This is a genomic window from Pseudomonas sp. PvP089 (genome assembly GCF_017875165.1).
Lineage (GTDB): Bacteria > Pseudomonadota > Gammaproteobacteria > Pseudomonadales > Pseudomonadaceae > Aquipseudomonas > Aquipseudomonas fortuita.
On sequence record NZ_JAGGME010000001.1, the window covers coordinates 1363409 to 1420076 of the forward strand.

The window sequence follows — 56668 nt, forward strand, 5'->3', positions numbered from 1 at the left end:
GCGTTGAAGCTGCTGGCACTGTCGGCATCGACGAAGTTTTCGTTGCCTTTGGCGTCAGGGTCTACCCGAGTGTGCTCCACGCGTGCGCCCAGGCTCAGGTTCAGCCGCTGTGTGGCCTGCCATTGCTCCAGCATGAACAGCGCGAGGCTGTTGGTATGGGTGTGTGGGACAAAAGCCTCTTCGCCCAGGGCGGAAAATTCGTTGCGGCTGACCTGAGCACCGATCACCCCCTCCACCGGCCCGAGCGGTTGGTGGCGGGCTTCGATACGGGCTTCGTAGCCCTTGTTCTTGAAGGTGGTGTGCACCTCGCCTTCTTCGATCTCGCTGTGTTCGTAGTCGGTATAGCCAGCATCGACCTTGACGGAGCTGAACGGGCCATCCAGGTCACGCAGTTCGGAGGCGAAGGCGTAGTGGTCCTGTTTCATGTCCAGGCGCACACCGGATTCGGCCACCGAGCCGTAATTGCTGTCGTAGCGGCTATAAGACAGGCCGGCGTAACCGTGATCCCAGTGATAGGCGCCACCGACGGCACCGCCATCTTGACGGCCGTCGCTGTTTTCCAGGCGGTGTTTGCTGCCGGGCTCATCGGCGTCACGTACCTTGGCGCTGCGGGCGTAGCCGGGGATGCGCAGGTCGTTGAATTGGCGGCTGTTGGCATCGAGATGCAGGGCGAAGGCACCGTTGCCCGCCTCCAATTTGCCGGCGCTGCTGCGGGTGGTGTCGGCGCCACCGTAGCGCAGCTCGCCGGCACCGTGGATGCCTTCGATCGGTGCGTCCGGGATGCGATTGTCGAAGGTATTGACCACGCCACCGATGGCGTTGCCGCCGTAGAGCAGGGCGGCCGGGCCACGGACGATCTCGACGCGCTCGACGGTAACCGGGTCCAGCGGCACGGCGTGGTCATAGGACAGCGATGAGGCATCCAGGGCGCCGACGCCATTGCGCAGGATGCGGATGCGGTCGCCGTCCAGGCCACGGATCACCGGGCGGCTGGCGCCAGGGCCGAACCAGGTAGAGGCGACCCCGGGCTGCTTGTTCAGGGTTTCACCGAGGCTGCCGTGCTGTTGTTGCAGCAGGTTGTCGCCTTCGAGCACGGTGCTGGGGGCGGTCAGCTGGCGGTTGCCCAGCGGATTGGCGGTAATTACCTGTGGTTCGAGTTCCACGGCCTGGCTGGGCGATGCAGCCAGCCAGAGCGCGACGGCAAGGGGGGAGAGACGAAGCGTTGGGTACAGCATGGCGATGGGGCGTTCCTTGGCAGATGCTTTTTTAGTGTTACAACATAACATAACTATTTCAGCACAGAGGTTTTACGCCTGGCCAGCAGTTTTTCTGTCGACTTGACGGATCCCGTCCGCCACTACACTCGTGTAAGGTGCGCATCTTTCCAACGGAGCACAGCATGAGCACGGCCCAACACAACGCGCTGCACGGCAAGACCCTTGAACAGATCCTCACCGAGCTGGTGGCGCACTACCAATGGCAGGGCCTGGCCGAACGCATCGATGTGCGTTGCTTCAAGAGCAACCCCAGCATCAAGTCGAGCCTGTCCTTTTTGCGCAAGACACCGTGGGCGCGGGAAAAGGTCGAGCAGTTGTACGTGAAGCTGCAGCGCCAGGCCTGATATGCCGCGTCGCCCCTGGCTGACCAGCATCGCCGTGCTCGGCTGGTTCGGCCTGACCGTGCAGGTATACCTGGTGCTGCTGGCGCGCTGGCAGGAACAGGCCAGCCTGATTGGCGGCCTGATCAACGTGTTCGGCTATTTCACCGTGCTGACCAATACCTTGGTGGCGGCGGTGGTCAGTTATGCGGCGTTCGGTCGTGAAGGCCGAGTCAGGCGTTTTTTCCTGTCGCCGTCGGTGAGTACTGCGGTGGCTGCCAGCATCGTGCTGGTGGCGCTGGCCTACAGCCTGTTGCTGCGTCACTTGTGGCAACCGCAGGGCTGGCAATGGCTGGCGGACGAGTTGCTGCACGACGTGATGCCGGTGCTTTATGCCGTGTACTGGTGGTGGGAGGTGCCCAAGGGCAGCCTGAGGCTTTGGCACTTGGCGGTGTGGGCGATTTACCCGGCGGTGTACTTCGCCTACGCGCTGTGGCGGGGGAGCGAGATTGGCGTGTATGCCTACCCGTTCATCGATGTGGCGAGCCTGGGGTATGGGCAGGTGATGCTCAATGCCCTGGGGGTGCTGGCGGGGTTCTGGGGGATAGGGCTGGTGTTGCTGGGGCTGGATAAGTGGCGCGGGTCGAACAGATTCGCTTAGCGTGCACTGGCCCTATCGCCGGCAAGCCAGCTCCTACAGGTACCCCATAGCCTTCATGGGCTGTGCAGTAACTGTGGGAGCCGGCTTGCCGGCGATAGGGCCAGTACAGGTAACCAAGATCACTCGTCGTCCGCAGTCCCGTCGGCACGCCAGTAGGCCGCCGCCTTCAGCGCATCCTCCGGCACCCCTTTTTCCAGCAATAGCGCCTTGGCCTGGCGGGTCAGGGCTTTTTCCAGCGCCACCCAGCCGTACAACCGACCTTGCGGCAAGGTCAGGTTCTTCAACAGTTCCAGCAAATCTTCTTGCTGGCGACGCACCCAGATGACTTCGACTTGTGACTTGCTCGGCAGCGGCTGGCGCTCCTGCTCGTCTTCGATCTGGATCACCGCCAGCACCTGGCGGCCAGCCGGCAGTTCGTCCAACCGCCGACCAATCGCCGGAATGGCGGTTTCGTCACCGATCAGCAGGTAGCTGTCGAAAATATCCGGCACCACCATTGATGCTCGTGGCCCAGCGATGTCCAGGGTTTGCCCAGGCGCGGCCTGGGCGGCCCAGGTGGAGGCGGGGCCATCACCGTGCAGTACGAAGTCGATGTCCAGTTCATTGGCCACCAGGTCGATGCGCCGTGGCGTGTACTCGCGCATGGTCGGCCGTGCGCCACCGTCCCGGCCCATATTACGGGCCTCGATGGCCTGCTGTTGCTCCGGCGTTTCGGCGAACAGCAGCTTGATATGGTCATCACTGCCCACGCTGGTGAAACCCTGCAGTTCGGCACCGCCGAGGGTGATGCGGCGCATGCGTGGGGTCAGTTCGGTGACCCGCAGTACCTGCAAACGGCGTTGGCGGATCTGGTGGTTGACGCGGTGGATGGTGTCACTCATGGGAAGCCTCCCTGACAGGTTCGGCCGGCCCGGAGGCGATGGCCTTGGCGGTATGGTTGAGCAAGTCGCGGACCCGTTGGATCTCTTCCGGTGTCCAGCGGCCGCTGTGCATGTGCAGTGCGTGGCGCAGGTTGCCGACTGCTTCATGGATTTCTGGCGGGCGGTCGTGGCCGCGCAGGGCGCGTTTGCTGACCTCGATGCGCATGCGCACGCCGTCCAGGGCGACAGCCTGCTCGGCCAGGGCGCTGCGCCCGGCGTCGGTGATGGCATAGAAGCGTTTGCTGCCTTGCACCTGGCCACTGATCAACTCGGCCTCTTCAAGAAAATTCAGCGTGGGGTAGATCACCCCGGGGCTAGGGCTGTAGCTGCCGTCGAACAGGTTTTCGATCTGGCGGATAAGGTCGTAACCGTGGCCGGGCTGGTCTGCGAGCAGGTCCAGCATCAGCAGCTTGAGGTCACCGGGGGCGAAGACGCGTGGGCCGCGCTCGCCGCGGCCGGGGCGCCGCTCGAAGGGATCATGGGGGGTGTGTTCGCGCATGGGGACAGGGCTCCGTCGTTTGCGATATATCGTAAGATATTACTCAAGATATATCTAAAGACAAGCCTCTGGATGCTGATGATTATCATCTAGTCATTCGATACGTTCCCTGCCGCAGTCGGTGTGTTCACGGCCACCTGCGGCGGTTTGCACTCATTCGGATTGCCCGGCTGCAGGTACGGCATGAGAATCGGGGCCATGCCTTTGAGAACCTGCACCGGCAGCGCCGAGGTGAATTTGAATGCCTCTGCCGAGCGCCCCGGCACGAAGGCGGTGAGGGTGCCGAAGTGGTTGTCGCCAAGGAAGAACACAAAGGTGGCTGTACGGTTCAGCGAGCGCGAGCCAATCAGCCGGCCACCGGCGCCGAAGCTTTCAATGCGGTTGTCACCGGTACCGGTCTTGCCCCCCCATCACCAGTGGTGTACCGTCCTGCAGCTTGAAGCTGCCGGAAATACGCCGCGCCGTGCCTGCATCCACCACCTGCGACATGGCGCCTTTCAGTGCGCGCGCCACTTCCACGGGCAGAATCCGCACGCCCCGGTCCGGGTCGGTGATCAACTTGGTCTCATAAGGTGTATTGGCTGCAAAGTGCAGGGTGTCGATGCGCAGGGTAGGCAGGCGTATGCCGTCGTTCTGGATGATGCCGACCAGTTCGGACAGGGCGGCAGGACGGTCGCCCGAACTGCCGATCGCGGTGGCCAGCGAGGGCACGAGGTGGTCGAATGGATAGCCAACGCGCTTCCAGCGCTGGTGGATGTCGAGGAAGGCTTCGATCTCCACCATGGTGCGGATGCGGCTATCGCGGGCCCCTTGGTAGCGGCTCTTGAACAGCCAGCTGTACACCTCTTGGCGCTCGAAACGGCTGGCGTTGACCATTTCGGTCAAGGTCGAGCTCGGGTTCTTCAGCAGGTAGCCGAGCAGCCAAAGGTCCAGCGGGTGGACCTTGGCAATGTAGCCCTGGTCGGGCAGGTCGTATTTACCGGGGCCATAGGCATCGTACATCTCTGACAGGCGGCCGTCGGTCAACTTGCCCAAGGCAGCCTTGTCGCCCTTGAGGTGGGCACGTACGAAGGCATTGAAGGTTTCCTGCCCTGCTTCAGGGAACAGGTAGCGGTGCACCGCTGCCAGCCGCTGTGGGGTCACGCGCATGCTGTCCAGGAAGGTGTCCAGGCGCTGCTGCGAGGTTTTGCGCTGGTATTTCTTCCAGAAGCGCATCAGGTAGTTGGTGCCTTCCTTGTCGGCGAAGCGGGCCAGGTATTCCTGGCGGCGAGGGTCGGCGTCGTCCTTGAGCAGCGGCACGCGGTTGTACGGCTGCTGGTAGGTCACGTAGCGCACCAGGTCGCGCATCAGACGGATGAACGGCAGGTTGATCGATTCGCGTAGGGCATCCTTGAGTGTCGGGTTGCGGCTGTTGTCTTCCTTGCGGAAGTTGTTGAACACGTGCATGCCGCCGCCTGTGAAAAAGGCTTCACCGGTATTGGCGGAGTATTTGCGCTCCAGCGCGGCGTCGAGCATGGCGTCCAGGCTCTGGTTCTTGCTGTTCTGCGCCAGCCATTCCAGCGACCACTGGGTAATGCGGTCGAGTTCGGCGACTTCGACCTTCTTCAACTCGGCAGCGGGCTTGCCGGCGTACTTGTCGTGCAGTTCGGCGATGATCTCCAGGTATGTGGTCAGCACCCGCAACTTGGCGGTGGAGCCCAGCTCCAGCTTGCTGCCTTCGTTGATGTCGAAGGGCTGGTTGGTGCTGTCGGTCTGCACCCGTACTCGCGAGCCGTCGGCCGTGCGCTCAAACAAGGTGAAGCTGTAGCTCACTTGGTCGGTGGTCTTGGTGGTGAGCAGGCGCTCGCCGATCAGCCCCATCTGCGCGGCAAACTCGGGGTCGGCAAGGTTTTTCAGGTACTGGCTGACCTGCAGTTGCAGGTCGGCCTGCAGGGTACTGGTGGCCGACACATCGAGGCGGTCGAGATCATACAGCGGGCGGTTGAGCATGGCTGCCAGCCGGTTACGCGCCAGGCTGATGCCCTTGTTGGTGACGATCGGCACGATGGTTGGCTGCGCTACCCAGTCGCGATAGACCGCTTTGCTGGCCAGTGCGGCTTCGGCCAGTGGCTGCTCTATCACATTGTTTGCGGCGAGCACGCGGATGTGCGAATCGGTGAGTTCGGCCAGCTCGACCCGGCCCTTGGACAGGTAGTGGGACGGGCGGCGCTGGGCAATCATCAGCGACAGCACCTGGCGCAGGGCAAGGCCGCGTGTGGCCATGCTTTCGGCGTCAGTGGCGGTGGAATTCAGCGCCAGGTTGACCTGGTCGAAGTCGGCGCCGTACCACACCCGCAAGCCTTCGGCCATGCCGTGTACTTCGCCGTGCCCGGGCACGGCCGACAGCGGCACACTGTTGAGGTAGTCGCGCACGATGCGCTGGCGTGCTTCGGTGGTATCCGGGCCGCCCCGGTAGGCGCGCACGCTGGCAGAAATCATCTGTCGGATTTTCTCGGCACCCGACACGGTCAGGCCGTCCGGTGAGTGGCGGTACTTTTCCAGTTGCGTGGCCAACGTGCTGCCGCCCGCAGACTGACCAGGCAAAGCCAGGTACTTGGCCACCTGGCTGTAGGCGGCTTTGGCAAAGCGTGGCCAGTCCACGGCGGGGTTGTTGCGCGGGTCCTGGGTATCGAGCAGGTCGCGGTTCTCGATGAACAACAGGCTGCTGACCATCACCGGCGGGATCGCGGCAAAGTTCGGGTACAGGTGCTGTGGATAGTTGTACTGGTACAGCGTGTCGCCGCGGCAGTCAGTGATCGACAGGCCGGCCTGGATTTTCTCGATATAGGGCGCGAACAGCCCATGATCGACGTAGTTCATCAGCGCAGGGGAGAACCTCACCTGCTCAGTGATCAGGTAATCGCGCTTGAGCAGGCGTGGCAGGAATTCGCCCAGGGCGCTGTAGCCCAGTCGTTTGTCGAACGGCCCTTCACCGGGGTAGATAATGGCGTCACTGGGGCCAGGCTCCAGCGAGTAGGTCAGCGTAGCGGCCAGTTTGCTGAACTCGCGCGATTGCAGTTCGGAGGTGCGGAATTCGTCATACGCAGCGAAGCCGATGGCTACCAGCGCCACCAGCAGGATGAGGATGATCAGCCGCCACCAAAGCCGACGCTGACGGGGGGGCTTCGGTTGGGGCGTCTCGGCCGGAGGTATCTCGGGTGCTTCCGTTCTGCTTGGTTCCGATTGCCACAGTGCGCCCATAGTCTTCAATCCGGCCAGGTGTTTTCGTCTTGCTTGTCTGAAGCTTAGACGTTGAGCGGGTGAGGTGAAAAATTTGTAGGAGGTGGAGAAAAGCGGGGTAGGGCTATGCGGCTTTGGTGTGGGTTTTTTGACCCCGAGATGTTGCTATGGTGCCGGGGCAGTTTTCCGGGCCGCTGCACGGGCGAGAAAACTTGCTGATTATTCCTGTATATACAGCGAAAAACCCTGCAACGGTCTTCCTATACTGCTCGGCCCCTTCGCCCTGCCGGGCGCTCTACCCCGGCACACGGGCCGGCCCACGAAGCCAGCCTGGCAAGCAGACGCCACGCCTATCGGCCTGGCCGGTGCTGCACGAAGGTCAAATCCAATAACAAAATGAGGTTGTATTGCTATGCCAGTCGGCAACCACTCTGCCCATGGCCAGGCCAATGAAGGCGGCCCGCTCAAGCGTGAACTGGGCGAACGGCACATCCGCCTGATGGCGCTGGGCGCCTGTATCGGCGTCGGTCTTTTCCTCGGTTCGGCCAAAGCCATCGAAATGGCCGGCCCTGCCATCATGCTGTCCTACATCATCGGTGGCTTGGCCATCCTGGTGATCATGCGCGCCCTTGGCGAAATGGCCGTGCATAACCCGGTCGCCGGGTCGTTCAGCCGCTATGCCCAAGACTACCTCGGCCCGCTGGCGGGCTTCCTCACCGGGTGGAACTACTGGTTCCTCTGGTTGGTGACCTGTGTCGCCGAAATTACTGCAGTAGCCATCTACATGGGTATCTGGTTCCCCGACGTGCCCCGCTGGATCTGGGCCCTGGCAGCCTTGGGTAGCATGGGCGCCGTTAACCTGGTAGCGGTGAAGGCCTTTGGTGAATTCGAGTTCTGGTTCGCCCTGATCAAGATTGTCACCATCATCGCCATGGTCCTTGGCGGCATCGGTGTCATTGCCTTCGGCTTCGGCAATGACGGTGTGGCTGTAGGTGTCTCCAACCTGTGGAGCAACGGCGGCTTCATGCCGAATGGCGTGACCGGCGTGCTGATGTCGCTGCAGATGGTGATGTTCGCCTACCTGGGTGTGGAAATGATCGGTTTGACCGCCGGCGAAGCACGCAACCCGCAAAAGACCATCCCACAGGCCATTGGCTCGGTGTTCTGGCGCATCCTGCTGTTCTACGTCGGTGCGTTGTTCGTGATCCTGTCGATCTACCCGTGGAACGAAATTGGCAGCCAGGGTAGCCCGTTCGTCATGACCTTCGAGCGCCTCGGCATCAAGACCGCCGCCGGCATCATCAACTTCGTGGTCATCACCGCGGCACTGTCGTCGTGCAACGGCGGGATTTTCAGCACCGGGCGCATGCTCTACAGCCTGGCACAAAACGGCCAGGCCCCTGCCGCCTTTGCCCGTACCTCGAAGAATGGCGTACCGCGCAATGCACTGCTGCTGTCGATCGGCGCGCTACTGCTGGGCGTGCTGGCCAACTACCTGGTGCCGGAAAAAGTGTTTGTCTGGGTAACGTCGATTGCCACCTTCGGTGCAATCTGGACCTGGGTGATGATCCTGCTGGCGCAGCTCAAGTTCCGTGCCGGTCTTTCCACTGCTGAGCGCAAGGCACTGAAGTACCGCATGTGGCTGTGGCCGCTGAGCTCCTACCTGGCGCTGGGTTTCCTGGTGCTGGTGGTTGGCTTGATGGCGTACTTCGAGGATACCCGTGTGGCCCTGTACATTGGCCCGGCGTTCCTGGTGCTGCTGACCGTGCTGTACTACGCGTTCCGTCTGGCGCCGAAAGACGTACAAGGTGTGGCCAGTACCGCTTCCTGATCTGAAACCTCTGGGGCCGCTTTGCGGCCCATCGCGGCGCAAGGCCGCTCCTACAGGAGATCGCGTATTTCTGCAGGAGCGGCCTTGTGTCGCGATCTGGCTGCGTAGCAGCCCCAGGGCTCTATCAGGCAGCCACTTCGCTGTGTGGCTCAAAGCTGTCGGCCCGGGCCAGTTGCCACATGCGTGAATAGAACTGCCCGTTCACCTCGCCGGTCAGCAACTCGCCCGGTTTCAAGAACACATGCATCTGCGAGAACAGCTTGATCTCGGTGGCCGAGACGCGCCGCACCAGGTGCTTGGCTTCCAGCTGCGCCGGGTGGTCCAGGCCCGCCGCCGCGAGCATTTCGGCCAGGGCACGCAAGGTGTTGTGGTGGAAGTTCAGCACCCGTTGGGCCTTGTCTGGCACCACCAGAGCGCGCTGGCGCAGTGGGTCTTGCGTGGCCACGCCGGTGGGGCACTTGTTGGTGTGGCAGCTCTGCGACTGGATGCAGCCAATGGCGAACATGAAGCCACGCGCCGAGTTGGCCCAGTCAGCACCAATGGCCAGCACGCTGGCGATGTCGAAGGCGCTGACGATCTTGCCGCTGGCCCCGAGCTTGATCTTGTCACGCAGGTTCAGGCCAACCAGCGTGTTGTGCACGAACAGCAGGCCTTCGCGCAGCGGCACACCGATATGGTCGGTGAACTCTACCGGTGCGGCGCCGGTGCCGCCTTCCTTGCCATCGACGACGATGAAGTCGGGCAGGATGCCGGTTTCCAGCATGGCCTTGGCGATGCCCATGAACTCCCACGGGTGGCCCAGGCAGAACTTGAAGCCGACTGGTTTGCCGCCGGACAGCTCACGCAGCTGGGCAATGAACTGCATCATCTCGATCGGCGTGGAGAAAGCGCTGTGGCGCGACGGCGAGATGCAGTCTTCGCCCATCAGCACGCCTCGGGTCTCGGCAATCTCTTGGGTTACCTTGTGTTTGGGCAGGATGCCGCCGTGGCCGGGCTTGGCGCCCTGGCTCATCTTGATTTCGATCATGCGCACCTGCGGGCTGCGCGCCTGGGCGGCGAAGCGTTCGGGGTCGAAACGCCCGTCCGGCGTGCGGCAACCGAAGTAGCCGCTGCCCAGTTCCCAGACCAGGTCGCCGCCATGCTCGCGGTGATAAGGGCTGATACTGCCTTCGCCGGTGTCATGGTGGAAGTTGCCCAGCTTGGCGCCCTGGTTGAGGGCGCGGATGGCATTGGCGCTGAGCGAGCCGAAGCTCATGGCCGAAATGTTGAAGATCGAGGCCGAGTACGGCTGGCTGCACTGCGGCCCGCCGACGTTGACGCGGAAGCTGCTCGGGTCGGCCAGCGGCGCCGGGCGCATGGAGTGGCCGATGAACTCGAAACCAGACTCGTATACGTCTATCAGGGTGCCGAACGGTTTGTCCGAGGCTTCGTTCTTGGCCCGGGCGTACACCAACGAGCGCTGAGCGCGGGAGAATGGCAGGGCGTCGCTGTCGGACTCCAGCAAGTACTGGCGGATTTCCGGGCGAATGGCCTCGACCAGATAGCGGATGTTGCCCAGGATCGGGTAGTTGCGGCGTACGGCATGGCGTTGCTGCAGCAGGTCGAACAAGCCGATCAGGCTGAGGATGCCCGTGGTCAGGGTGAACGGCCACAACCATTCGTGGTGGGTGAAGGGCAAGCTCGCCAAGGTGAACAGCACACAGGCTGCGAAGAAGGCATAGCGACTGAGTAGTGACAGGCTCATACAGGGTCCTTGCGATGGCGCGGTCAGGCTCAGGGCCTGGGGGCAAACCCCGACCATAGCCAAGTTGCAGGGCCCTGCAAATTAAAATCGGGGTAGCGAAAATCATTCTCGCCAAGTTGTGTACTGGCTGTACCCGCCCTATCGCCGGCAAGCCAGCTCCTACAGGTCATCACCAGCTTCGAGCGAAGTGACATCTTTGTGGGAGCTGGCTTGCCGGCGATAGGGCCGGTACAGCCGCTAACGCTCAGTGCTTGTCACGCAGCAGTTTCTGCCGCCAGATTTCCTGCTCTTGTGCGGGCGCCTCGACCAGATACGAGTAACGCCCGGCCACCCGTACCGCCACCGGTACCCCGTCGCGATACAACAAGCGGTTACCACTCACCGCTGGCACTTTCGCCCCGGGCAGCAACGAGCCGGTCAGGTTCAGCGGGTCATTGCCACTCACTACCAGCAACGTCCCGTCCGGGTCGCGGCGGCGCACCTGCCGCAGCAACCCCACCGCCTCCGGCAAGGCGAACTGTTCACCCGCCAGCCCGGCAATGAAGCGCCCACCACGGATCTCGCCACGCGCCTCCAGCCGGTGATAGCAGCGCAGCAGTTCACGCCAGGGCGGCAGTACATCACTCTCGCGCTCCAGCAGCCGCCAGCAGATCACGCCATAGCGGCGCAGCAGGGTGCGGGCGATGTACTCCAGGCGCTGGTCTTGATCCGGTGGCGTAGCGCTGCGGCGCAGCAGTGCCCAGCGCCCGGCATGCGCCATGCTGCTGGAAAGCGGCGGGTGGCCACGGCGGCTGTTACGAGAGCTGCGCTTGGCTGCAGGGGTGATCAGGCTGCGTAAGCCGGTGAAACTGTCCGCACCGACCAGGCCCGACCCCACCAGCTCCTGCAGCGCAGTTTCCAGTTCGCTGGGCAGCAGACGTGCCTCATGCGCCAGTTCATCGAAGAACAGCGCTCCCTCGGTTTTAAGCGCTTCGTGCACACGTTGCGCACGCAGGCCAAGGGCATCCACCGTTGGGGCGGGCGCCAGGCTGCGCCATGTGTTCAGCTGGTCGCGCGGCAGCAGCACCAGTGGGGTACTTGATAGGGTGCTGCTCGCCAAAGTTGCCGCCAGCCGGCTCCAGGCAAACTGGCCGCTGCGGCAGGCATCGTCGAGCCAGTGGGGGCTGTAGTCCTTGATGCGCGAAGGCAGCAGTTCCGCCTCCCACGCCCCGGCGGCGCTGGGAAACCCCTGCAACTGGCCCAGCACTTCGGCCAGCGCCTGCGGACCACGCAAGCGCTCGTCAGGTGCCAAGTGCTGCCAGTCGAACAGAAAGCGCATGAAGTCCTGGAGGCTGACCGGTTCGATCTCCCGGCGCAGGCGTTTCACGGTGTAGCGATGAATGCGCGCCAGCAAATGGCGTTCGCACCACTGCAGGTCGGTTGCACCAGGGCTGAAATGCCCGCGCAGCACATAGCCTTCAGCTTCCAGGCGGGCCAGTGCCTGCTCGACGGCTGGCAACGGCTTGCCAAGCGGTGCGGCTATCTGTGGCGCGGTGCTGGGGCCATGGCCACTCAGACGGGCACGTAACAGTTCAGTCAGGGCAAGGTCCGGCTCGGGGGCCTGATCGAACCCAGGCAGCATCTGCAAGGCAGGTTCCAGCACAGCGTCCGGATACACGCTCTGCAGCAGGCCCAGTCGCTCACGCGCCAACCACAGCTTTTCGTCCGCCAGGCGCAAGGCCCGACCATTTTTGGCCAGTTGCCTGAGCAACAGGTCCCAGCTGGCATTGCCCTGCACTTCAGCTTGGCTGATGGCGCCCAGGCCCATCAGCGCTTCGTGCATTTCGTCTGCATTGCCTGGCTGTGGCCAGGCTTCTGCCGCGACGGCGGCGATGGCATCAGCGTCCAGCGCGCCCAGGTCGTCGCCACTGTGCACTTCGCTCCAGCGTCGGTTGAGTACTGCCTGGGTGCGCCGTTCTTCCAGCGGGGCATCGTCCAGAAAAGCGTACGGCCTGGCATTGAGAATGGCAGAGGCCAGTGGCGAAGGCGCGGGCAGGTCGCGGCACAACAGACGTACCGCCCCGCTTTCCATGCGTCGCAACAGGGCCAGCCAACCTTCGCTATCCATCGCCTCATGCAGGCAGTCGTCCAGGGTTTGTTCGACCAGCGGGTGATCGGGTATCTGCCGCTCGCCGGCAATGTTTTCCAGGCAGGCGATCTGGTCTGGGAACACGGCGGCCACCAAGTCTTCGCTCTTCATGCGCTGGATCTGTGGCGCGACCTTGCGCCCGCCCACGAAGCGCGGGAGGGCCATTGCAACGCCGGCGTTCCAGCGCCAGCGTACGCCAAACAGCGGCGCATCCAGCACCGCCTGGACGAGGATCTGCTCGGCACTGCGGCTATTGAGGTAATGCCACACCTCGTCCAGCGCGAAACTGTGGCTGGTCGACAGCGACAGCACGATGGCATCTTCGCTGGCGGCAGCCTGCAGCTCGAAATTGAAGGTGCGGCAGAAGCGTTTGCGCAGGGCCAGGCCCCACGCGCGGTTGATGCGGCTGCCGTAGGGCGAATGGATGATCAGCTGGGTCCCGCCGGACTCATCGAAAAAGCGCTCCATCACCAGCGTGTCCTGCGAGGGCAGGGCGCCAAGCACCTCGCGGGTGCGGGCCAGGTAGTCGAGCAACTGGCTGGCGCTGTCTTCGTCCAGTTCGAAGGTAGCCTGCAACCATGCCAGTACCTCGACCATGTCGCCGTCAGCCTGGGCCAGTTGCTGGTCGACCCGTGCCTGCAGCCGCGCCACGGCGGCAGACAGCTCGTTGCTGCGCCCGGGCGCTTCACCCAGCCAGAACGGAATGGTCGGCGGCAGGCCATGGGCATCTTCCACCCGTACGCGGCCCGCCTCGACGCGCAGAATGCGATAGGAGGCGTTGCCCAGCTGGAAGATATCGCCGGCAATGCTCTCCACGGCAAAGTCTTCATTGACGCTGCCAATGTTCAGCGCCTGTGGTTCCAGCAGTACGGTGTAGTCGGCGTTGTCAGGGATGGTGCCGCCGCTGGTCAACGCCGTCAGTTGGCTGCCGCGACGGCCGCGCAAGGTGCCGCTGACCGCATCGCGGTGCAAATAGGCGCTGCGGATACCCTGGCGGCCGTTGTAGCCCTCGCCGAGCATGCTGAGCAGCGCCTGGTAGTGGCGCTGGTCGAGCTCGGTGTAGGGCGTGGCCTGGCGCAAGCAGTCGAACAGGGCTTGTTCGTGCCAGTCCTTGTTACTGGCTTCGGCCACGATCTGCTGGGCCAGCACGTCCAGCGGTGCCCGGGGTATGTGCAGCTCGTCCAGTTCGCCTTGGCGCACGCAGTCCAGCAGGGCCACGCATTCGATCAGGTCATCGCGTGAGGTGGCGAACAGGCGCCCCTTGGGCACGCCGTCCACTTGGTGGCCGGCGCGGCCAACCCGTTGCAGGAAGGCGGCAATCGAACCTGGCGAGGCGATCTGGCACACCAGGTCGATATCGCCGATATCAATGCCCAGCTCCAGCGAAGCGGTGGCGACCAGCACCTGCAAATGGCCGCGCTTGAGCCGCTGCTCTGCACCCAGGCGCAGCTCCTTGGACAGGCTGCCATGGTGCGCGGCGACCGCCTCCTTGCCCAGCCGGTCGCTGAGGTGACGGGTGATGCGCTCGGCAAGGCGCCGGGTGTTGACGAATACGAGCGTGGTGCGGTGTTCGCGGGCGAGGGTGGCCAAGCGGTCGTAGACCAGGCCCCAGACATCGTTGGCCATTACCGCGCCAAGTGGCACCGGCGGCACTTCGATGGCCAGATCGCGTTCGCGCGCATGGCCTACATCGACGATGGCGCAGGGGCGCCCGCTACCGACCAGAAACTGTGCCACCCGCTCGACCGGGCGTTGCGTGGCGGACAGGCCGATACGCCGCAGTGGCCGTTTGCACAAGGCTTGCAGGCGTTCGAGGGTCAGCGCCAGGTGGGCGCCACGCTTGTTGCCGGCCAATGCGTGAATTTCGTCGACGATTACCGTGTGCACGTTGGCCAGGCCTTCACGGCCCGAAGCCGAGCCCATCAACACGTACAGCGATTCGGGGGTTGTCACCAGAATGTGCGGGGCCAGCTTGCGCATGGCAGCACGTTCCTTTTGTGGCGTGTCGCCCGTGCGCACGGCTGTGGTGATGTGTGGGGCGTTCAGGCCCTGGTCTGTGAGGGCCAGGCTGATGCCTTCGAGCGGGGCCTGGAGGTTCAGGCGAATATCATTCGACAGGGCCTTCAGCGGTGAAACGTAGATCACCTGGGTTTGCGCGGGCAGCTCACCTTGGTGCTCCAGGCCTTCACGGAACAGCTCGTCGAGCACCGCCAGGAAAGCACTGAGGGTTTTGCCCGAACCGGTCGGCGCGGCCAGTAACATCGACTGGCCCGCATGGATCAGCGGCCAGGCCTGTGCCTGGGCTTCAGTGACCGTGGCGAAATGGCGACGGAACCAGGTGCGCACGGCAGGGTGGAACAGCGCGAGCACCGGGTGGTGTTTGGCGGGCAGGTTCATGTGTTGGTTATGGAGTGTACGCGGCGGGTTGGCAAGGGGCCGTTCGTCGCGGATGCTATGTTGCCTGCGCTGGCCCTATCGCCGGCCAGCGCAGGCGATACCTTCTTTGATTTCTTGAGTGAGCTGATCCATGCCGAACATAATCCGCATCGCCGCCGCCCTGCTGATCGACCCTCAGGGCCGAACCCTGCTGGTGCGCAAGCGCGGCACCGGGGCTTTCATGCAGCCAGGCGGCAAGATCGATGCCGGTGAAACGCCGGTGCAGGCACTGGTGCGCGAGTTGAACGAGGAGCTGGGCTTGCACATCGACCCGGCCCAGGCCGTGCATCTGGGCCAGTTCAGTGCCCCAGCCGCCAACGAGCCAGGCTTCGAAGTGCAGGCCGAGCTATTTCGTGTCGACAGCGCCGCAGCCGTGGTCCCGGCGGCGGAGATCGAAGAGGTTGTCTGGCTGGCCGCTGACCAGGCGCCCGTCATGCCACTGGCGCCGCTGACCCGCGACCTGATCCTGCCGCTGTACCGCCAGGCGCTCAACGCACCGCGCTGACCCCATCGAGGGTGGCGAACGAGGTGTCTTTGGCGGTCAGCAAAAAGTCGCGCATGTAAGGCGCATCGAGCATGTCGGTGCGCACGGCCGCATAAAGGGTGGCGAACAGGCCTTTCTCACCCAGGCGTTTGCCCTTCACATAGCCGCGCGAGCTGTACTCGTGCAGTGCCCAGTGCGGCATGCCGCATACCCCGCGGCCGCTGGCTACCAGCTGCATCATCATTACCGTCAGCTCCGAGGTGCGTACGGCGGCCGGCTCGATGTCGGCCGGCTCCAGGAAGCGGGTGAAGATGTCCAGGCGGTCGCGCTCCACCGGGTAGGTGATCAGCGTCTGGTCGAGCAGATCTTGCGGCACCATGTAAGGCTTGCTGGCCAGCGGGTGCTGGTTGGCCACCGCCAGCATTGCCTCATAGGTGAACAGTGGCACATACGTGATGCCTGCCAGGTCCACCGGGTCGGAGGTCACCACCAGGTCCAGGTCGCCGCGGGCCAGGGCCGGCAATGGGGCGAAGGCAAAGCCGGAGGCCAGGTCCAGCTCCACCTCCGGCCAGGCGTCGCGGAACTGGTCGATGGTTGGCATCAGCCACTGGAAGCAGCTATGGCATTCGATGGCCATGTGCAGGCGCCCGGCAGTGCCGCCGGCCAGGCGCGCGATGTCGCGCTCGGCGCCGCGCAGCAGCGGCAGGGTGGCATCGGCCAGTTGCAGCAGGCGAAGCCCGGCACTGGTGAAGCGGATCGGCTTGGTCTTGCGCACGAACAGGGGCAGGCCCAGGCGTTCTTCCAGTTCCTTGAACTGGTGCGATAGCGCCGACTGGGTCAGGTGCAGGCGCTCGGCGGCCTCCACCAGGCTGTCGGCTTCGCGCAGGGCATGAAGGGTTTTCAGGTGGCGGATCTCCAGCACTGCTGACTCCGGGGTTGAAATTTAAAGAAACAGGGGGTGAGTTGAGTTTCCCTCATGTTGGCGCGGCTGTCGACTGGGCATTTGGATGCACCGCCTGGCGGGAGTCATGAAACTGTCACCGAACTGTGGCAGCGCGCTCGAACAGAATTCATCAGACTCGCGCTCTACTGGGGATCTGCATTCTGGTGTTTCGTTCATGCGGGCTTTTTGGCTTTTTCTTTTCTTCATGTTCAGCGTACCGGCGAGTTTCGCCGAACAGCATTGTGACGCCCATGTGCCGGTGCAGCGTGCCGAGCTGGGCGCCGTCAGCCTGGTGTACCAGAGCGTCGGGGCGCAGCGTGACCCGGCCTTGCTGCTGGTGATGGGCCTGGGCGGGCAGCTGATTCATTGGCCGGACGATGTGGTCGAGGCCCTGTGCCGCCAAGGCTTTCGGGTGATCCGCTATGACAACCGCGATGTCGGCCTGTCACGCTGGAACCAGGTGCCACCGTCGGCCAACCTGACGGTCGAGCTGTTGCGTTACAAGCTGGGCCTGCCGGTGGCGGCGCCCTATACGCTGACGGATATGGCCGATGACGGCTTGCGCCTGATGGACGCATTGGGTGTACGCCAGTTTCATGTCTTGGGCGTGAGCATGGGCGGCATGATCGCCCAGCATCTGGCAGCCATGGCCCCCGAGCGCGTGCGCAGCCTGACATTGGTCATGTCCAGTTCAGGGGCAGCGGGGCTGCCTGCGCCGGCCCCGGCGCTGGTGCAACTGCTGGCCCGGCGTAGCGCGCCGAACCGCGAAGTGGCCATCGAGCAGCAGGCCGACCTGCTGGCGGCTTTAGGCAGCCCCGAGGTGCGGGACGACCGCGCGGTATTGCTGCGCCAGGCGGCGGTCGCCTATGACCGGGCGTTCAACCCGGACGGGGCCAAGCGCCAGATCATGGCGATACTGGCCGAGCCCAGCCGCGTCGAGCTTTTGAACCAGCTTCGTGTGCCGACGCTGGTGGTGCATGGCACGGCCGACCCGTTGTTGCCGGTGATGCACGGCGTGCACCTGGCGGCGCATATCCAGGGCAGCCAGTTGCGCCTGATACCTGGGTTGGCGCACCGCTTTCAGGAGCCGTTCAAGGCGCCGCTGCTGGGGGCGGTATTGCCTTATTTGCAGGCGCACAGGCAAGAGGTCACGCACATCGCCGGGCTCTGACTCCGCGAAGCAGCCAGCGCGCATTTTGATCAGTGCATCCGCACCCACAAGGTCACCAGCACGGTCGCGGCCATCAGCCACGCTACCGTGGCCAGGGCCATCGACGTCTCCAGGCGCAGGCGGTCGACCAGCACATACAGGGTTGCCAGGTACACGAAATAGGGAATGATCGACCACATGCCGAACAGGATGGTGGCCTTCAAGTCGGCAATGCTGCGCCCCTTGCCAACGATGTAGTGGGCAATCAGGGCAAAGGTGGGAAACAGCGGCACCAGCCCTGCGATGTAGTAGTTGCGCGTTTTCGACAGCACCGCCAGCAGCAGCACCACCCCAGCACCGAGCGCAGCTTTGAATACCAGGTCCACGTTTTCTTTCCAGTTTGGGTTGAGGTCAGCCGAGGCCGTACTTTTTCACTTTGTCGAACAGCGTGGTCTTGGCCATGCCCAGCTCCTGGCTGGCCTGGCTCAGGTTGCCGCCCGTGCGTTGCAGTGCATCGCTGAGCAGGTTGCGCTCGAACGCTTCCACTGCCTCGGCAAAGCCCAGGCCCTGGCTGGCGCCGCCGCTGGGGCCCTTTTTGAACGCCGGCAGGCCCAGGGCATAGCGTTCGGCCACGTTGCGCAACTCGCGCACGTTGCCCGGCCAGTCGTGGGCCATCAGGCGTGACAGGATCTGGCTGTCCAGCATCGGTGCTTCACGGTCGAAGCGCAGGGCTGACTGCTGGAGGAAGTGTTCGAACAACTGCGTGATGTCTTCACGGCGCTCGCGCAGGGGAGGCAGCTCCAGGGTTACCACGTTCAGCCGGTAGTACAGGTCGCTGCGGAACTGGCCGCTCTGGCCCATGCTATCGAGGTCGGCCTTGGTCGCTGCAATCACCCGGCAGTCCACCGGGATGCTCTGGTTCGAGCCCAGCCGCTCCAGCGTGCGTTCCTGCAGTACGCGCAGCAGCTTGATCTGCAGGTTGATCGGCATGCTTTCCACTTCATCGAGGAACAGCGTGCCTCCGTTGGCGTGTTCGATCTTGCCGATACGGCGTTTGCCGGCGCCAGTGAAGGCGTTGGCCTCGTGGCCAAAAATCTCGCTCTCGAACAGGTTTTCCGGCAGGCCGCCACAGTTCAGCGCTACAAAGGGCTGGCCCTGGCGCCGGCTGAAATCGTGCAGGCAACGGGCGACCAGCTCCTTGCCGGTACCGGTCTCGCCTTCGATCAGCACGTTGGCCGAGGTATCGGCGACGTTGGCGATCAGTTCGCGCAAGTGTTCCATGGCCGGCGAACGACCAATGATGCGCCCCTCCAGGCTGCTCTGCTCGGCCAGTTGACGGCGCAGGGCCACCACCTCGCGTGACAGCCCGCGATGTTCGAGGGCGCGGCGCACCACGTCGACCAGGCGTTCGGGGGAGAACGGTTTTTCCATGAAGTCGTAGGCGCCATTGCGCATGGCACCGACCGCCATGTCGATGTCACCGTGACCGGTAATCAACACCACCGGCAGGCTGCGGTCGCGGGCCTTCAGGCGGTTGAGCAGTTCCAGGCCATCGATGCCCGGCAGGCGGATATCGCTGACGACGATGCCGGCGAAATCGTCGCCGATGCGTTCCAGCGCTTGCTCGGCGCTGCCCACGCCCTCGCAGGCGATGTCCTCCAGGGCCAGTGCCTGCTGGCAGCCGAGCAGCACATGCGGGTCGTCTTCAACGATCAGGACGGTAAGTGGCGCTTGGTTCATGGTTGCTCTGCCGGTTCGCTAGGAGGGGTGACCAGGGGCAGGGCCAGGACGAAGGCCGTGCCGCCAGTGGCGGGGTGCTCGACATTGAGGCTGCCTTTGGCGGCGGCGGCAAGGCTCGCCGACAGGGTCAGACCCAGGCCCAGGCCATGTTCGCCCGGTTTGGTGGTGAAGAAAGGTTCGAACAGGTGCTTGCGCGCCTCAGCGTCGATGCCGTGGCCATTGTCGCGCACCTGCAAGCGGTACTTGTCACCCTGCAGCTCGCCTTCCAGCCACAGCTCGGGCAACGGTTGTGCGGCCATGGCATCGAGGGCGTTGCCGATCAGGTTGACCAGAATCTGCTCCAGGCGGGTCTGGTCGATGGCCAGTTGCTGGTCCTCGAACTGGTGATGCAACTGCAAATGGCAGGCGCTGATGCGGTTGGCCAACACCTGCAAGGCGGCCTCTACCGCCTTGGCCAGTGAGGCCTGGCCGCTGTCGTCACTGCGCCGGGCGAACGAGCGCAGGCTGGCGGTGATGCGCCCCATGCGGTCGATCAGGTCGTTCATGGTACGCAGGTTGGTACTGGCCGTTTCCAGCGCCCCGCGTTCGAGGAAGCGCACGGTGTTGCCAGACAACGTGCGCAGCGCGGCCAGCGGCTGGTTCAGTTCATGGGCAATGCTGGTGGACATCTGCCCGATGGCGGCCAGCTTGCCAGCCTGCACCAGCTCATCCTGGGCGTGGCGCAGGGTCTGCTCGGCATGCCTGCGCTCGCGAATCTGGCCTTTCAGGCGTTCGTTGCTGGCGCGCAGGTCTGCCGTGCGTTCGGCAATGCGTCGCTCCAGCTGGTTGTTGGCTGCCTCAAGTGCTTCGCGGGCCGCCAGGCGGGTGGCAATGACCTTGCGCCGCTCGTTCCAGGCGATGCCGAGTATGGCCAGCAAGGCAAAGGCTACGCCCACCAGGACGCCCTGCACCATGGATTCGCGGCGCAGGTCCTGCAGCGGGGTCAGCAGGGTGAAGTGCCAGGGTGTATCGGCCAGGCGCCGGGTCTGGGCCAGGTAGGCCACTTCGTGCTGCTTGCCGTGCGCGGTTTCACTGTTGGCCGGAAAGGTCAGCTTTTCCACGCCATCGGCCAGGGTTTCCCGGGCCAGTGGCTGCAGTTCGTTGAGCGGCCACCAGTAGTATTGCAGGCTGCGCGCCAGGCGCTCCTTGATTTGCGGGGTCAGCGGGCGCACCGACTTCAGGCGTCGGGCCGGGTCACTGGAGAGGATGATGATGCCGTTCTCGTCGCTGACGAATGCCTCCAGGCGGGCACGCTGCCAGCGCTCCTCGAGCGTATCCAGACGCACCTTGATCACCGCCACGCCAATGATCTTGCCGTGTTCTTCAAGCCCATGGGCCAGGTAATAGCCGGCTTCGCCCGTGGTACTGCCGATGCCGTAGAAACGCCCGGGTTCGCCGCGCACAGCCGTCTGAAAGTAGGCGCGGAACGACAGGTCTTCACCGAGAAACGAGTCGGCGTCGCGCCAGTTGCTGGTGGCCTGTACCCGGCCATTGGTGTCGAGGACGAAGATGGCGCGGCTGCGGCTGCGCCGATTTAGCCCCTCAAGGTATTCATTGACCGTTTGGCGCGAGCCGCCGTCCGGCTCGGTGAGCAGGTGTGAAACGCTGTCTTCCAGCTCGAGCAGGCTGGGCAGGTAGGTATATTTGCTGATTTCGCTTTCGACCGTACGCGCGTGCAGCTCCAGCTGGCGCTCGCCGTTTTCGCTGAGGGTGCGGATGCCGTTGCTCTCGCTGATCAGGTAGCCAGCCATTCCCAGGCCGACCATCAGCAGAATGATCAGTGGCGGTAACAGCAATTGTCGGATCAGGCGGGAATTCACGGCAGGCTTGGCAGGGAGCAGTAGCGAGGGGTCGCATTTCATCACAGTGGCCTTGTCACGACCAGCATCCGCTGCCCGGTGGGTCCCGTGGCAGCGGATGCAGTGGCCGGATTAGTGCTGCAGGATCTTGCTGAGGAAGTGCTGGGTGCGCTGGTCGCGGGCACTCTGATCGCCGAAGAACTCTTCCTTGGTGCAGTCTTCGATGATGCTGCCCTTGTCCATGAAGATGACCCGGTTGGCGACCTTGCGGGCAAAGCCCATCTCGTGGGTCACGCACATCATGGTCATGCCTTCGTGGGCCAGTTGCACCATCACGTCCAGCACCTCGCTGACCATTTCCGGGTCCAGTGCCGAGGTGGGTTCGTCGAACAGCATGACGACCGGGTCCATTGCCAAGGCGCGGGCGATGGCCACGCGTTGCTGCTGCCCGCCGGAGAGTTGGCCGGGGTGCTTCTTGGCGTGGGCGCTGAGCCCTACACGGTCGAGCAGGGCCAGGCCCTTTTGGGTGGCTTCTGCCTCGCTGCGGCCCAGCACCTTGCGCTGCGCAATGGTCAGGTTCTCGGTGATGGTCAGGTGCGGGAACAGTTCGAAGTGCTGGAACACCATGCCCACCCGCGAACGCAGCTTCGGCAGGTTGGTCTTCGGGTCGGAGATCGACGTGCCGTCGACCACGATGTCGCCCTTCTGGAACGGCTCCAGCGCGTTGACGCACTTGATCAGGGTGGACTTGCCCGAGCCCGACGGGCCGCAGACTACCACCACCTCACCTTTCTTGACCTCGGTGCTGCAATCGGTCAGTACCTGGAAGTCGCCGTACCACTTGTTGACGTTCTTGATGGAAATCATACGGTGATCCTTTTTTGCAGGCGCTTGACCAGCCACGAAGCGGAGAAGCTGATGATGAAGTAGACGACGCCGGCGAAGATCAGGAACTCATGGGAGCGCCCGATGATATCGCCGTTGGAACGTGCCGAGTTGAGGAAGTCCACCAGGCCCACGGTGTATACCAGCGAGGTGTCCTGGAAGAGGATGATGCTCTGTTGCAGCAGCAACGGGGTCATCTTGCGGAAGGCCTGGGGCAGGATGATCAGGCGCATGGTCTGCGCGTAGTTCATGCCCAGCGCTTGCGCGGCGCCCATCTGGCCTTTGGAAATCGACTGCACGCCGGCACGCACGATCTCGCAGAAGTACGCCGCCTCGAACATCATGAAGGCTACCACGCAAGAGGTGAACGCACCCACTGGCGTGTCTTCGCCGGTAATCCACCGCAGCACGAACGGCACCGCCAGGTAGAACCAAGTGATCACCAGCAGCAGCGGGATCGAGCGGAAGTAGTTGACGTAGGCACCTGCCACACGTGACAGCAGCTTGCTCGACGACAGGCGCATCAGCGCCAGGATGGTGCCCAGTGCGATACCGCCGACAACGCCCATGACCATCAGCTGCAGGGTCATGACCATACCTTCCCAGAGGGCTGGCAGGGCCGGGATGATTTCGCTGAAATCCATGTCCATTTACTTGCCTCCCACGGAAATCAGGCCAGGCACGGCGACTTTCTTCTCGACCATGCGCATCAGCAGCATCAGGCCCATGTTCAGGGTGAAGTAGATCAGCGTGGCCAGGGTGAACGCCTCGAACAGGTTGGCGGAGAACTCGGCGGTCTGCTTGGTTTGCGCCAGCAGTTCCATCAGGCCGATCAGCGATGCCACCGAGGAGTTCTTGAAGACGTTGAGGAACTCGGAGGTGAGCGGCGGAATGATGATCCGGTAAGCCTGCGGCAGCAGCACATTGTTGTAGATCTGCGGGAGGCTGAAGCCCATGGCGCGTGCGGCGGCTTCCTGGCCTTTGGGCAGCGCCTGGATACCGGTACGTACCTGTTCACAGACGCGGGCGGCGGTGAACAGGCCCAGGCAGACGACCACGCTGATCAGCGCCGAGGTAGTCGGGTTGAGGTCCTGCTTGAACCATTCCTGCAAGCCTTCCGGCAGCAGGTCCGGCACCAGGAAGTACCAGATGAACAGCTGCACCAGCAGTGGCACGTTGCGGAACAGTTCCACATAGGCGGTAGCGATGCCCGATACCAGACGGTTCGGCACGGTACGCATGACACCGAGGAGTGACCCCAGCAGCAGCGCAATGATCCAGGCGGTGATGGCGATGGCGATGGTCCAGCCCAGGCCGGTGATGTACCAGTCCAGATAGGTTTCGCTGCCCACGCCGGTGGACTTGAAGAACACGCCCCAGTCCCAGTTGTAATTCATCGGGATTTCCCCTCAGACGGTTGTTTCACGGGCACCTTCGAGCATCCGGGGGCGCTTGGCGCCCTCGGATGAAAGGTTAGACACTAATGAGTGGCCTGCAGAATTGATTCGTGCTGTTGAGCACCAGGCCACTATCTGAGGATCAGGACTTCTTCTCGTCCGCAGCCTTGTCGGTCGGCTCGGCGATCAGCTTTTTCAGCTCGTCGCTCATCGGGAACTGCAGGTTCAGGCCTTTAGGCGGGATCGGCTGATTGAACCACTTGTCGTAGCTCTTGTTGACTTCGCCCGATTTGAAGTAGCCCACGATGGCGTCGTCGACCGCTTTCTTGAACGCCTCATCTTCCTTGCGCACCATGCAGCCGTAAATTTCGTACGACTGCGGGGTACCGGTGATGACCCAGTCGGATGGCTTGCGTGCCTTGGCCATTTCACCGGCCAGCAGCGCATCGTCCATCATGAAGGCCACGGCGCGGCCGCTTTCGAGCATGTTGAAGGCTTCACCGTGGTCCTTGGCGGAAATCACGTTCATCTTCATTTGCTTGTCGGCGTTCATCGCCTTGAGGATGCGCTCGGACGTGGTACCGGCGGTGGTCACCACGTTCTTGCCGGCCAGGTCCGGGAAGTCTTTGTATGCAGGTTGACCGTCCTTGACCTTGGTCAACAGGCGGGTACCGACTTCGAAAATGCCGACCGAGAAGCCGACTTGTTGCTGGCGCTCGACGTTGTTGGTGGTGGAGCCGCACTCAAGGTCGACGGTGCCGTTCTGCACCAGCGGGATGCGGGTCTGGGAGGTGACCAGGTTGTAACGGACCTTGATGTCCGTACCCAGTTGCTTCTTCAGGGCGTCGACGACAGCCAGCTGGATGTCATGCGAGTAGCCCACGGGCTCGGGTTTGCCGGCCAGGTAGGAAAACGGGATGGAGGAGTCGCGGTGGCCCAGGGTGATGGTGCCCGATTCCTTGATCTTCTTCAGGGTGCCAGTCAGTTCTTCGGCCATGGCCGGCGAAGCGATCACAGCGGCCGCGATGGCGGCGCCCAGCAATTGACGAACGATACGCATCAAATTTTCCTCGACGTGTTTGTTTTTTTTATGGAGCCGTTGGCGGACTCTTTCGTTCAACGAATACAGCAAGAAGCGAGTGCATTCGGCTACCAAGTGTAGAGCATGAGTCGTGCCAAGCCCTGCCAATGATCATAACCCCGCGCAAAGCCTGGGCATGAACCCTGTATGAAGGTTTTTGAGCATTCTTCTGTTGTCGGATTACCGAACGAGGGGCGGTATCGCGTTCGGCTATCCGAACGAATGCCGGCGCTCTGACCGCGGTGCGCCAGCATTAAGTAACACCCGCCACTTAAGGCGAGCTGTTGAGCTTGCAGCTTCATCTTGTGGAGCTCCTGCCGTGTCCGTGATCCCGATACCTTCTGATTCCGTCGACGCCTTCATTGCCCGCTGGATGGCGGATTGGTTGAAAACGGCCGATGCCGACCTTCTGTTGACCTTGCACCGGGCGCTGCGCACTCAGCAGGCAGCAGCCGAACGTGTAAAGGAAACGCTGGCCAGCATACCCAGCCTGGAGGCCTTTGCCACACAGGTGCTCGAGCCGGCATTGCGCGCCGAGGGGCTGGCCGACGTCGATGTGCGCAGCATGCGGGTGTACATCGAGGATGATGTGCCGATGCCCAGCGCTGCGCCACGCCTGCATACGCCTTGGCGCACGCTCTACAGCGTGCAACCTTTACTCACGGCCGCGCTGCACAACTTCCACGAAGCCGATACCGTGCCGTCATTCATGCGGCGTGCCCACCTGCAGGACGCGCAGGGGAGCAAGCTGGCGCTGACCTATGAGGCGTTTGCCCGCTGCTGCCGGAAACTCGATATCGGTGGGCAGTACCAGCAAAAGTTGCGCGCCCAGCTGTTCCCGAAAAGCCGGCCGCCAGCGCCTGAAAACCTGGCCCGGGAAGCGGTGCAGCGCATGCTTGAAGAGAGCTTGCGGGCGAAGATGGATGTTGCGGTGCGCATGGCCCGCATCAAGTCCGAGCTGGACGAGGTCGACTACCTGCGCTTGTTGCCTGTGTTCGCCGCCAAACCTGTCGTGCCTGCGGTCACTGGCGTTGTCACACCGCGTCAGTTGTACCTGCTGGGCAAGCGTATCCATGGGGTGGTCACGCTGGAGTTGCGCGAACACGCCGACGGGCCGCTGGAAGGCATCGTCAGCTGGATCCCCCTGGACCCGCAGCGAGCGGTGGCCAAGCACGCTTCCTGGGAGGCTTTTTACCTGTGGCTGGCCAAGCGCATGCGTGCGCCCCACTACCGCTGGTTTTTCAGTCGCTTCATCAGCGAACGGGACAGGCCGACCTTCACGGCAACCCTTGAGCGCTTGATCGCGGCGAGCAGTGCGCAGGCACCCGCGGTTCTGGATGGACGGCATTTCGCCATCGAGACACCGCTTTTTGCCTACCTGCGTGGCTTGCAGGTAGACAAGATGCTCGATGATGCAAGAATCCTGGCGGTGCCGACCGCTGACGAGGCCGCTATCGAGCGCCATGAGCGGCTGGAGGTCCTCAAGAGTGCAGGGCTCGATACACTGAATCTGGCGGCACTGTTCATTCCGGTACTGGGCGAGGTGATGTTCGCCGTGGCAGCGGTGGATGTGGTCAGCGAGGTGTACAAAGGCTATGAGGACTGGCGCCTCGGCGACCGTCAGGGGGCGCTCGATCACCTCATGGGCGTGGCGCAGAACCTGGCGGCCGGCGCCGTGGTGGGCGCTGTGCATGTGGGCGTAAGCCGTGTGCTCGAACGTGTGCCCTTTGTCGATGCGTTGAGGCCCCTACACGAGGGCGAGGGCCGGGCCAGGCTGGCGCACTGGCCGCCTTCTGCTCATTACCTGGAGGGTGGTGGTGCGCTGATGCGCAGGTTTGACGGCGCCCTGGCGCAAATCCCTGACCAACAGGCTGAAACGCTCCTGCGTATCACCGGCCTGGATCACGAGCAGTTGCGCCATTTGCACCTGCAAGGTGAGCCCGGCCCTGCGCGCCTGCGCGATGCCCATGAACGCTACGAGCTCCATGCGTCGGAGCCTCATCTGCAGGGGCGCGCATTCGAACGAGAGCTGGCCGCCGGGCAAGATAAGGCATCGGTTGCGGGGGCTTCGCTGATCAAGGTCTTCCCCGGCTTGTCGGTGCGTGGCGCCGAAGAGATCCTTGCCTTGGCCAGTGGGGCACAGATCAAGGCATTGCTGGACAGTGGCCGGGTGCCGCTGGTCTTGGCCGAGCGTGCCCGCTGGTTCTTGCGCGAGAGCCGGGTGGACCGTGCGTTGATGGGATTCGAGCACGAAGGAGCAGTAAATGCCGATACGCAGCGTGTGATACTGGGATGGATTGCTCATCGGGCCCCTTGGCCGGCTTCGATGCGTATCGAGTTGCGCCTGGGTGAGGCGGGGGGGCGTCTGGTAACCGCCAGCGGGGACGTCAACGCAACTGATATCAGAACCATCATCCACACCGAACAGGGTTATCAATTGGCCGATGCCCGCGCCCCGGTACTGGGCCAGGGCTTTCTGCCATGCCTGATCCACACGCTGGACGCGGGGCAGCAGGCCATGCTTGGCGCAAGCCAGCTCACGGCGCATGAACTCGGCGACCGGATTGCGCGTCTGGCCAGTGCGGATCGGGAAAGAACGGCGAAGTTGATGGGGCTGACGCCTATTGCAGAACGCTATCGTCCGCCGCTGCGAATCGACAGCCGCGTCGGTTATGCACTCAGTGGAGGGGGCGAAAGTAGCCGGCGGGCAATCCGTAGCGGCATCCATGACATTTTCCCGACCTTGACTGACGCACAGCTGGACGCTTATCTGCGCAATCTTGCGGACCGCGGGGTTGGCCTGTGGGACCACCTCAGCCAGCTTCAGCGGCAGCTGCACAGTTTGCGCGAGGCGCTGGACACCTGGCAACGCCAGCGCGTGAGCTTCATGGACGGGCTGCGCAGGCAACGTGTGGCCAACCAGATACGGCGGACCTGGCGGCGCAAGACCGCTGGCCTCGCCGGTGACGATTTTTCACTGCATATCGACGGCGAAGAAGTGGGCAGCCTGCCGAGCTTGCCGGCGGACATCGACTTTGGCCATGTTCGGCGCCTGACGTTGCGCAACATGGCCCTTGAGCAGATCGAAGAGGATTTTCTGCGCAGGTTCACTCACCTTCGCGAACTCGACTTGCGCAACAACCAGTTGACCCGTTTGCCGGTTGGCCTGGAGCAGTTTACCGGCCTGCGCAGCCTGCATCTGGCGGGTAACCAGATCATCGTCGATACCCCAGGCAGCCAAAGGCTGGCCAGCCTCACGTCACTCCAGGTGCTCGACCTGAACTACAACCCGTTGGGTCAGGTGCCTGACCTTTCAAGCTTGCGCCACTTGCGTGAGGTATCGCTGCGCGCAACCGGGCTGCAAACCTTGCCCGATGAAGCTGCGATGCCGTGGCGTGGCCTGGTGGACATGCGGGAAAACCAGATCCGCCAGGTCACCGGGCATCTGCGCACACTGGGCGCCCGTCTGCAACGCCTGTCGTTGCATGACAACCCTCTGGACGAAGCGAGCGAGGCGTCGATTGCCAGTAGCCTCAGCGATTCGCCGGTCAACCGCAGCAGCTCCTATCATCATGCCATTGCCGATGTCGGCACGTTTGAGGAATGGCTGGGAAGTGCAAGCGAGGCGGTACGCACCCGGCGCATGCAGATCTGGACCCAGCTGGCCGAGGAGCCGCAGTCGGCAGACCTGTTTCGTTTTCTGGCAGATTTCGCCGGCTCTGACGACTTCATCGAACACCCGCGCTATTACCGAGCAAGGGTATGGCGGATTCTGGAGCTGTGTACCGACAACACCGACGTACGCGAAGCCGTGTTCTGGCAGACCCAAGGGCGCCGGACCTGTGAGGACCGGCTGCTGCTGATTCTCAGTCAGCTGGAAGTCAGGGCCCACATTGCCCTGTGTTCGCCCGGTAACGGTTCTGCCATCCAGGCCGAACAGGCATTGCTGCCCCTGGGGCGTTCCCTGTATCGCCTGGATCAGGTGGACAGCATCGCCGCCCGGCATATTCAGGAGCTGCGCCGTGACCCTTACGCTGCCGTGGATGATATCGAGGTTTACCTCGCCTACCGCGTCAACCTGGCTGAGCGGCTTGGGCTGCCAGCGCAACCTGGGCACATGAATTACCCCGAACACAGCCGTGTGACGGCAACCCAGGTACGGCGTGCGGGCGCTGAAGTGCTGGCGGGAGAGAACATCGAGGTGCTCAGCCGCGCACTGGCGGAGCGCGATTTCTGGCAAGAGCATGTGCGTACCCGTTACCTGGAGCGCTTCGAAGCGCTGGCTGCTCCCTTTCATGAACAGTTGGAGCAGGCCGAGCGCGAGGTCGCAGAAGCGGGCGAGCAGCGCTATCTGGAGCGCGCCGCTGCGTTGATGGGGTCGCTCAATGCCCAAGAGCGCGAACTGTACCTGGAACTGGCCCGTGAGGCGTACCAGCGGGAAGCCTAAGGGGAGGGGGCGACCGGCTGGCGGTCGCCCGCGCGGTTCAGGCGGCGTTGCTGCGGGCGTCGCCTTGAGCCAGGTAATCGGCCAGTGCCCGCTGCTCGCTGGGGCTGGTGAACAGGCCAAGTTTGCTGCGCCGCCACAGGATGTCCTGGGCGGTGACGGCCCACTCGGTCGCACGCAGGTAGTCGACTTCGCGGGTGAACAAGCCACCCCCCATGGCCTGGCCCAGGTCTTCCGGGCCCTGCGCGCCGTCCAGCAGTTGCCAGGTGCGGCTGCCATAGGTCACCGCCCAGCGTTTGGCGATGTCCACTGCCAGCCATTGATGCCGTGCCAGCAGCGCTTCGACCAATGCCTGGGGCGTGCTCATGTCTTCACCGCCGGGCAATGGTGCGTCGGCAGTCCAGCTTTTGCCCATCTGGCTGAAGAACGGCTTGAGTTCGCTCATGGCCGACTCCGCCAGCTTGCGATAGGTGGTCAGCTTGCCGCCAAACACCGACAGCAATGGCGCCTCGCCAGACGCTGCGCTAAGCGCGAGGGTGTAGTCACGTGTGACGGCAGACGGGTTGTCGGATTCATCGTTGCACAGCGGGCGCACGCCGGAGTAGGTGTGCAGGATATCACCGTGGCTGAGTTGATGATTGAAGTGCGCGTTGACCACTTTCAACAGGTAGTCGGTTTCCTGTTCGGTGATCGCCACCTTGGCAGGGTCGCCGCTGTACTCGCGGTCAGTGGTGCCTATCAGGGTGAACCGGTCCAGGTAAGGGATACAGAAGACAATGCGCTGGTCTTCGTTCTGCAGGATGAAGGCATGTTCCCCTTCGTACAGGCGCGGCACGATGATGTGGCTGCCCTGAATCAGGCGGATGCCGTACGGCGCATCGAGCTTGAGGTCGTCCTTGATGAAACTGGCGACCCATGGGCCGGCGGCGTTGACCAGGGCGCGAGCACGAATGCTCTGCAGGGTGCCATCGGCATGCTGCAATTCGACCTGCCATACGCCGTCTACGCGCTCTGCGCGCAGGCAGCGGGTGCGGGTATGGATGTGCGCGCCATGCTCACGGGCGGCCATGGCATTGAGCACCACCAGCCGCGCGTCGTCCACTGCACAGTCGGCGTATTCGAAGCCGCGGGTGATCGCCGGCTTGAGCGGGTAACCCGGGCCAAAGCGCAGGCTGCGCGAGGCCCCCAGGCGCTTGCGTTTGCCCAGGTGGTCATACAGGAACAGGCCGGCGCGAATCATCCAGGCCGGGCGCAGGTGTGGGCGATGTGGCAGAACGAAACGCATCGGTTTGACGATGTGCGGTGCCTTGGCCAGCAGCACTTCGCGTTCAGCCAAGGCTTCGCGCACAAGGCGGAACTCGTAGTGCTCCAAGTAGCGCAAGCCACCGTGAATCAGCTTGCTGCTGGCCGACGAGGTGTGCTGCGCCAGATCGTCCTTTTCGCAAAGGAACACCTTCAAGCCGCGCCCGGCGGCGTCGGCAGCGATGCCCACGCCATTGATGCCACCGCCGATCACGGCGAGGTCATAGCAGTCAGCGAGTGGTGGCTGGGACGAAACGGGCTGGGACACGGGCAAGCCTCCTGAGGCTGTTCACATCGAATATGAACATTGATGTTCGTTTCCGAAAATACTAGCGCAACAGAAAGCCCGTCGCCAGTCAGTCTTTATAGAAAAAACTGATTGGATGACAATAAAGTGAACATTTTCGAAAATTTCGGCTGTATGGTTTGAGGTTGGCGGGTGCATGCCGGAATAGTTGTGGCGCCTGCGAGATCGAGCGCCGCCCGCGCGGCGCACGATCTCGCAGGCACCAAAAATGTTGCGACAAGCACCCGTCAGCCCTCAAACCACCTCGAGGCGGATCTTGTACTGGTTCAGCAACTGAGTGAGGGTAGGGGTAGGCGCCTGGTCAGTCACCAGGCAGTCGACCAAGCTGATCGAGCCCAGACGCACCATGGCGTTGCGTCCGAATTTGCTGGAGTCTGCGGCAAGGATCACTTGCCGGGCATTGGCGATGATCGCCTGGGATACCCGCACTTCCTGGTAGTCGAAGTCGAGCAGGCTGCCGTCCTCGTCGATGCCGCTGATACCCACCAGGGCGAAATCCACCTTGAACTGGTTGATGAAGTCGACACTGGCCTGGCCGACCACACCGCCGTCGCGGCGCACCGTGCCACCCGCCACCAGCACTTCGAAATCGTCTTTGGCAGCCAGGATCGCCGCCACGTGCAAGTTGTTGGTGATGACCTTCAGGTGGTTGTGGTTGAGCAGTGCGCGGGCGATGGATTCGGTGGTGGTGCCGATGTTGATGAACACCGAGGCATGGTCAGGAATCTGCCGGGCCACGGCGTCGGCGATACGCTGCTTTTCGTCGCGCATCTGGTCGGCACGCATGGCGTAGGCCGTGTTCTCGATACTGGAGTCATACGCCGCGCCACCGTGGTAACGGCGAAGCAGGTTGAGTTCGGCAAGCTGGTTGATATCACGACGGATGGTCTGGGGTGTCACGACGAACAGCTGCGCCATTTCTTCGATACTGACGTAACCGCGCTCGCGCACCAGTTCGAGGATTTGTTGTTGGCGGGGTGGCAGATTCATGGGCGGTCCTTCGGGGCAGCCGGACAAATTCTGCAATGATGCCGTAGGAAGGGGATGACGGCCAGTAGACGATGGGGGCCGCATGGCGGCCCCCATGTGCTTTACGCCTCGTGATCTTCCCAGTCACGGGTGCGTTCGACGGCCTTCTTCCAGCCGGCGTACAGCTTCTCTTTCTGCGTTTCATCCAGCTGCGGGCTGAACTCGCGCTCGATGATCGCCTTGTCGCGCAGTTCGTCCAGGCCGCTCCAGAAGCCGCAGGCCAGGCCGGCCAGGTAGGCAGCGCCCAAGGCCGTGGTTTCGCGCATTTGCGGGCGTTCTACGCACGTTCCGAGAATATCGGCCTGGAACTGCATGAGGAAGTTGTTGGCCACCGCGCCACCGTCCACACGCAGCTCGGACAGGCGCTGGCCGCAGTCCTGTTGCATGGCATCGAGCACATCGCGGGTCTGGTAGGCGATCGACTCCAGTGCAGCGCGGATGATGTGGTCCACCTTCACGCCGCGGGTCAGGCCGAACAGCGCACCACGGGCATAGGGGTCCCAGTACGGTGCACCCAGGCCAGTGAAGGCCGGCACCAGGTAGACGCCGTTGCTGTCCTTGACCTTGCTGGCGAAGTACTCGGTATCCAGGGCGTCGTTGACGATCTTCAGCTCATCACGCAGCCACTGCACGGTGGAACCACCGTTGAACACCGCGCCTTCCAGCGCATAGGCCACCTCGCCGCGCGGGCCGCAGGCGATGGTGGTGAGCAGGCCGTGGGACGATTTGACCGCCTGTTCGCCGGTGTTCATCAGCAGGAAGCAGCCAGTGCCGTAGGTGTTCTTGGCCTGGCCCGGCTCCACGCACATCTGGCCGAACAGTGCCGACTGCTGGTCACCCGCAATGCCGGCAATGGCAATCCCGCTTTTGGTATGGCCATACACTTCGGAAGAAGAACGAACCTCGGGCAGCATCTGCCGCGGGATGCCGAGGATTTCCAGCAGCTTGTCGTCCCACTGCAGGCTATGGATGTTGAACATCAAGGTGCGCGAGGCATTGGTGTAGTCGGTGACGTGCACCTTGCCGCCCGAGAACTTCCAGATAAGCCAGGTATCGATGGTGCCGAACAACAGTTGGCCACGCTCGGCGCGTTCGCGGGCGCCCTCGACATTGTCGAGGATCCACTTCAGCTTGGTGCCGGAGAAGTATGGGTCGGTGACCAGGCCGGTGGTTTCGCGAATGTAGTCTTCATGGCCGTCGCGCTTGAGCTGGGCGCAGATCTCGGTGCTGCGGCGGCACTGCCAGACGATGGCGTTGTAAACCGGGCGGCCGGTTTCCTTGTCCCATACCACGGTGGTTTCGCGTTGGTTGGTGATGCCGATTGCGGCGACCTGGGCATGACTGATGCCTGCCTGTGCCAAGGCCTCGACCATGGTCGCGCTCTGCGTGGCGAAGATTTCCATCGGGTCGTGCTCGACCCAGCCCGCCTGCGGATAGTGCTGGGCGAACTCGCGCTGGGAGGTGCCCACCACATTGGCGTCGCGGTCGAAAATGATGGCACGCGAACTGGTGGTGCCCTGGTCCAGGGCGATGATGTAGTTCTTGTCCTGGGTGTCTGTCATGGTCGTAGGCCTTGCAAGAATAGGAGGTCAGGGCTGTGCGTGTTGCCGGCATCAATTGGCTTGAGTATCGCCCTGGCGATTGTCATTTGTCTCAGGGTTCGCGGCAGGTGCCATTGGCAAGTTGCGGGCAATCAGGCCGCGATAGGTCGCGGCACCCAGGCAGGCGCCAAGGATCGGTGCGAACACCGGAACCAGGAAATACGGTATGTCCCGACCGCCAGTGAAGGCGATTTCACCCCAACCGGCCAGGAAGGTCATGAGTTTTGGCCCGAAATCGCGGGCAGGGTTCATGGCAAAACCGGTCAGCGGGCCCATGGCGCTGCCGATCACCGCGATCAGCAGGCCGATCAGCAGCGGGGCCATGGCGCCACGTGGCAGGCCGTTGTTGTCGTCAGTCAGGGCCATGATCACGGCCATCAGGATAGCAGTGATCACTACTTCAACCAGGAACGCCTGGCCGGTGGACAGCGACGGGTGCGGGTAGGTGGAGAACACCGAGGCCAGCTCCAGGCTGGCTTCGCTACCGCGCAACATCGCATGGGCCTGTTCGAAATCGAAGAACAGATTGCTGTACAGGGTGTAGACCAGCGCCGCGCCACAGAACGCGCCGCATACCTGGGCCAGCATGTAGAAGGGCAGCTTGCGCTTGTCGAAACCGGCGAACAGGGTGAGGGCGATGCTCACCGCCGGGTTCAGGTGCGCGCCGGAAATGCCGGCCGTGAGATAGATCGCCATGCTTACGCCGACGCCCCAGATGATGCTGATCTCCCAAAGGCCGAAACTGGCGCCGGCGACCTTGAGCGCGGCAACACAGCCGGTGCCGAAGAAGATGAGCAGGGCAGTGCCGAGAAACTCGGCCAGGCATTGGCTGGACAGCGTGGGTTGGCGTAGAGCAGTCGTCATGTATGACCTCGTTTTTTTTGTTGTGAGGCGCGTGGCGCTCGACAGCAAAGCCCGGTGTCGATCCCCATTGACCCCGGGCAGATACAGGAAACGCACCTTAAAAGTGCGCCATTTGTTCAGATGCGAAAAAATATAGACAAGAAACGCTGATGTCAAAGGTCGAAAGTGAACGACCAGTCACGAAATGGCCCGTAAAATCAGCCGCGGATCCCCGTACTAGAGGCGCGCGATTGTGGTGCGCTGGCTGGGATGTGGGATTTGTCCTAAAGTAGCCGCCGAGCCGTCCCAGACCGGAGCCTTTGCATGACCCCCGCCCTAGACCTGTTGAAGAAGCATCGCGCCGAACACCGTGTGCACAGTTATGAGCATGACCCCAAGTCGGCTTCTTACGGTCTGGAGGCAGCGGAAAAGCTTGGCCTGGACCCGCAGCAAGTGTTCAAGACCTTGTTGGCGAGCAGCGAGAAAGGGGAGTTGCTGGTAGCGGTGGTGCCTGTGGTGGGTACCCTGGACCTCAAAGCCTTGGCCCACGCTGCCGGGGTAAAGAAATGCGAGATGGCAGACCCGGCGGCGGCGCAGCGGGCTACGGGTTATCTGGTAGGTGGGATCAGCCCGTTGGGGCAGAAGAAGCGCCTGCGCACCTTTATTGATGACTCGGCGCAAAATTTTGCAACTATCCATGTCAGCGCCGGTAGGCGCGGGTTGGAAGTGGAGTTGGCGGCGGCGGTGCTGGCCGAGCATACCCAGGGCAAGTTTGCCGGGATCGGCAGAGGCTGAGATCTGGGCCGCAAAGCGGCCCAGGAATCTGCAATCAGGTCGCGGAACTGTACCGACGCACGCCATTCTCCTGCTGCGGCAACTGCGCCGCAACGCTGCCAGGCACCGGGAACAGCACCAGGTGATCAGCTTGCACCTCAATCCCCACATCCTCACCGACCTCATGGTCGTTATGGCTAGGGAAGATTGCTTCCAGCTGGCTGCCGGTCGGCAATTGCAGGCGGTACAGGGTCGATGCCCCCAGGAAGCTCTTGCCGATGATGTTCGCCTGCAGCGCGCTGCCGGGTGCATGCACGATATCGTCGGGGCGCAGCAGCACGTCCACCGAACTGCCGGGCGCCATGATGTAGGCACGGTTGCCGCGCAGTTCACCCAGCTCGGTATTGACGGCCTCGTGGCTGCTCATCTGGCCACGGATGAAGTAGCCCTGGCCAATGAAGCTGGCCACGAACGGCGTCTGTGGTTCGTGGTAAAGGTTGTAGGGCGTGTCCCACTGCTCCAGGCGCCCCTCCTTGAACACACCGACCTGATCGCTGACGGCAAAGGCTTCTTCCTGGTCATGGGTAACCAGGATGGCGCTGGTGCCACGGCTTTTGAGGATATCGCGAACCTCATGGCTCAGGCGCCGACGCAACTCCACGTCAAGGTTGGAGAACGGCTCGTCGAGCAGCAGCAACTGCGGTTCAGGCGCCAGCGCGCGGGCCAGGGCGACCCGTTGCTGCTGGCCACCAGACAGCTCATGCGGGTAACGCCCGCCCAGGCCCCCCAGCTTGACCAGTTCGAGCATCTCTTCGATGACGGCGGCCTGGCGTGGGTGCTTGGCGATGCCAAAGGCAATGTTCTGCGCCACGGTCAGGTGCGGGAACAGCGCGTAGTCCTGGAACACCATGCCGATGCGGCGCTTTTCCGGGGCCAGTGTGAAGCCAGCGCGGGAAATGACCTCGCCGGCCAGCTGGATCTCGCCTTCATGCACCGGTTCGAAACCTGCAATGGCGCGTAGCGTGGTGGTTTTCCCGCAACCGGATGAACCCAGCAGGCAACCGATGTCGCCTGCGTTCAGGTGCAGGTTGAGGTTCTGGACGATGCGCTGGTCGCCGTAGCCGCAGGCGAGGTTGCGCAGGTTGAGCAGTAGGGGTTGACTCATGCGTGGTGGTAAGCCGGTTCTACAAGAAATTCGAGAAGCGCCTTCTGTGCATGCAGGCGGTTTTCAGCCTCGTCCCAGGCGACCGAACGTGGGTCGTCGAGCAGGTCCTGGCTGATTTCCTCGCCACGGTGGGCGGGCAGGCAGTGCATGAAGAGGACATCGGGTGCCGCCAGGTCGAGCAGTTCGCGGGTGACCTGGTAAGGCGCGAAATGCGCCAGGCGCCGTGCAGTTTCCTCCTCCTGCCCCATGGAAGTCCAGACATCGGTAACCACAAGGTGTGCGCCACGCACGGCTTCCTTGGCATCACGGATGATCTGTACGCGGTCACCGCCCAGCGCCATGAAGCGCTGATCCGGCTCGTAGCCTTCTGGGCAGGCGATGCGCAGCTGGAAATCGAACTGCCTGGCGGCCTCGATGTAGGAGTTGCACATGTTGAAGCCATCGCCGATCCAGGTCACGGTTTTGCCCTGGATCGAGCCGCGGTGCTCGAGGAAGGTCTGCATGTCGGCCAGCAGTTGGCACGGGTGCGACTCGTCGGACAGGCCGTTGATCACCGGTACGCGCGATTTGGCGGCGAACTCGGTCAGGGTGCTGTGGGCGTGGGTACGAATCATCACCACATCGACCATGCTCGACAGCACGATGGCGCTGTCACCGATCGGCTCGCCACGGCCCAGCTGGGTGTCGCGTGGCGACAGGAAGATGGCCTGGCCGCCCAGCTGGATCATGCCAGCCTCGAACGACACGCGGGTACGGGTCGAGGATTTCTCGAAGATCATGCCCAGCACGCGGTTCTTCAGGGGCTCGAACAGCACGCCTCGTTTGCGCAGGTCCTTCAGCTCGATGCCGCGGCGGATCACCCCGAGCAATTCGTCGGTGGTGAAGTCCAGCAGGGAGAGAAAGTGCCTAGCGCTCATGATTGACTACCTTATCTGCAACGGTATGCAGGTCGACCGTATGGTTTTTTTTGACAACGGGATTGACCTGCGGCGTAAGCCGCACGGGGCGGACGAAAATAGGGAAAGGCGCAATACTATAAGTAAATGTCGCCTGAAGCCAAGGGGGAACAGCGGCCTGATTGCAAAGGGTGTTGCAAAGGGTGTCTTCACCCGGCGGCCTGTGCTGTTTTTTATTTGCTACACGAGGTTGTACAGGGCTTGCTGGCAATTTGGCAAATGGCTGTCGCAAATCGTGTGCCTGATGTCGGTGGATTCACGCGGCGAAGGGCGCTGGCGGGGGGCTGGGACCGGGCGCATAGTCACTGTTCGACAACAACAAGGCAGAGGCGGCCATGACCAAGACCCTGCATCACCGTGCCTGTCACCTGTGCGAAGCAATCTGCGGGTTGAACATCGAAGTCAGCCATGAAGCTGACGGGCAGGCGCTAATCAGCTCGATCAAGGGCGACCCCCAGGACCCGTTCAGCCGTGGCCACGTCTGCCCCAAGGCCGTCGCCTTGCAGGACATCCAGAACGACCCTGACCGCCTGCGCCAGCCCCACAAGCGGGTAGGGGAGCGTTGGCAGGCCATCGGCTGGGACGAGGCCTTTGCCCTGGCCGCCGAAAAGTTGTGGGCGGTCCAGCAGGCTCACGGGCGCAATGCCGTGGCGGTCTACCAGGGCAACCCAAGCGTGCACAACTACGGTTTGATGACCCGCAGCAACTACTTCCTCGGCCTGCTCAAGACACGCAACCGTTTCTCGGCCACCTCGGTGGACCAACTGCCACAACACCTGGTCAGCCACCTGATGTATGGCCATGGCCTGCTGCTGCCGATTCCGGATATCGACCACGCCGACTTCATGCTGATTCTTGGCGGCAACCCGCTGGCCTCCAACGGCAGCATCATGACCGTGCCCGATGTGGAAAAGCGCCTCAAGGCCCTGCTTGGCCGGGGCGGGCGCCTGGTGGTGGTGGACCCTCGGCGCAGCGAAACGGCGGCCATGGCCGATACCCACCTGTTTATCCGCCCGGGCGGAGATGCGGCCTTGTTGTGCGGCCTGCTCAACACCCTGTTCGAGGAAGGCCTGGCGCAAGGTTCGCACTTGCCGATCAACGGCCTGCAGCAGGTGCGCGAAGCGCTTGCACCGTTCAGCGCCGAAGCCATGAGCACGCACTGCGGTATTGCCGCCACGCAGATTCGCCAGCTGGCACGGGACTTCGCCGCGGCAGAAAAAGCCGTTTGCTATGGCCGCATGGGCGTTTCGACCCAAGCCTTCGGCACCCTCTGCCACTGGCTGGTGCAACTGATCAACCTGGTAACCGGCAACCTCGACCGTGAAGGCGGCGCTTTGTGCACCGAGCCCGCTGTCGACCTGGTGGCTGCCACCTCCGGCGGCCATTTCAACGCCTGGCAGAGCCGGGTGTCGGGCTTGCCCGAGTACGGCGGCGAGCTGCCTGTGGCGGCCCTGGCCGAAGAGCTGCTTACACCGGGCAAAGGGCAGGTTCGCGCCTTGGTGACAGTGGCCGGCAACCCGGTGCTGTCCACGCCTAACGGCCGTCAGCTGGATGCGGCACTGCAAGGCCTGGAGTTCATGCTCAGCATCGACCTCTACATCAACGAAACCACGCGCCATGCCGACCTGATCCTGCCGTCCACGTCGTCGCTGGAAAACGACCACTATGACAGCACCTTCAATTTGCTGGCCGTGCGCAACGTCACCCGCTTCAACCGGGCGATTCTGGCCAAGCCGGACGGGGCGTTGCACGACTGGGAGATCTTCGTCGGCCTGGCCCAGGCGTTTGCCAGGCGTGCCGGGCTTGAATTGAAGCCGACCTTGGCACCTGCGCAGATGATCGATCTGGCCTTGCGCAAGGGGCGCTATGGCCAAGCAACACCTTGGCGCCTTTCCCTCGCAACACTGGACGATCATCCGCACGGCCTGGACCTGGGCCCTTTACGCAGCAACCTTGCTGCACGCCTGGCGACTGCCAGTCAGGCTGTCGAAGCCGCACCCCAGGTGTTGCTGGACGACCTGCGCCGCCTGACGCAACTGGCACCTCCTGTACCGGGTGAACTGCTGCTGATCGGCCGCCGCCATGTGCGTAGCAACAACTCGTGGATGCACAATTTCCACCGTCTGGTGAAAGGCAAACCACGGCATCAGCTGTTGATGCACCCGCAAGACTTGCAGCAACGGCAACTACAGGACGGCCAGCGGGTGCGTATCCGCTCGCGTACGGGTGATCTCGAAGTCGAGGTGCAAGCCTGCGAGGACATGATGCCCGGTGTGGTCAGCCTGCCCCATGGCTACGGTCATGCTCGTCAGGGTGTGCACCTGCAGATCGCCCAGGCGCAAGCCGGCGTGAGTGCCAACGACCTGACCGACGAGCGCTTTCGCGACCCGGTGTCCGGCAACGCTGCGCTCAATGGCGTACCTGTGCAGGTGGAGGCCGCGTAAGGAACAGTAAGGCCGAGCACGCTGCTCGGCTTTCCGTTACAATGCGCCACCGTGCCGACAACAGCGTCGCAAAGTTAAGCCGAGGTGCTACATGGATATCATCGAAACGATCAAAGAGCAGATTGCCAACAACACCATTCTGCTTTACATGAAAGGCTCGCCGAATGCCCCGCAGTGCGGGTTCTCGGCCAAGGCATCGCAAGCTGTGATGGGTTGTGGCGAGAAGTTCGCCTACGTCGACATCCTGCAGAACCCGGAAATCCGTGCCAACCTGCCCAAATATGCCAACTGGCCGACCTTCCCGCAGCTGTGGGTAGCCGGCGAGCTGGTTGGCGGTAGCGATATCATGCTGGAAATGTTCCAGAACGGCGAGCTGCAGACCCTGATCAAGGACGCTGCTGCCAAAGCCAAGGCTTCCGAAGCCTGATTTTCCGGCAAGCATAAAAAAACCCGCTGATCGCGGGTTTTTTTATGGGGCGAATATTTACTCTTCGCCCATCTGCGACTGCAGATAATTTTCGATGCCGATCTTGTCGATCAGACCCAGTTGGGTTTCCAGCCAGTCGATATGCTCTTCCTCGGATTCGAGGATATCTTCGAGCATGTCACGCGAGCCGAAGTCGCCAGCGGTTTCGCAATGGGCAATGGCTGCCTTCAGGTCGGCCAGGCCTTTCTTTTCGAGCTTCAGGTCGCACTCGAGCATTTCCTTGGTGTGCTCGCCGATCAGCAGCTTGCCCAGGTCCTGAACGTTGGGGATGCCTTCGAGGAAGAGAATACGCTTGATCAATTTGTCAGCGTGCTTCATCTCGTCGATGGATTCCTTGTACTCGTGCTTGCCGAGTTTGTTCAGGCCCCAATCTTCATACATGCGTGCGTGCAGGAAGTACTGGTTGATCGCGACCAGCTCGTTTCCGAGGATCTTGTTGAGATGCTGGATGACGCTTACGTCGCCTTTCATTTCGGGTTCCTGCCCTGTAGAAGTGTGCCAATACAGTGAAGTTTGAGCCCGATACTTAAGAGTGTCAAACCTAAGTTATTGAATAATAAGTGAAAATTAATAGGAATAAGAATGTTTGTGAACCGCGTTGGAGCGCTAACTTATTGAATTTAAGGCATAAAAAAACCGGACACAGGGTCCGGTTTTTGGAATCAGGGGCTTTCAGGCTGCGGTAAATTCCACGGGGTAGGGCAGGGCTGCCTGGCTGACCTGCAGCTCGGTCAGGGTCTCGCGGACCACTTCCTTGGCCAGGCAGGCGCATTTGCCACACTGGCTTGCGACATTGGTCGCGGCTCGCACTTCCTTGTAACTGCAGCATCCTTCATAGATCGCATCGCGGATCTGTCCGTCGGTGACGCCGACACAAAGACACACATACATAAGGGCTGACCATCGCGGGTTGAGTCGATGGATGGGAGCTTAATGTGAATGAGAATGCTTGTCAAAGTGCTTTCTAAAAAGGCCGTGCTTGAGCGACCGGTGGTTGTCTGCCTGATGGATTCGGCCTGTCATCAGAAGCCGTGTATGATGGTCGGCCTTTGTTGGATGTCGGGCAAGCCCGTCTGGCCCGGCAAACGGTTTTTCACCCTCATCAGGAGATTACAATGAGCGTACTCGTTGGTAAGAAAGCCCCCGATTTCACCGTTCCAGCCGTGCTGGGCAATGGCGAGATCGTCGACAGCTTCAACCTGGCTTCGGCCATCAAGGGCAAGTACGGCCTGGTGTTCTTCTACCCGCTGGACTTCACCTTCGTCTGCCCGTCCGAGCTGATCGCCCTGGACAACCGCATCCCTGACTTCCAGGCGCGCAACGTCGAAGTGATCGGCGTGTCGATCGACTCGCACTTCACCCACAACGCCTGGCGTAACACCCCGGTCAACAACGGCGGCATCGGTCAGGTGAAGTACACCCTGGCTGCCGACATGACCCACGAAATCTGCAAAGCCTACGACGTAGAGTCCGAAGGCGGCGTGGCCTTCCGTGGCGCCTTCCTGATCGACACCAACGGTGTTGTACGCTCGCAGATCATCAACGACCTGCCACTGGGCCGTAACATGGACGAGCTGCTGCGCTTGGTCGACGCCCTGCAGTTCCACGAAGAGCACGGCGAAGTCTGCCCTGCCAACTGGAAAAAAGGCGACAAAGGCATGAACGCTTCGCCAGAAGGCGTTGCTGCCTACCTGAGCGAGAACGCCGGCAAGCTGTAATTGCCGCTCGCATAAAAAAACCGGCCCTCGTTGGCCGGTTTTTTTATGCCGTTCTGTGCCGGCCTCTTCGCGGGCGCGCCCGCTCCCTCCGATTCTCTGCATGCCTGACGGCAAAGGTGAACCTGTGGGAGCGGGCATGCCCGCGAATGCTTTTGCAGCTCAATCGTTGAAGTCGCGCCAGCCGCCCATCTCTTTCCAGCGGTTGACGATGCCGCAGAACAGCTCGGCCGTCTTCTCGGTGTCATAACGCGCCGAGTGCGCCTCACGCCCGTCGAAGTCGATGTCCGCGCTCTGGCAGGCACGCGCCAGCACGGTCTGGCCATACGCCAAGCCCGCGAGGGTAGCGGTGTCGAAGCTCGAAAACGGGTGGAACGGATTGCGCTTCAGGTCGTTGCGCGCCACCGCCGCATTGAGGAAGCCCAGGTCGAAGCTGCTGTTGTGGCCGACCAGGATCGCCCGCTTGCAGCCATTGGCCTTGAGTGCCTTGCGTACACCGCGGAAGATATCGGTCAGCGCGCTTTCCTCGCTAACAGCCATGCGCAGCGGGTGGTCCAGCTTGATGCCGGTGAACTCCAGCGCGGCGGCTTCGATATTGGCGCCCTCGAACGGTTCCACTCGGTGGAAGTAGGTGTGCTCGGGGAACAGGAAGCCTTTCTCGTCCATGCCGATCGTGACGGCGGCAATTTCCAGCAGCGCATCGGTGGCGCTGTTGAAACCACCAGTCTCCACATCCACCACCACCGGCAGGTAGCCGCGGAAGCGCTCGGCCATCGGGTGGCGCGAACCGCTGCTGCCCTGGGTGTCCATGTCGTCTTCGTAGAGGTCTTCGCTCACGCGTTTTCCTCCAGCAGGCGCCAACGTAGTTTTTCACCGGCGCGCAGCGGGATCACGGTCTGCTCGCCAAACGGCAGGCTGTCCGGGGCGGTCCATTCTTCACGCACCAGGGTAATGGTGTCGGTGTTCGCTGGCAGGCCGTAGAAGGCAGGACCGTGCAAGCTGGCAAAGCCTTCGAGCTTGTCCAGCGCGTTACGCTGTTCGAACGCTTCGGCGTACATCTCGATGGCCGCGTATGCGGTGTAGCAACCGGCGCACCCGCAGGCGGCTTCCTTGGCGTGACGGGCGTGCGGTGCCGAGTCGGTGCCCAGGAAGAACTTCGGGTTGCCGCTGGTGGCCGCGTCCAGCAGCGCCACCTGATGGGTGTTGCGCTTGAGGATCGGCAGGCAGTAGAAGTGCGGGCGAATGCCGCCAACCAGCATGTGGTTGCGGTTGTACAGCAGGTGCTGTGCAGTGATGGTCGCGCCGACGTTGGCCGGGGCCTCGGTGACGAACTGAGCGGCATCGCCGGTGGTGATGTGTTCGAACACCACTTTCAGCGTCGGGAAGCGCTCGACCAGACGACGCATGTGCTCGTCAATGAAGCGCTTCTCGCGGTCGAACACGTCGATCTCGCTGCGGGTCACTTCGCCATGCACCAACAGTGGCATGCCGACTTCCGCCAGCGCCTCGATGGCCGGGAAGATGTTGTCGATGCTGGTCACGCCCGAGTCGGAGTTGGTAGTGGCGCCGGCCGGGTACAGTTTGGCGGCGTACACGATGCCGCTGGCCTTGGCCGCGCGGACATCCTCGGGGCTGGTGCGGTCGGTGAGGTACAGCACCATCAGCGGCTCGAAGCGGCTGCCGGCAGGGCGGGCGGCCAGGATGCGCTCACGGTAGGCACTGGCCTCGTCGGCATTACGCACCGGAGGAACCAGGTTTGGCATGATGATGGCACGGGCAAAAGTGCGCGCCACGTCGCCAACGGTGTGGGGCAGGACGGCACCATCGCGCAGATGGATGTGCCAGTCGTCGGGGCGCAGGAGGGTCAGGCGATCGGACATTGGGGATTCCAGGCGGGTCGAACTCAAGCCCCAATGCTACCGGAAAAGCCTGGGGCGAGCACGGCTATCAAGTTTTCCGGCCGGCGTCCGATAGCCTGCAGGTAAGCCGTCAGAATTTGTGGAGCCGCCCGTGCGCCAGCGTTACCTCACCCTGTTGACCCTGTTCGCCAGCCTGCCGGCCGGTGCACTGACTTTTCAGACGCGCATGGAAAATATTGCCTGGAAGGTCGAGGGCGACCCGTTCGAGTGCCGTCTGATCCAGCCGATAGAAGGTTTTGGTAGCGGTGAGTTCGTGCGTCGGGCAGGTGAACAGCCCGTTTTTCAGCTACGTTCGGACAACAATGTACTGGGTGCAGGTACAGCCAGCCTGCTGGCGGCGGCGGCGCCGTGGCAGCCTGGGCGGGGTGATATCAACCTGGGCAACGTGCGGATGGCCCGCACCGGTGTGCTGTTCAGTTCTTCCCAAGGCCAGGCCAGCCGCCTGATCAACGGCTTGCTCGACGGGCGTAGCACAGTGGTGCGCAACTACACCGGTGAGGCCGGAAGGCCAATGGAGGTACGCGTTCTGCCGGTCAGCTTCGCCAAGGCCTACAGCGACTATCTGGTCTGTGCCGGCAAGCTGCTGCCTATGAATTATGATCAGGTGCGCCAGACCCAGGTGGGTTTCCCCGGGGGCGGCACCGAGCTGGACGCGTCGGCGCGTGCACGGCTGGATGTGATCCTGGATTACATCAAAGCTGACCCGACGGTGAACCACATCGAGCTCGACGGCCACTCCGACAACAGTGGCAACCGCCTGACCAACCGAGACCTGTCGCGCCGTCGTGCGCTGGCTGTGGCTGATTACTTCAAGGCCCATGGATTGACTGAAGAACAGATCACGGTGCGCTTCCATGGCGAGCAGTACCCGTTGGTGAAGAACAACAGTGCGGCCAACCGGGCACGCAATCGCCGGGTAAACATCGAGCTGGATCGGGTTTCGGTGGTTGAGAAACCTGTGGAAAAACCGGCTGAGCCAGCGGCGCCTGCCCCCCCAGCACCAGCCAGCCCGGCTGCTGCCGCGCCGGGGGCGAAGGCACCCTGAGATCGGGGGGGGCCTTCAGGTGTTTGCCACGACATTTCCAGCGGCTGTGAGATGGTCATGCATACCCCCGTCGCCCTTCCGACAGTTCTTGTCGCTTTGTCGTCAGAAGCTGTCGCCCCACTGTAAATTTTTCCGCAAGGCCGTTAGAATCGACCCCTTTCCGTACAACCCCGTGGAGTGATGGCATGGCGGACGTAAAAAAGGTCGTACTGGCGTATTCCGGCGGCCTTGATACTTCGGTGATTCTCAAGTGGCTGCAGGATACCTACAACTGCGAAGTGGTGACCTTCACCGCTGACCTGGGTCAGGGCGAAGAGGTCGAGCCGGCCCGTGCCAAGGCCCAGGCAATGGGTGTTAAAGAGATTTACATCGACGATCTGCGCGAAGAGTTCGTGCGTGATTTCGTGTTCCCGATGTTCCGCGCCAACACCGTCTACGAAGGTGAGTACCTGCTGGGTACTTCCATTGCCCGCCCGCTGATCGCCAAGCGCCTGATCGAAATCGCCAACGAAACCGGCGCTGACGCCATTTCCCATGGCGCTACTGGCAAAGGCAACGACCAGGTTCGTTTCGAACTGGGTGCATACGCCCTGAAACCAGGCGTCAAGGTTATCGCCCCGTGGCGTGAGTGGGACCTGCTGTCCCGCGAAAAACTGATGGACTACGCCGAAAAGCATGGCATTCCTATCGAGCGCCACGGCAAGAAGAAGTCGCCGTACTCGATGGACGCCAACCTGCTGCACATCTCCTACGAAGGCGGTGTCCTGGAAGATACCTGGACCGAGCACGAAGAAGACATGTGGCGCTGGAGCGTCTCGCCTGAGAATGCCCCGGACCAGGCCACCTACATCGAGCTGACCTACCGTAACGGTGACATCGTTGCCATCGACGGCGTCGACAAGAGCCCAGCCACCGTTCTGGCCGATCTGAACCGTATCGGTGGTGCCAACGGCATCGGCCGCCTGGACATCGTCGAGAACCGTTACGTCGGCATGAAGTCGCGTGGCTGCTACGAGACCCCTGGCGGTACCATCATGCTCAAGGCCCACCGTGCCATCGAGTCGATCACCCTGGACCGCGAAGTCGCTCACCTGAAAGATGAGCTGATGCCGAAGTACGCCAGCCTGATCTACACCGGTTACTGGTGGAGCCCGGAGCGTCTGATGCTGCAGCAGATGATCGACGCCTCCCAGGTCAACGTGAATGGCGTAGTGCGCCTGAAGCTGTACAAGGGCAACGTCACCGTGGTCGGCCGCAAGTCGGACGACTCGCTGTTCGATGCCAACATCGCCACCTTCGAAGAAGATGGCGGCGCGTACAACCAGGCGGACGCTGCCGGCTTTATCAAGCTGAACGCTTTGCGCATGCGCATTGCTGCCAACAAGGGCCGTTCGCTGCTCTGATTGCTGGCGCGTGTCTTGAAAACCCCGGCTTAGGCCGGGGTTTTTTATGTGCTCAGAAAAGTTTGGGCATTCAGTGCTCGTCGTTCACGACGTGGCCATCAAGTGCACTGATGGACAGCTGCGCACATTGACGTCTGTCCAGGTTGCAAAAGCGCCAGGTTCGCGCCGGTAGGGGAGGTTGGGCAAGTGCAGAAAGCAGTTGCTGCTCCATCATGCGATTGGCGTCGGGGCCGGAAAACATGAATGTGACAGGCTCCCCTTGAACTGCTTCGCGGGCACCGTCGGCCATTGCAGGCGTGGCCACGCTATTTTCAGCCAGCGTGGTGCCGTTCGCCGCCCTGTCGGATGATGGACTGTAGAACGACTTGTAGTTGAAATTGAGCGTCAGGAAGAACAGCGCAGTCAGAAAGAATGGGAAACCCACCAGAAACCAGGTGTAGAGCTTCTGGCTAGACTCGCTAAGAAACGGAAGTGTGGCAAGGGCAGAGGCTTCGATTATCCCCGCGAAGATGGCAATGATCGTCAGCGGGGCGACAGGTTGTGCTTGGGTCATTTGGGCCGTCTCCAGCAGTTTTAGCCATCTTTACCTACCGTTGCGCTCAACTAAATACCGGATTGATTTCCGGGCGAGGAATAATCGCCAAATAGCCTGATAGCTCCGACTTTTCACCTTTTTCGAATTGGCTCTTTCTTCAATTGAGCGTCAGTTTTCAACTGGTGCGCACCTGCAGCCCAATGCTACCGTCAGTTTGGGAATAAAGATTTTAGTTGTTACAACTATCGCCGTTATTTGTAGGAAATTTCTCTAACTTATGTAGGTTTCATCTGCTCATGAGTTTCGCCGAGAATTCGCCGCGCCATCGGGCGCCCTGTCGGTTATCGTGGCGTGCCAAAGCAAAAATAATGAATCAATGGATATCGCATGAATAAAGTGCTTATCGTGGATGATCATCCGGTCATACGCCTGGCCGTGCGCATGCTGATGGAGCGGCATGGGTACGACGTCGTGGCGGAGACCGACAATGGGGTGGCTGCACTGCAACTCACTCGGCAACACTTGCCGGATATCGTGGTGCTCGACATTGGAATCCCCAGGCTGGATGGCCTGGAGGTTATTGCGCGCATGGCCACTTTCAGCCCAGGCAGCAAGGTGCTGGTGCTGACGTCGCAGGCTCCCGGCAACTTCTCGATGCGCTGCATGCAGGCGGGGGCATCGGGTTACGTCTGCAAGCAGCAGGAACTCACCGAGCTCCTGAGCGCTATCAAGGCCGTGTTGTCGGGTTACAGCTACTTCCCCAATCAGGCCCTCCATGCGTCGCGTGGCAGGGGAGGGGGGAGCGAGACGGATATGGTAAACCGTCTCTCGGCGCGCGAGATGACGGTGTTGCAACAGCTGGCGCGGGGGCGCTCGAACAAGGAAATTGCCGACAGCATGTTCCTCAGCAACAAGACGGTCAGCACCTACAAGTCCCGCCTGTTGCTAAAGCTCAATGCGCGGTCGCTGGTTGACCTGATCGAGCTGGCGCAGCGGCAAGGGCTCAACTGACTGCCGGCCCGCAAAGCCTCCATTCAGGAGGCTTTGCCAGTGCTCCGCAGCCGCACTACAGGTCGTAGTCGAAATCGGCCAGCTGCTTTTGCAGGCGCCGTTCTTCCAGCATGTTGTCGATGGTGCGGCGTTTGCTCAGGTTGGTCTTGGCGATCTCCACCTGGGGTTCCGCTTCATCTTCTGTGGCAACAAAATCATCTTCGATCGACAGTTCGTCTTTATCGGTGCTCATGAGTCGCTCCAAGCCAAGGGGCCATTGGCCGTCCTTATAACCAGAAAGCAGACGCCGGTAAAAAAGATTTTTTCAATCGCTCGAGTGGTTTCAAGCTATCGGCTCAATCGTCGCTGGTCTTATGCTTGTATTCGCACAAGTCCTCGATCCGGCAACTGCCACACCTTGGCTTGCGTGCCTGGCAGACATAGCGCCCGTGCAGGATCAACCAGTGATGGGCATCGAGCAGGTAATCCTTTGGCACGAACTTGACCAGTTTCTTCTCTACCTCCAGCACCGTCTTGCCTGGCGCAATGCCTGTGCGGTTGCTGACCCGGAAGATATGGGTATCCACGGCCATGGTTGGTTGGCGGAATGCAGTATTGAGCACCACGTTGGCGGTCTTGCGGCCAACGCCGGGCAGTGCCTCCAGGGCTTCGCGGGTCTGCGGCACCTGGCTGCCGTGCTGCTCTATCAGCATGCGGCAGGCTTCGATGACGTTCTTGGCCTTGCTGTTGTAAAGCCCGATGGTCTTGATGTATTCGCTCAGGCCCTCAACGCCCAGGGCATAGATGGCCTCCGGGGTGTTGGCGACAGGGAACAGGCGGGCGGTGGCCTTGTTGACGCCGACGTCGGTGGATTGCGCGGACAGCGTCACGGCGACCAGCAGTTCGAACGGCGTGGTGTAGGCCAGTTCGGTCTTCGGGTCGGGGTTGTCTTCGTGCAGCCTGCGAAAGATCTCCAGGCGTTTGGCGGCATTCATGAAATCAGCGCTTTCCTTGACGACGTGGGTGGGCGGGGCCCGGACGCAGGCGATTGTACAAGGCCAGCAGCAGTCCGAGCAGTAGCAGTGCGCCGGGGGCCAGGCTGGCCAGGTGCAGGCCGGCCAACTGGGCCAACCCTTGGCGGCTGGCACCGAGCAGCAGGCAGATGGCAAGCATGGCACCAAGGTGCCTGACCAGCAGGCGCCAGTGCCCCTGGCTGGGTAGCAGGTGGTCGTAAACCAGGCATTGCAGGCAAAGCAGCGCAGGATAGTGGCCCAGGGCAATGGCCAGTGGCAGTAGCCACGCACGCAGGGCCAGTTGCAGGCAACTGGCCAGGGCGGCCAACAGCAGCAGGCTTGCCAGCATGTACGCCCAGGTGGCCAGCCGCTGGCGCAAGGGCGCCAGCAGTAATTGGTGCAGCGTGCTCATCAGTATCGCGCACACGCCAATGGCGGCGCCCTCTCGCAGTGAGCCGGTGGCGCCAAGCACGGGCACAAGGCTTGCGGCCAGCCAGTAGACGCTATTCATGCGTGGGGGCCTCCAGCAGCAAGTTGCGCTGCTCATCGAAATAGCTCAGGCCTTCCTGCAACGCTGTGATCACTGCCCGTGAAGTCACGGTTGCGCCGGCCAGTTGGTCAAAGTCACCGTGGTCCCGCTTCAGCGCCCAGTGGTCGCCCAGCTGACGGTTGGCAAACTGCCCCAACCAGTGCACCTGCGGGTCTCCCAGGCGTGCGCCCAACCCTGGGGTTTCCTGCTGCTCGACCACTTGGCTACCGATCAGGCGGCCGTCTGTGCCGATGGCAATGCTCAGCACGATCGGCCCGGCATACCCTTGGGCTTGGGTGATCAGGATGATGGCGGTTGGCTCGCCTGCTCGCGTTGCGCGGTAAGCTGCCAGGATACGACTGTTTGGCCGCTGTGCGGCGGGCATGGCCAGGGGGGTGTCCAGTGGCTGGTTGTCGTAACTGCCTTCAGGCAGCACCGCCAGCCGCTGGCGGCTTTGCAGTTGCTTCTCGGCGCTGGCGACGGCAGTACTGGTCCATTGTCGCCATGCCAGCGTGACAGACACAGCCAGTGCCACGGTTAGCAGCAGCAGGCCTGCATCCCGCGCCAGGCGGCTCATCGGGTGGCCTGCTGATGCAGCAGGGCCAGGCGCTCAAGGCTCGGTGCCATGAGGTTCATCAGCAGGATGGCGAAAGCTGTGCCATCCGGGTAGCTGCCCCAAGTGCGAATCAGGTAGATCAGCAGCCCTGCTCCTAAGCCGAAGCCCAGCTTGGCCCACTCATTTTTTGGGCCGGAGACGGGCTCGGTGGCAATGAAGAACGCCGCCAGCATGGTCGACCCGGAGAACAGGTGCAGCAAAGGTGAGCCATTGGAATCCGACCCCGAACCGTTCCAGCCCAACAAACTGAACACGAACAGCCCTGCCAGCAAGCCCGCGGGCGCATGCCAGCTGATCACCTTGCGCTGCAGCAGGAACAGGCCGCCGAGCAGGAACGCCAGGTTGGCCCATTCGCTTTCCCTCCCGCCAATACTGCCAAAACCTGGGTGACTGGCGAATAGCTCATCAATGGTGAGGCTGCGGTTGTGGCGCAGGCCATCGAGCAGCGTAGGGCTGGCCCAGGCATCAATGTGCTCGCTACCCGCAAATGCCTGCTGCAGGCTTTCCATCAGGCCCGGTGCAGGCCCCGGCCAATGGTTCATGTGCAACGGGAAGCTCAGCAGTACAAAGGCATAACCGACCATGGCCGGGTTGAACAGGTTGCGGCCGACACCGCCAAAGGCCTGTTTGCCGATACCGATGGCAACGCTTGTGGCGACCACCGGCAACCACCATGGCGCCAGGGTAGGAAGTGCGCACGCCAGCAACACAGCGGTCACCAGAGCGCTGCAGTCGTCTAACGCCGGCTTCAGTGCTTGCCCGCGCATTGCCAGCAGCAGGGTTTCGCACAGCAAGGCGGCGCTGGTGCAGAGCAACAGGTTCACCAGAAAACCCCAGCCATGGAGCCACAGCAGCGTCAGCAGGCCAGGTACGCAGGCCAGCAAGACCAGGCCCATGCTGGTGCGTAGTCGCGGGTCAGGGCTGGTATTCATTGCGCAAACAACCCATTGAAACCGGAAAACGCCATGGCCATTACCCCGGCACCGATCAATTCGATGGGCAGGCCGCGCAGTACGCCGGGGATATCGGCATGGGCACTGCGCTGGCGCAGGTCGGCGAGCAAGGCCAGCGCCAGCCAGAAGCCGCCACCGCCCAGCAGGCCTAGCAGCAGTGTGGCTGGCCAGGTGCTGTCGTCGCTGGCCAGCCGCAGCGCCAGCCCCAGCGCTGCGCTGTTACTCAAGAGCAGTGCTGGCAACCCCGTTACGGGCCAGTTCGGGCGCCATTTGGCCAGCAGCCATGGCACGCCCCAGGCGAGCAGCGCCAGCCAGGGCAACAATACGAAAAGGGCAAGGTCGTGGATGTGCAATGGAGCAAGCACCCCTCGCACCAGCAACTGAGCACCGATCACGCCCAGCGCAATGCATAGCGCGCAGGCCAGGCCATGCACATGCAGGTGCAGCCTGGAGACTGATGGTTGCAGCAGGCACAGGTGATTGACCAGCGCGGCGCTGATCAGGACCAGGATGTAGTCGCTCATGAGATGACGATAGCCGGGAATCATGGTGATTGTCCGGCAATCAAGGCGCAGAGGGAACTGCCCCGGCACAAAGGCCGGGGCAGGGCTGTTACTTGATGCGCTGGCCTGGCTTGGCGCCGCTGTCCGGGCTCAGCAGGTAGATTTCTTCACCGCCAGGGCCGGCCGCCATGACCATGCCTTCGGACACGCCAAAGCGCATCTTCCGTGGCTTGAGGTTGGCTACCATCATGGTCAGGCGGCCTTCCAGCTTGGACGGGTCAGGGTAAGCCGACTTGATACCGGAGAACACGTTACGGCGCTCGTCACCGATGTCCAGGGTCAGTTGCAGCAGCTTGTCGGCACCTGCCACCGCTTCGGCCTTGACGATCAGTGCCACGCGCAGGTCAACGGCAGCGAAGGTGTCGAATTCGATTTCTGCCGACAGTGGGTCCTTGCTCAGCTCGCCGTTACCCGCCGGGGCCTTGGCTTCGGCGGCCAGCAGGTCCTCCTTGCTGGCTGCGACCATGGCTTCGACCTTGGCCGGTTCGATGCGGCTCATCAGTGCCTTGAACGGGTTCAGCTGGTGGTTTTCCAGGCGCGACAGGTGGTCGTTCCAGGCCAGCGGGGCAACGTTGAGGAAGGCCTCGGCGTCGGCGGCCAGCACGGGCAGCACGGGCTTGAGGAAGATCACCAGCTGACGGAACAGGTTGATGCCCTGGGCGCAGATGGCCTGCACTTCATCCTGCTTGCCTTCCTGCTTGGCCAGCGACCACGGTGCTTTGTCGGCGATCCAGGCGTTGGCGCGGTCGGCCAGCGCCATGATCTCGCGCATGGCGCGGCCAAAATCGCGGCCTTCGTAGGCTTCGGCGATCGACGGGGCAGCGGCCAGGAAGGCCTCGGTCAGCTCAGGTGCGGCATCGCCGGCCACCATCACGCCTTCATTGCCTTTGTGGATGAACCCGGCGCAGCGGCTGGCGATGTTGACCACCTTGCCCACCAGGTCGGAGTTGACCTTCTGCACGAAGTCTTCCAGGTTCAGGTCCAGGTCGTCGACGCCACGGCCCAGCTTGGCCGCGTAGTAGTAACGCAGGTATTCCGGCTGCAGGTGGTCAAGGTAGGTGCGGGCCTTGATGAAGGTGCCGCGGGACTTGGACATCTTGGCGCCGTTTACGGTCAGGTAGCCGTGCACGTTGACCGCAGTCGGCTTGCGGAAACCGGCGCCTTCGAGCATGGCAGGCCAGAACAGGGCGTGGAAGTTGACGATGTCCTTGCCGATGAAATGGTACAGCTCGGCCTTGGAGTCTTCTTTCCAGAAGGCGTCGAAGTCCAGCTCTGGGCGGCGTGCGCACAGGTTCTTGAAGCTGGCCATGTAGCCGATTGGCGCGTCCAGCCATACGTAGAAGTACTTGCCTGGTTCGCCCGGGATTTCGAAGCCGAAGTACGGCGCGTCACGGGAGATATCCCACTCCTGCAGGCCGGAATCCAGCCATTCGGCGAGTTTGTTGGCCACGGCGTCCTGCAGGGTGCCGCTGCGGGTCCACTGCTGCAGCATCGCCTGGAAGTCTGGCAGCTTGAAGAAGAAGTGCTGTGAATCACGCAGTACCGGGGTGGCCCCGGAAATCGCCGACTTGGGGTTCTTCAGCTCGGTGGGCGCGTAGGTCGCGCCGCATTTTTCACAGTTGTCGCCGTACTGGTCTTCGGCCGCGCACTTGGGGCAGGTGCCCTTGATGAAGCGGTCGGCCAGGAACATGCCCTTTTCCGGGTCGAAGTACTGGGTTACCGAACGGGTGGCGATGTGCCCGGCTTCACGCAGGCGCGTGTAGATCAGGCTCGACAGTTCGCGGTTTTCTTCGCTGTGGGTGGAGTGGAAGTTGTCGAACTCCACCAAAAAGTCGGCGAAGTCGCCGCTGTGCTCGGCCTGGACGTTGGCGATCAGCTGTTCCGGCGTGATGCCTTCCTTTTCGGCACGCAGCATGATGGCCGAGCCGTGGGCGTCGTCGGCGCACACGTAGATACACTGGTTGCCGCGCATTTTCTGGAAGCGTACCCACATGTCTGTCTGGATGTACTCGAGCATATGGCCAAGATGGATGGATCCATTGGCATAGGGCAAGGCGCTGGTGACGAGAATCTGACGTGGCTCGGACATGGTGGCTCGGCTACTTATCTGGCGACGGGGTAAAAATAAGGATGATCGGCCACTATAAAGGGCTGGCGAAGATATTTCACCCCGCATGCGCATCTGCTGACGATTGACGGGTTAGGATAGGCGCCTGTTCTACATCAAGTTTGCCAATGGGAGTCTCCATGAGTGCCGTCACCCGTGCCGCCGTTGAAGGCGTGCTTCGCCAGTACACCGACCCCTATCTGAACCAGGACCCGGTCAGCGCCGGTTGCGTGCGCGCCATCGATATCCAGGGCGGTCAGGTCAGCGTGCAGTTGCAGTTGGGGTATGCCGCCGGGCTGTTCAAGAACGGCTGGGCCCAGGTGCTGCAGACCGCCATCGGCAACCTCGAGGGCGTCAGCAGCGCCCAGGTGTCGATCGATTGCCAGGTGGCCGCGCACAAGGCCCAGGCCCAGGTACCGGCCATGGCCAACGTCAAGAACATCGTCGCCGTGGCCTCGGGCAAGGGTGGGGTGGGCAAGTCGACCACCGCGGCCAACCTGGCCTTGGCCTTGGCCCGCGAAGGCGCGCGGGTGGGTATTCTCGATGCCGACATCTACGGCCCAAGCCAGGGCGTGATGTTCGGTATTGCTGAAGGCACCCGCCCACAGATCCGTGACCAGAAGTGGTTTGTGCCGATCAAGGCTCATGGTGTGGAAGTCATGTCCATGGCGTTCCTCACCGACGACAACACGCCGATGGTCTGGCGAGGCCCGATGGTCTCCGGTGCGCTGCTGCAACTGGTGACCCAAACCGCCTGGGACGACCTGGATTACCTGGTGATCGACATGCCGCCGGGTACCGGCGATATCCAGCTGACGCTGGCGCAGAAAGTGCCGGTGGCCGGCTCTGTGATCGTCACCACTCCGCAGGACCTGGCGTTGCTGGATGCCAAGAAGGGCGTGGAGATGTTCCGCAAGGTCAACATCCCGGTGCTCGGCGTGGTCGAGAACATGGCCGTGCATATCTGTTCAAACTGTGGTCATGCCGAGCATCTGTTCGGCGAAGGCGGTGGTGAGAAGCTGGCGAGCCAGTATGGCGTCGACCTGCTGGCCTCGCTGCCGTTGTCGATGCTGATCCGCGAGCAGGCCGACAGCGGTAAGCCCACGGCGATTGCCGAGCCGGAAAGCCAGATTGCCATGGTCTATCAGGAACTGGCCCGCCAGGTGGGTGCACGCATCGTACTGCAGGAAGCAGCCGCACCGGCGATGCCGAGCATTACCATCAGCGAAGACTGACGCATTTCCTGTGGGAGCGGCCTTGTGCCGCGAAAGGGCCGCAAAGCGGCCCCGGCAATATGTGGTTGGATCACCTATCTTGGGGGTGCTTCGCACCCCTTTCGCGACACAAGGCCGCTCCTGCACAGGCATAAAAAAACCCGCCAGAAGGCGGGTTTTTTTGAAAGCTAGGAAGCGAGATCGACTTAGGCGATCTGAACTTCTTCAGCCTGCATGCCTTTCTGGCCGCGGGTAGCGACGAAAGTAACAGCCTGGCCTTCTTTCAGGGTTTTGAAGCCGTCAGCTTGGATGGCTTTGAAGTGCACGAACAGGTCGTCACCCGACTGAGGGGTGATGAAGCCGTAGCCTTTCTCATCGTTGAACCACTTAACGGTACCGGATTGGCGATTGGACATTTTTCTGTCTCCTTGGACAATTTAATAACGGTCAGGAAAAACCCTGCCCGGGACTGAGCGCAAAGAGAGCAGAAAATTCAGCGATGGGCCGATCAGGATCGTGCATCAAACTAGAGATTCTCGGTGTCACGTGCAGCACAGTGGCGTCACCTTACCCCACTTTCCGCAACCTGCCAATGGTCTGGAGAAGCTTTAGGCAAATTCGGATCGACGGCGGCTGCAGCCTCCGCCCGGCGCGGGATGCGGCATAGAACTTTAACCTGCGCGCCGGGACCGGTAAGATGCGCCTCACGATTTTTACCACGCAACTCTTCAGGACACCCCCGCCATGAGCATCAAATCGGACAAGTGGATTCGCCGCATGGCGCAGGAACACGGCATGATCGAACCGTTCGTCGAGCGCCAGGTGCGCGGCGAACAGGACAGCCGGGTCATTTCCTTCGGTGTTTCCAGCTACGGCTACGACGTGCGCTGCGCCGACGAATTCAAGGTTTTCACCAATATCAACTCGGCCACCGTCGACCCCAAAAACTTCGACGCCGGCAGCTTTGTCGATATCAAGAGCGACGTCTGCATCATCCCGCCGAACTCCTTCGCCCTGGCCCGCACTGTCGAGTATTTCCGCATTCCGCGTGACGTGCTGACCATCTGCCTGGGCAAGAGCACCTACGCCCGCTGCGGCATCATCGTCAACGTCACCCCGCTCGAGCCCGAGTGGGAGGGCCACGTGACGCTGGAGTTCTCCAACACCACCACGCTGCCGGCGAAAATCTACGCCAACGAAGGCGTGGCACAGATGCTGTTCCTGCAGTCGGACGAAGAGTGTGAAGTGTCCTACAAGGACCGTGGCGGCAAATACCAAGGCCAGCGCGGCGTTACCCTGCCACGTACCTGAACCGACAAACGCGGGGAATTACCCGTGGCTTTGGCACTCCAACGCTGTAATGCCGATGCGCATGATGCGTATCGGCTTACGTCAGGAGCAGCCAATGAAACTCCATCCCGCAATCAGTGCCAAGCTGGCAGGCCTGCAGCCCAACCACGTCGGGTTGTTGCCCTGGTCACTGCTGGCGCACCCGCTGCCGATGCAGGCGGGGGGCGTGCCGCACCAGCCTGGTCCCGATACGCCACAGCCCCCGCAGCCAGGCGATACACCTCTTACGGAGCCAGGCGAACCCACCTTGCCTGACGAGCCGCCTCCGGCGCCTGTCGCCTGAGCGCATTTACACCGGCCAGACGCGCCCCGCGCCAGACAGGTAGATCTTGCTGGCGTCGGCTGGCGTAATTTCCCAGCCACCGGTGAATTCACCAAATGCCGGCAGCAGGCTCACGCGGGCATCGATCAGGAAGCAAGGCAGGCGCAGTCGTTGGCGAGCCTTGCCGCGCAGGACGAAGACCGGGTGAACATGGCCTGCCAGCACCGGATGGGTGGGGTGTGGTTGAGGTTCGTGCTGTAGCGCGAACGGTTCCAATAGCCAAGGTTCATCTTGCACTTCAATGCGCAGCGAAGCGGGGGGATCGCCTGCGTTGCGATCATGGTTGCCGCGTATCAGGACTATTTGCAGATTTGCATGCCGTTCCCGCCAATCATGCACCTTGGCCAGTGTCGCCGGGGCGCGTGCCGTTCGGGCATGCAGAAAATCGCCCAGAATGATCAGCAGCTCACAGTCATAAGCCCCCAGCAGGCTATCAAGCCGCGCGAGTGTGGCCTGCGTGGTGCCGCGTGGTACCGGCTGATGGAGGGC

General features: G+C 62.3%; 49 protein-coding genes and 1 pseudogene (2 of these 50 cut by a window edge). 16 read left to right on the plus strand and 34 right to left on the minus strand.

Annotation, left to right across the window (positions count from 1 at the left end):
* On the minus strand, positions 1-1235 hold the 5' portion of the coding sequence (locus J3A71_RS06240; protein WP_096426699.1) for a TonB-dependent receptor. 820 nt of this gene lie to the left of the window's left edge; 1235 of the gene's 2055 nt are visible here — the first part of the coding sequence; its start codon is at positions 1233-1235; the stop codon falls past the left edge of the window.
* Between the two features lie 164 nt (positions 1236-1399).
* On the opposite strand from J3A71_RS06240, the gene J3A71_RS06245 reads away from it, so the two are divergent.
* Together J3A71_RS06245 and J3A71_RS06250 are read left to right on the plus strand one after the other, a co-directional pair.
* Positions 1400-1621: a VF530 family protein gene (locus J3A71_RS06245; RefSeq protein ID WP_023047126.1), complete on the plus strand. Its 222-nt coding sequence runs from the start codon at positions 1400-1402 to the stop codon at positions 1619-1621.
* A 1-nt stretch (position 1622) separates the two neighbouring features.
* A complete protein-coding gene (locus J3A71_RS06250; protein ID WP_016488809.1) occupies positions 1623-2258 on the plus strand; it encodes a Pr6Pr family membrane protein in 636 nt (211 codons plus the stop codon).
* A gap of 119 nt (positions 2259-2377) precedes the next feature.
* Here the strand turns inward: J3A71_RS06250 and J3A71_RS06255 are convergent, their stop codons facing one another.
* The 3 genes and pseudogenes from J3A71_RS06255 to J3A71_RS06265 form a co-directional block, all read right to left on the minus strand.
* Positions 2378-3139, minus strand: a complete 762-nt coding sequence (locus J3A71_RS06255; RefSeq protein WP_016488808.1) for a siderophore-interacting protein — start codon at positions 3137-3139, stop codon at positions 2378-2380.
* Positions 3132-3677, minus strand: a complete 546-nt coding sequence (locus tag J3A71_RS06260) for a PadR family transcriptional regulator (RefSeq protein ID WP_209952710.1) — start codon at positions 3675-3677, stop codon at positions 3132-3134. Before J3A71_RS06260 ends, J3A71_RS06255 begins: the two co-directional genes overlap by 8 nt.
* Before the next feature lie 89 nt (positions 3678-3766).
* Positions 3767-6917, minus strand: a pseudogene (locus J3A71_RS06265) (transglycosylase domain-containing protein).
* A 391-nt stretch (positions 6918-7308) separates the two neighbouring features.
* Here J3A71_RS06265 and J3A71_RS06270 point away from each other — a divergent pair.
* On the plus strand, positions 7309-8727 hold the full coding sequence (locus J3A71_RS06270) for an amino acid permease (RefSeq protein ID WP_016488805.1): 1419 nt from the start codon (positions 7309-7311) through the stop codon (positions 8725-8727).
* A gap of 124 nt (positions 8728-8851) precedes the next feature.
* On the opposite strand, the gene J3A71_RS06275 is transcribed toward J3A71_RS06270, so the two are convergent.
* Entirely contained in the window at positions 8852-10471 is a 1620-nt protein-coding gene (locus tag J3A71_RS06275) for an FMN-binding glutamate synthase family protein (RefSeq protein ID WP_096426696.1), read from the minus strand.
* Positions 10472-10715: 244 nt separating this feature from the next.
* Positions 10716-14996 (minus strand): DEAD/DEAH box helicase, encoded by a 4281-nt coding sequence (locus J3A71_RS06280; RefSeq protein WP_209952713.1) that lies wholly within the window; start codon positions 14994-14996, stop codon positions 10716-10718.
* A gap of 130 nt (positions 14997-15126) precedes the next feature.
* Between J3A71_RS06280 and J3A71_RS06285 the strand changes: the two genes are divergently transcribed.
* Positions 15127-15540 (plus strand): NUDIX domain-containing protein, encoded by a 414-nt coding sequence (locus J3A71_RS06285; protein ID WP_023047129.1) that lies wholly within the window; start codon positions 15127-15129, stop codon positions 15538-15540.
* Here J3A71_RS06285 and metR read toward each other — a convergent pair.
* Positions 15524-16441, minus strand: a complete 918-nt coding sequence (gene metR / locus J3A71_RS06290) for a transcriptional regulator MetR (RefSeq protein WP_016488801.1) — start codon at positions 16439-16441, stop codon at positions 15524-15526. The two genes, J3A71_RS06285 and metR, sit on opposite strands and share 17 nt — an antisense overlap.
* A gap of 196 nt (positions 16442-16637) precedes the next feature.
* Between metR and J3A71_RS06295 the strand changes: the two genes are divergently transcribed.
* Positions 16638-17633, plus strand: a complete 996-nt coding sequence (locus J3A71_RS06295; RefSeq protein ID WP_016488800.1) for an alpha/beta hydrolase — start codon at positions 16638-16640, stop codon at positions 17631-17633.
* A 29-nt stretch (positions 17634-17662) separates the two neighbouring features.
* On the opposite strand, the gene J3A71_RS06300 is transcribed toward J3A71_RS06295, so the two are convergent.
* The 7 genes from J3A71_RS06300 to J3A71_RS06330 all read right to left on the minus strand — a co-directional run bounded on the left by J3A71_RS06300 (position 17663) and on the right by J3A71_RS06330 (position 24532).
* Entirely contained in the window at positions 17663-17998 is a 336-nt protein-coding gene (locus J3A71_RS06300) for a GlpM family protein (RefSeq protein WP_016488799.1), read from the minus strand.
* Between the two features lie 25 nt (positions 17999-18023).
* The gene (locus J3A71_RS06305; protein ID WP_016488798.1) at positions 18024-19352 is read right to left on the minus strand and encodes a sigma-54 dependent transcriptional regulator; all 1329 of its coding nucleotides are present in this window, start codon (positions 19350-19352) and stop codon (positions 18024-18026) included.
* Positions 19349-21253 (minus strand): ATP-binding protein, encoded by a 1905-nt coding sequence (locus J3A71_RS06310; RefSeq protein WP_096426694.1) that lies wholly within the window; start codon positions 21251-21253, stop codon positions 19349-19351. The genes J3A71_RS06305 and J3A71_RS06310 overlap by 4 nt, the downstream gene beginning before the upstream one ends.
* Positions 21254-21322: 69 nt before the next feature.
* Positions 21323-22057 (minus strand): amino acid ABC transporter ATP-binding protein, encoded by a 735-nt coding sequence (locus tag J3A71_RS06315; protein ID WP_016488796.1) that lies wholly within the window; start codon positions 22055-22057, stop codon positions 21323-21325.
* Positions 22054-22725 (minus strand): ABC transporter permease subunit, encoded by a 672-nt coding sequence (locus tag J3A71_RS06320; RefSeq protein WP_016488795.1) that lies wholly within the window; start codon positions 22723-22725, stop codon positions 22054-22056. The genes J3A71_RS06315 and J3A71_RS06320 overlap by 4 nt, the downstream gene beginning before the upstream one ends.
* Positions 22726-23472, minus strand: a complete 747-nt coding sequence (locus J3A71_RS06325) for an amino acid ABC transporter permease (RefSeq protein WP_016488794.1) — start codon at positions 23470-23472, stop codon at positions 22726-22728.
* Positions 23473-23614: 142 nt separating this feature from the next.
* Positions 23615-24532 (minus strand): glutamate/aspartate ABC transporter substrate-binding protein, encoded by a 918-nt coding sequence (locus tag J3A71_RS06330; protein ID WP_016488793.1) that lies wholly within the window; start codon positions 24530-24532, stop codon positions 23615-23617.
* A gap of 340 nt (positions 24533-24872) precedes the next feature.
* On the opposite strand from J3A71_RS06330, the gene J3A71_RS06335 reads away from it, so the two are divergent.
* Positions 24873-29000 carry an NEL-type E3 ubiquitin ligase domain-containing protein gene (locus tag J3A71_RS06335; RefSeq protein WP_209952715.1) on the plus strand — a complete coding sequence of 1376 codons (4128 nt, stop codon included), beginning with the start codon at positions 24873-24875 and terminating at the stop codon, positions 28998-29000.
* A gap of 37 nt (positions 29001-29037) precedes the next feature.
* On the opposite strand, the gene glpD is transcribed toward J3A71_RS06335, so the two are convergent.
* From glpD to J3A71_RS06355, 4 genes are all read right to left on the minus strand, one after another.
* The gene (gene glpD / locus J3A71_RS06340) at positions 29038-30567 is read right to left on the minus strand and encodes a glycerol-3-phosphate dehydrogenase (protein ID WP_016488791.1); all 1530 of its coding nucleotides are present in this window, start codon (positions 30565-30567) and stop codon (positions 29038-29040) included.
* A 273-nt stretch (positions 30568-30840) separates the two neighbouring features.
* Positions 30841-31596, minus strand: coding sequence for a DNA-binding transcriptional repressor GlpR (glpR, locus tag J3A71_RS06345; RefSeq protein WP_016488790.1), 756 nt, complete (start codon positions 31594-31596; stop codon positions 30841-30843).
* Positions 31597-31697: 101 nt separating this feature from the next.
* A complete protein-coding gene (glpK, locus tag J3A71_RS06350; protein ID WP_096426692.1) occupies positions 31698-33197 on the minus strand; it encodes a glycerol kinase GlpK in 1500 nt (499 codons plus the stop codon).
* 51 nt (positions 33198-33248) lie between these two features.
* On the minus strand, positions 33249-34100 hold the full coding sequence (locus tag J3A71_RS06355; protein WP_016488788.1) for an MIP/aquaporin family protein: 852 nt from the start codon (positions 34098-34100) through the stop codon (positions 33249-33251).
* 303 nt (positions 34101-34403) lie between these two features.
* Here J3A71_RS06355 and ybaK point away from each other — a divergent pair, with 303 nt between their 5' ends.
* Complete coding sequence (gene ybaK / locus J3A71_RS06360) at positions 34404-34874, plus strand: Cys-tRNA(Pro) deacylase (RefSeq protein ID WP_016488787.1); 471 nt, start codon at positions 34404-34406, stop codon at positions 34872-34874.
* A 34-nt stretch (positions 34875-34908) separates the two neighbouring features.
* On the opposite strand, the gene J3A71_RS06365 is transcribed toward ybaK, so the two are convergent.
* Together J3A71_RS06365 and argF are read right to left on the minus strand one after the other, a co-directional pair.
* The gene (locus J3A71_RS06365; RefSeq protein ID WP_016488786.1) at positions 34909-36018 is read right to left on the minus strand and encodes an ABC transporter ATP-binding protein; all 1110 of its coding nucleotides are present in this window, start codon (positions 36016-36018) and stop codon (positions 34909-34911) included.
* Entirely contained in the window at positions 36015-36935 is a 921-nt protein-coding gene (gene argF / locus J3A71_RS06370) for an ornithine carbamoyltransferase (RefSeq protein WP_016488785.1), read from the minus strand. The genes J3A71_RS06365 and argF overlap by 4 nt, the downstream gene beginning before the upstream one ends.
* Positions 36936-37309: 374 nt before the next feature.
* On the opposite strand from argF, the gene J3A71_RS06375 reads away from it, so the two are divergent.
* Together J3A71_RS06375 and grxD are read left to right on the plus strand one after the other, a co-directional pair.
* Positions 37310-39418 carry a molybdopterin-dependent oxidoreductase gene (locus J3A71_RS06375; protein ID WP_209952717.1) on the plus strand — a complete coding sequence of 703 codons (2109 nt, stop codon included), beginning with the start codon at positions 37310-37312 and terminating at the stop codon, positions 39416-39418.
* Between the two features lie 91 nt (positions 39419-39509).
* A complete protein-coding gene (gene grxD / locus J3A71_RS06380) occupies positions 39510-39845 on the plus strand; it encodes a Grx4 family monothiol glutaredoxin (RefSeq protein ID WP_016488783.1) in 336 nt (111 codons plus the stop codon).
* A gap of 57 nt (positions 39846-39902) precedes the next feature.
* On the opposite strand, the gene bfr is transcribed toward grxD, so the two are convergent.
* Together bfr and J3A71_RS06390 are read right to left on the minus strand one after the other, a co-directional pair.
* The gene (gene bfr / locus J3A71_RS06385) at positions 39903-40376 is read right to left on the minus strand and encodes a bacterioferritin (protein ID WP_016488782.1); all 474 of its coding nucleotides are present in this window, start codon (positions 40374-40376) and stop codon (positions 39903-39905) included.
* Between the two features lie 201 nt (positions 40377-40577).
* On the minus strand, positions 40578-40796 hold the full coding sequence (locus J3A71_RS06390; protein WP_016488781.1) for a bacterioferritin-associated ferredoxin: 219 nt from the start codon (positions 40794-40796) through the stop codon (positions 40578-40580).
* A 224-nt stretch (positions 40797-41020) separates the two neighbouring features.
* Between J3A71_RS06390 and J3A71_RS06395 the strand changes: the two genes are divergently transcribed.
* Entirely contained in the window at positions 41021-41623 is a 603-nt protein-coding gene (locus J3A71_RS06395; RefSeq protein WP_012273884.1) for a peroxiredoxin, read from the plus strand.
* Between the two features lie 159 nt (positions 41624-41782).
* Here the strand turns inward: J3A71_RS06395 and rnt are convergent, their stop codons facing one another.
* Both rnt and pyrC read right to left on the minus strand, forming a co-directional pair.
* Positions 41783-42457: a ribonuclease T gene (gene rnt / locus J3A71_RS06400; RefSeq protein ID WP_023048364.1), complete on the minus strand. Its 675-nt coding sequence runs from the start codon at positions 42455-42457 to the stop codon at positions 41783-41785.
* Entirely contained in the window at positions 42454-43500 is a 1047-nt protein-coding gene (pyrC, locus tag J3A71_RS06405) for a dihydroorotase (protein WP_016488778.1), read from the minus strand. Before pyrC ends, rnt begins: the two co-directional genes overlap by 4 nt.
* A 130-nt stretch (positions 43501-43630) precedes the next feature.
* Between pyrC and J3A71_RS06410 the strand changes: the two genes are divergently transcribed.
* Together J3A71_RS06410 and J3A71_RS06415 are read left to right on the plus strand one after the other, a co-directional pair.
* Positions 43631-44584, plus strand: coding sequence for an OmpA family protein (locus tag J3A71_RS06410; protein ID WP_060520017.1), 954 nt, complete (start codon positions 43631-43633; stop codon positions 44582-44584).
* Between the two features lie 185 nt (positions 44585-44769).
* Positions 44770-45987, plus strand: coding sequence for an argininosuccinate synthase (locus tag J3A71_RS06415; protein WP_016488776.1), 1218 nt, complete (start codon positions 44770-44772; stop codon positions 45985-45987).
* 70 nt (positions 45988-46057) lie between these two features.
* Here J3A71_RS06415 and J3A71_RS06420 read toward each other — a convergent pair whose 3' ends face one another.
* Positions 46058-46540: a hypothetical protein gene (locus tag J3A71_RS06420; RefSeq protein ID WP_016488775.1), complete on the minus strand. Its 483-nt coding sequence runs from the start codon at positions 46538-46540 to the stop codon at positions 46058-46060.
* A 369-nt stretch (positions 46541-46909) separates the two neighbouring features.
* Between J3A71_RS06420 and J3A71_RS06425 the strand changes: the two genes are divergently transcribed.
* Complete coding sequence (locus J3A71_RS06425; RefSeq protein ID WP_016488774.1) at positions 46910-47533, plus strand: response regulator transcription factor; 624 nt, start codon at positions 46910-46912, stop codon at positions 47531-47533.
* A 55-nt stretch (positions 47534-47588) separates the two neighbouring features.
* On the opposite strand, the gene J3A71_RS06430 is transcribed toward J3A71_RS06425, so the two are convergent.
* The 7 genes from J3A71_RS06430 to metG form a co-directional block, all read right to left on the minus strand.
* On the minus strand, positions 47589-47765 hold the full coding sequence (locus tag J3A71_RS06430) for a hypothetical protein (protein ID WP_016488773.1): 177 nt from the start codon (positions 47763-47765) through the stop codon (positions 47589-47591).
* Between the two features lie 103 nt (positions 47766-47868).
* The gene (gene nth, locus J3A71_RS06435) at positions 47869-48507 is read right to left on the minus strand and encodes an endonuclease III (RefSeq protein ID WP_016488772.1); all 639 of its coding nucleotides are present in this window, start codon (positions 48505-48507) and stop codon (positions 47869-47871) included.
* A 4-nt stretch (positions 48508-48511) separates the two neighbouring features.
* A complete protein-coding gene (locus J3A71_RS06440; protein ID WP_096426690.1) occupies positions 48512-49036 on the minus strand; it encodes an Rnf-Nqr domain containing protein in 525 nt (174 codons plus the stop codon).
* Positions 49029-49631: an RnfABCDGE type electron transport complex subunit G gene (locus J3A71_RS06445; protein ID WP_016488770.1), complete on the minus strand. Its 603-nt coding sequence runs from the start codon at positions 49629-49631 to the stop codon at positions 49029-49031. Before J3A71_RS06445 ends, J3A71_RS06440 begins: the two co-directional genes overlap by 8 nt.
* Entirely contained in the window at positions 49628-50602 is a 975-nt protein-coding gene (locus J3A71_RS06450) for an RnfABCDGE type electron transport complex subunit D (RefSeq protein ID WP_023048366.1), read from the minus strand. Before J3A71_RS06450 ends, J3A71_RS06445 begins: the two co-directional genes overlap by 4 nt.
* On the minus strand, positions 50599-51147 hold the full coding sequence (locus tag J3A71_RS06455) for an Rnf-Nqr domain containing protein (RefSeq protein ID WP_060520019.1): 549 nt from the start codon (positions 51145-51147) through the stop codon (positions 50599-50601). Before J3A71_RS06455 ends, J3A71_RS06450 begins: the two co-directional genes overlap by 4 nt.
* An 88-nt stretch (positions 51148-51235) precedes the next feature.
* Positions 51236-53275, minus strand: coding sequence for a methionine--tRNA ligase (metG, locus tag J3A71_RS06460; protein ID WP_016488767.1), 2040 nt, complete (start codon positions 53273-53275; stop codon positions 51236-51238).
* Positions 53276-53433: 158 nt separating this feature from the next.
* Between metG and apbC the strand changes: the two genes are divergently transcribed.
* Entirely contained in the window at positions 53434-54528 is a 1095-nt protein-coding gene (gene apbC / locus J3A71_RS06465; RefSeq protein ID WP_016488766.1) for an iron-sulfur cluster carrier protein ApbC, read from the plus strand.
* 185 nt (positions 54529-54713) lie between these two features.
* Here the strand turns inward: apbC and J3A71_RS06470 are convergent, their stop codons facing one another.
* Positions 54714-54923, minus strand: coding sequence for a cold-shock protein (locus J3A71_RS06470; protein ID WP_016488765.1), 210 nt, complete (start codon positions 54921-54923; stop codon positions 54714-54716).
* 328 nt (positions 54924-55251) lie between these two features.
* Here J3A71_RS06470 and dcd point away from each other — a divergent pair, with 328 nt between their 5' ends.
* Both dcd and J3A71_RS06480 read left to right on the plus strand, forming a co-directional pair.
* Complete coding sequence (dcd, locus tag J3A71_RS06475) at positions 55252-55818, plus strand: dCTP deaminase (RefSeq protein ID WP_003258001.1); 567 nt, start codon at positions 55252-55254, stop codon at positions 55816-55818.
* 94 nt (positions 55819-55912) lie between these two features.
* Positions 55913-56140, plus strand: coding sequence for a hypothetical protein (locus tag J3A71_RS06480; protein WP_016488764.1), 228 nt, complete (start codon positions 55913-55915; stop codon positions 56138-56140).
* 6 nt (positions 56141-56146) lie between these two features.
* Here the strand turns inward: J3A71_RS06480 and pdeM are convergent, their stop codons facing one another.
* Positions 56147-56668: the 3' portion of a ligase-associated DNA damage response endonuclease PdeM gene (gene pdeM / locus J3A71_RS06485; RefSeq protein ID WP_023048370.1), read on the minus strand. Its footprint extends 129 nt past the window's final position; 522 of the gene's 651 nt are visible here — the last part of the coding sequence; its start codon lies beyond the right edge, outside the window — the gene reads right to left on this strand; it ends in the stop codon at positions 56147-56149.

What these genes read in the sequence shown, in the direction of transcription:
- J3A71_RS06245 (WP_023047126.1), top strand. Translation starts at nt 1,400, where the DNA reads ATGAGCACGGCCCAACACAACGCGCTGCACGGCAAGACCCTTGAACAG.
- J3A71_RS06250 (WP_016488809.1), top strand. Translation starts at nt 1,623, where the DNA reads ATGCCGCGTCGCCCCTGGCTGACCAGCATCGCCGTGCTCGGCTGGTTC.
- J3A71_RS06255 (WP_016488808.1), bottom strand. Translation starts at nt 3,139, where the DNA reads ATGAGTGACACCATCCACCGCGTCAACCACCAGATCCGCCAACGCCGT.
- J3A71_RS06260 (WP_209952710.1), bottom strand. Translation starts at nt 3,677, where the DNA reads ATGCGCGAACACACCCCCCATGATCCCTTCGAGCGGCGCCCCGGCCGC.
- J3A71_RS06270 (WP_016488805.1), top strand. Translation starts at nt 7,309, where the DNA reads ATGCCAGTCGGCAACCACTCTGCCCATGGCCAGGCCAATGAAGGCGGC.
- J3A71_RS06275 (WP_096426696.1), bottom strand. Translation starts at nt 10,471, where the DNA reads ATGAGCCTGTCACTACTCAGTCGCTATGCCTTCTTCGCAGCCTGTGTG.
- J3A71_RS06280 (WP_209952713.1), bottom strand. Translation starts at nt 14,996, where the DNA reads ATGAACCTGCCCGCCAAACACCACCCGGTGCTCGCGCTGTTCCACCCT.
- J3A71_RS06285 (WP_023047129.1), top strand. Translation starts at nt 15,127, where the DNA reads ATGCCGAACATAATCCGCATCGCCGCCGCCCTGCTGATCGACCCTCAG.
- J3A71_RS06295 (WP_016488800.1), top strand. Translation starts at nt 16,638, where the DNA reads ATGCGGGCTTTTTGGCTTTTTCTTTTCTTCATGTTCAGCGTACCGGCG.
- J3A71_RS06305 (WP_016488798.1), bottom strand. Translation starts at nt 19,352, where the DNA reads ATGAACCAAGCGCCACTTACCGTCCTGATCGTTGAAGACGACCCGCAT.
- J3A71_RS06310 (WP_096426694.1), bottom strand. Translation starts at nt 21,253, where the DNA reads ATGAAATGCGACCCCTCGCTACTGCTCCCTGCCAAGCCTGCCGTGAAT.
- J3A71_RS06315 (WP_016488796.1), bottom strand. Translation starts at nt 22,057, where the DNA reads ATGATTTCCATCAAGAACGTCAACAAGTGGTACGGCGACTTCCAGGTA.
- J3A71_RS06320 (WP_016488795.1), bottom strand. Translation starts at nt 22,725, where the DNA reads ATGGACATGGATTTCAGCGAAATCATCCCGGCCCTGCCAGCCCTCTGG.
- J3A71_RS06325 (WP_016488794.1), bottom strand. Translation starts at nt 23,472, where the DNA reads ATGAATTACAACTGGGACTGGGGCGTGTTCTTCAAGTCCACCGGCGTG.
- J3A71_RS06330 (WP_016488793.1), bottom strand. Translation starts at nt 24,532, where the DNA reads ATGCGTATCGTTCGTCAATTGCTGGGCGCCGCCATCGCGGCCGCTGTG.
- glpR (WP_016488790.1), bottom strand. Translation starts at nt 31,596, where the DNA reads ATGAATCTGCCACCCCGCCAACAACAAATCCTCGAACTGGTGCGCGAG.
- glpK (WP_096426692.1), bottom strand. Translation starts at nt 33,197, where the DNA reads ATGACAGACACCCAGGACAAGAACTACATCATCGCCCTGGACCAGGGC.
- J3A71_RS06355 (WP_016488788.1), bottom strand. Translation starts at nt 34,100, where the DNA reads ATGACGACTGCTCTACGCCAACCCACGCTGTCCAGCCAATGCCTGGCC.
- ybaK (WP_016488787.1), top strand. Translation starts at nt 34,404, where the DNA reads ATGACCCCCGCCCTAGACCTGTTGAAGAAGCATCGCGCCGAACACCGT.
- J3A71_RS06365 (WP_016488786.1), bottom strand. Translation starts at nt 36,018, where the DNA reads ATGAGTCAACCCCTACTGCTCAACCTGCGCAACCTCGCCTGCGGCTAC.
- argF (WP_016488785.1), bottom strand. Translation starts at nt 36,935, where the DNA reads ATGAGCGCTAGGCACTTTCTCTCCCTGCTGGACTTCACCACCGACGAA.
- J3A71_RS06375 (WP_209952717.1), top strand. Translation starts at nt 37,310, where the DNA reads ATGACCAAGACCCTGCATCACCGTGCCTGTCACCTGTGCGAAGCAATC.
- grxD (WP_016488783.1), top strand. Translation starts at nt 39,510, where the DNA reads ATGGATATCATCGAAACGATCAAAGAGCAGATTGCCAACAACACCATT.
- bfr (WP_016488782.1), bottom strand. Translation starts at nt 40,376, where the DNA reads ATGAAAGGCGACGTAAGCGTCATCCAGCATCTCAACAAGATCCTCGGA.
- J3A71_RS06390 (WP_016488781.1), bottom strand. Translation starts at nt 40,796, where the DNA reads ATGTATGTGTGTCTTTGTGTCGGCGTCACCGACGGACAGATCCGCGAT.
- J3A71_RS06395 (WP_012273884.1), top strand. Translation starts at nt 41,021, where the DNA reads ATGAGCGTACTCGTTGGTAAGAAAGCCCCCGATTTCACCGTTCCAGCC.
- pyrC (WP_016488778.1), bottom strand. Translation starts at nt 43,500, where the DNA reads ATGTCCGATCGCCTGACCCTCCTGCGCCCCGACGACTGGCACATCCAT.
- J3A71_RS06415 (WP_016488776.1), top strand. Translation starts at nt 44,770, where the DNA reads ATGGCGGACGTAAAAAAGGTCGTACTGGCGTATTCCGGCGGCCTTGAT.
- J3A71_RS06420 (WP_016488775.1), bottom strand. Translation starts at nt 46,540, where the DNA reads ATGACCCAAGCACAACCTGTCGCCCCGCTGACGATCATTGCCATCTTC.
- J3A71_RS06425 (WP_016488774.1), top strand. Translation starts at nt 46,910, where the DNA reads ATGAATAAAGTGCTTATCGTGGATGATCATCCGGTCATACGCCTGGCC.
- J3A71_RS06430 (WP_016488773.1), bottom strand. Translation starts at nt 47,765, where the DNA reads ATGAGCACCGATAAAGACGAACTGTCGATCGAAGATGATTTTGTTGCC.
- nth (WP_016488772.1), bottom strand. Translation starts at nt 48,507, where the DNA reads ATGAATGCCGCCAAACGCCTGGAGATCTTTCGCAGGCTGCACGAAGAC.
- J3A71_RS06440 (WP_096426690.1), bottom strand. Translation starts at nt 49,036, where the DNA reads ATGAATAGCGTCTACTGGCTGGCCGCAAGCCTTGTGCCCGTGCTTGGC.
- J3A71_RS06445 (WP_016488770.1), bottom strand. Translation starts at nt 49,631, where the DNA reads ATGAGCCGCCTGGCGCGGGATGCAGGCCTGCTGCTGCTAACCGTGGCA.
- J3A71_RS06450 (WP_023048366.1), bottom strand. Translation starts at nt 50,602, where the DNA reads ATGAATACCAGCCCTGACCCGCGACTACGCACCAGCATGGGCCTGGTC.
- J3A71_RS06455 (WP_060520019.1), bottom strand. Translation starts at nt 51,147, where the DNA reads ATGAGCGACTACATCCTGGTCCTGATCAGCGCCGCGCTGGTCAATCAC.
- metG (WP_016488767.1), bottom strand. Translation starts at nt 53,275, where the DNA reads ATGTCCGAGCCACGTCAGATTCTCGTCACCAGCGCCTTGCCCTATGCC.
- apbC (WP_016488766.1), top strand. Translation starts at nt 53,434, where the DNA reads ATGAGTGCCGTCACCCGTGCCGCCGTTGAAGGCGTGCTTCGCCAGTAC.
- J3A71_RS06470 (WP_016488765.1), bottom strand. Translation starts at nt 54,923, where the DNA reads ATGTCCAATCGCCAATCCGGTACCGTTAAGTGGTTCAACGATGAGAAA.
- dcd (WP_003258001.1), top strand. Translation starts at nt 55,252, where the DNA reads ATGAGCATCAAATCGGACAAGTGGATTCGCCGCATGGCGCAGGAACAC.
- J3A71_RS06480 (WP_016488764.1), top strand. Translation starts at nt 55,913, where the DNA reads ATGAAACTCCATCCCGCAATCAGTGCCAAGCTGGCAGGCCTGCAGCCC.